At 44.8% G+C, this 57,671-nt stretch carries 56 protein-coding genes and 1 tRNA gene (1 of these 57 running past the window's edge); 26 read left to right on the top strand and 31 right to left on the bottom strand.

Annotated elements, in window-relative coordinates; all coding sequences use genetic code 11:
* The 6 genes from L0659_RS16005 to L0659_RS15980 all read right to left on the bottom strand — a co-directional run.
* A protein-coding gene (locus L0659_RS16005; RefSeq protein WP_235127600.1) for a relaxase/mobilization nuclease domain-containing protein crosses the window boundary here: on the bottom strand, positions 1 to 734 show its 5' portion. 52 nt of this gene lie to the left of the window's left edge; 734 of the gene's 786 nt are visible here — the first part of the coding sequence; it begins with the start codon at positions 732 to 734; its stop codon lies off the left edge, out of view.
* Positions 731 to 1,060: a plasmid mobilization protein gene (locus L0659_RS16000; RefSeq protein ID WP_235127598.1), complete on the bottom strand. Its 330-nt coding sequence runs from the start codon at positions 1,058 to 1,060 to the stop codon at positions 731 to 733. Before L0659_RS16000 ends, L0659_RS16005 begins: the two co-directional genes overlap by 4 nt.
* Before the next feature lie 224 nt (positions 1,061 to 1,284).
* A complete protein-coding gene (locus L0659_RS15995; protein WP_235127590.1) occupies positions 1,285 to 1,818 on the bottom strand; it encodes a hypothetical protein in 534 nt (177 codons plus the stop codon).
* The gene (locus tag L0659_RS15990) at positions 1,799 to 2,509 is read right to left on the bottom strand and encodes a hypothetical protein (RefSeq protein ID WP_235127588.1); all 711 of its coding nucleotides are present in this window, start codon (positions 2,507 to 2,509) and stop codon (positions 1,799 to 1,801) included. The genes L0659_RS15995 and L0659_RS15990 overlap by 20 nt, the downstream gene beginning before the upstream one ends.
* Positions 2,496 to 2,885, bottom strand: a complete 390-nt coding sequence (locus tag L0659_RS15985) for a hypothetical protein (protein WP_235127586.1) — start codon at positions 2,883 to 2,885, stop codon at positions 2,496 to 2,498. The genes L0659_RS15990 and L0659_RS15985 overlap by 14 nt, the downstream gene beginning before the upstream one ends.
* Positions 2,854 to 3,759, bottom strand: coding sequence for a toprim domain-containing protein (locus L0659_RS15980; RefSeq protein WP_235127584.1), 906 nt, complete (start codon positions 3,757 to 3,759; stop codon positions 2,854 to 2,856). The genes L0659_RS15985 and L0659_RS15980 overlap by 32 nt, the downstream gene beginning before the upstream one ends.
* A 132-nt stretch (positions 3,760 to 3,891) precedes the next feature.
* Between L0659_RS15980 and L0659_RS15975 the strand changes: the two genes are divergently transcribed.
* The gene (locus L0659_RS15975) at positions 3,892 to 4,095 is read left to right on the top strand and encodes a hypothetical protein (protein WP_235127581.1); all 204 of its coding nucleotides are present in this window, start codon (positions 3,892 to 3,894) and stop codon (positions 4,093 to 4,095) included.
* A gap of 140 nt (positions 4,096 to 4,235) precedes the next feature.
* Here the strand turns inward: L0659_RS15975 and L0659_RS15970 are convergent, their stop codons facing one another.
* From L0659_RS15970 to L0659_RS15960, 3 genes are all read right to left on the bottom strand, one after another.
* Positions 4,236 to 5,213, bottom strand: a complete 978-nt coding sequence (locus L0659_RS15970; protein WP_235127579.1) for an AAA family ATPase — start codon at positions 5,211 to 5,213, stop codon at positions 4,236 to 4,238.
* 44 nt (positions 5,214 to 5,257) lie between these two features.
* On the bottom strand, positions 5,258 to 5,551 hold the full coding sequence (locus tag L0659_RS15965) for an AlpA family transcriptional regulator (RefSeq protein WP_235127570.1): 294 nt from the start codon (positions 5,549 to 5,551) through the stop codon (positions 5,258 to 5,260).
* A gap of 399 nt (positions 5,552 to 5,950) precedes the next feature.
* A tRNA-Phe gene (locus tag L0659_RS15960) sits at positions 5,951 to 6,023 on the bottom strand.
* Between the two features lie 234 nt (positions 6,024 to 6,257).
* On the opposite strand from L0659_RS15960, the gene L0659_RS15955 reads away from it, so the two are divergent.
* The 4 genes from L0659_RS15955 to L0659_RS15940 are packed head-to-tail and all read left to right on the top strand — an operon-like array spanning position 6,258 to position 9,468.
* Positions 6,258 to 7,598 carry a (Fe-S)-binding protein gene (locus L0659_RS15955; protein ID WP_235127568.1) on the top strand — a complete coding sequence of 447 codons (1,341 nt, stop codon included), beginning with the start codon at positions 6,258 to 6,260 and terminating at the stop codon, positions 7,596 to 7,598.
* A complete protein-coding gene (locus L0659_RS15950; RefSeq protein WP_235127565.1) occupies positions 7,599 to 8,396 on the top strand; it encodes a (Fe-S)-binding protein in 798 nt (265 codons plus the stop codon).
* Positions 8,397 to 8,444: 48 nt separating this feature from the next.
* On the top strand, positions 8,445 to 8,945 hold the full coding sequence (locus tag L0659_RS15945) for a hypothetical protein (protein WP_235127563.1): 501 nt from the start codon (positions 8,445 to 8,447) through the stop codon (positions 8,943 to 8,945).
* 43 nt (positions 8,946 to 8,988) lie between these two features.
* On the top strand, positions 8,989 to 9,468 hold the full coding sequence (locus L0659_RS15940) for a gliding motility lipoprotein GldH (RefSeq protein WP_235127560.1): 480 nt from the start codon (positions 8,989 to 8,991) through the stop codon (positions 9,466 to 9,468).
* A 3-nt stretch (positions 9,469 to 9,471) separates the two neighbouring features.
* Here the strand turns inward: L0659_RS15940 and L0659_RS15935 are convergent, their stop codons facing one another.
* The gene (locus L0659_RS15935; RefSeq protein WP_235127558.1) at positions 9,472 to 10,692 is read right to left on the bottom strand and encodes an AI-2E family transporter; all 1,221 of its coding nucleotides are present in this window, start codon (positions 10,690 to 10,692) and stop codon (positions 9,472 to 9,474) included.
* Here L0659_RS15935 and L0659_RS15930 point away from each other — a divergent pair.
* Together L0659_RS15930 and L0659_RS15925 are read left to right on the top strand one after the other, a co-directional pair.
* Positions 10,691 to 11,530, top strand: coding sequence for a hypothetical protein (locus L0659_RS15930; RefSeq protein ID WP_235127554.1), 840 nt, complete (start codon positions 10,691 to 10,693; stop codon positions 11,528 to 11,530). The two genes, L0659_RS15935 and L0659_RS15930, sit on opposite strands and share 2 nt — an antisense overlap.
* 86 nt (positions 11,531 to 11,616) lie before the next feature.
* Entirely contained in the window at positions 11,617 to 12,327 is a 711-nt protein-coding gene (locus tag L0659_RS15925) for a response regulator transcription factor (RefSeq protein WP_235127553.1), read from the top strand.
* A 2-nt stretch (positions 12,328 to 12,329) separates the two neighbouring features.
* Here L0659_RS15925 and L0659_RS15920 read toward each other — a convergent pair whose 3' ends face one another.
* The gene (locus L0659_RS15920; protein ID WP_235127552.1) at positions 12,330 to 14,825 is read right to left on the bottom strand and encodes an AsmA-like C-terminal region-containing protein; all 2,496 of its coding nucleotides are present in this window, start codon (positions 14,823 to 14,825) and stop codon (positions 12,330 to 12,332) included.
* Between the two features lie 218 nt (positions 14,826 to 15,043).
* Here L0659_RS15920 and lysS point away from each other — a divergent pair, with 218 nt between their 5' ends.
* Positions 15,044 to 16,759, top strand: coding sequence for a lysine--tRNA ligase (lysS, locus tag L0659_RS15915; RefSeq protein WP_235127551.1), 1,716 nt, complete (start codon positions 15,044 to 15,046; stop codon positions 16,757 to 16,759).
* Positions 16,760 to 16,821: 62 nt separating this feature from the next.
* Here the strand turns inward: lysS and L0659_RS15910 are convergent, their stop codons facing one another.
* Positions 16,822 to 17,016: a cold-shock protein gene (locus L0659_RS15910; protein ID WP_026629450.1), complete on the bottom strand. Its 195-nt coding sequence runs from the start codon at positions 17,014 to 17,016 to the stop codon at positions 16,822 to 16,824.
* Between the two features lie 349 nt (positions 17,017 to 17,365).
* Between L0659_RS15910 and L0659_RS15905 the strand changes: the two genes are divergently transcribed.
* Entirely contained in the window at positions 17,366 to 17,587 is a 222-nt protein-coding gene (locus tag L0659_RS15905) for a PspC domain-containing protein (RefSeq protein WP_235127550.1), read from the top strand.
* On the opposite strand, the gene L0659_RS15900 is transcribed toward L0659_RS15905, so the two are convergent.
* The 4 genes from L0659_RS15900 to L0659_RS15885 form a co-directional block, all read right to left on the bottom strand.
* Positions 17,568 to 18,602 (bottom strand): glycosyltransferase family 2 protein, encoded by a 1,035-nt coding sequence (locus L0659_RS15900; RefSeq protein WP_235127545.1) that lies wholly within the window; start codon positions 18,600 to 18,602, stop codon positions 17,568 to 17,570. The two genes, L0659_RS15905 and L0659_RS15900, sit on opposite strands and share 20 nt — an antisense overlap.
* A gap of 11 nt (positions 18,603 to 18,613) precedes the next feature.
* Positions 18,614 to 18,961 carry a YbaB/EbfC family nucleoid-associated protein gene (locus L0659_RS15895; protein ID WP_235127542.1) on the bottom strand — a complete coding sequence of 116 codons (348 nt, stop codon included), beginning with the start codon at positions 18,959 to 18,961 and terminating at the stop codon, positions 18,614 to 18,616.
* Between the two features lie 53 nt (positions 18,962 to 19,014).
* Entirely contained in the window at positions 19,015 to 20,937 is a 1,923-nt protein-coding gene (locus L0659_RS15890) for a gliding motility-associated C-terminal domain-containing protein (RefSeq protein ID WP_235127534.1), read from the bottom strand.
* A 181-nt stretch (positions 20,938 to 21,118) separates the two neighbouring features.
* Positions 21,119 to 23,068, bottom strand: coding sequence for a gliding motility-associated C-terminal domain-containing protein (locus L0659_RS15885; protein WP_235127531.1), 1,950 nt, complete (start codon positions 23,066 to 23,068; stop codon positions 21,119 to 21,121).
* 184 nt (positions 23,069 to 23,252) lie between these two features.
* Here L0659_RS15885 and L0659_RS15880 point away from each other — a divergent pair, with 184 nt between their 5' ends.
* The 3 genes from L0659_RS15880 to L0659_RS15870 are packed head-to-tail and all read left to right on the top strand — an operon-like array spanning position 23,253 to position 25,969.
* Positions 23,253 to 24,500: a bifunctional 3,4-dihydroxy-2-butanone-4-phosphate synthase/GTP cyclohydrolase II gene (locus L0659_RS15880; protein ID WP_235127529.1), complete on the top strand. Its 1,248-nt coding sequence runs from the start codon at positions 23,253 to 23,255 to the stop codon at positions 24,498 to 24,500.
* A complete protein-coding gene (locus L0659_RS15875) occupies positions 24,497 to 24,925 on the top strand; it encodes a GNAT family N-acetyltransferase (RefSeq protein ID WP_235127527.1) in 429 nt (142 codons plus the stop codon). The genes L0659_RS15880 and L0659_RS15875 overlap by 4 nt, the downstream gene beginning before the upstream one ends.
* Before the next feature lie 48 nt (positions 24,926 to 24,973).
* Positions 24,974 to 25,969: a bifunctional heptose 7-phosphate kinase/heptose 1-phosphate adenyltransferase gene (locus L0659_RS15870; RefSeq protein WP_235127523.1), complete on the top strand. Its 996-nt coding sequence runs from the start codon at positions 24,974 to 24,976 to the stop codon at positions 25,967 to 25,969.
* Positions 25,970 to 25,998: 29 nt separating this feature from the next.
* On the opposite strand, the gene L0659_RS15865 is transcribed toward L0659_RS15870, so the two are convergent.
* Entirely contained in the window at positions 25,999 to 26,979 is a 981-nt protein-coding gene (locus L0659_RS15865; RefSeq protein ID WP_235127516.1) for a hypothetical protein, read from the bottom strand.
* Between the two features lie 155 nt (positions 26,980 to 27,134).
* On the opposite strand from L0659_RS15865, the gene L0659_RS15860 reads away from it, so the two are divergent.
* Positions 27,135 to 28,130 (top strand): polysaccharide deacetylase family protein, encoded by a 996-nt coding sequence (locus tag L0659_RS15860; RefSeq protein ID WP_235127515.1) that lies wholly within the window; start codon positions 27,135 to 27,137, stop codon positions 28,128 to 28,130.
* Positions 28,131 to 28,145: 15 nt separating this feature from the next.
* Here the strand turns inward: L0659_RS15860 and L0659_RS15855 are convergent, their stop codons facing one another.
* The gene (locus tag L0659_RS15855) at positions 28,146 to 29,900 is read right to left on the bottom strand and encodes a response regulator (protein ID WP_235127513.1); all 1,755 of its coding nucleotides are present in this window, start codon (positions 29,898 to 29,900) and stop codon (positions 28,146 to 28,148) included.
* 142 nt (positions 29,901 to 30,042) lie between these two features.
* Positions 30,043 to 31,440 (bottom strand): dihydrolipoyl dehydrogenase, encoded by a 1,398-nt coding sequence (lpdA, locus tag L0659_RS15850; RefSeq protein WP_235127504.1) that lies wholly within the window; start codon positions 31,438 to 31,440, stop codon positions 30,043 to 30,045.
* A 169-nt stretch (positions 31,441 to 31,609) separates the two neighbouring features.
* Here lpdA and prfB point away from each other — a divergent pair.
* The 5 genes from prfB (at position 31,610) to L0659_RS15825 (ending at position 35,479) form a co-directional block, all read left to right on the top strand.
* Positions 31,610 to 32,684 (top strand): peptide chain release factor 2 gene (gene prfB / locus L0659_RS15845; RefSeq protein WP_235127502.1). Its coding sequence is split into 2 segments (ribosomal slippage): positions 31,610 to 31,669 and positions 31,671 to 32,684, totalling 1,074 coding nucleotides; the frame shifts between segments, so codons are not numbered across the junction.
* Positions 32,685 to 32,785: 101 nt separating this feature from the next.
* Entirely contained in the window at positions 32,786 to 32,998 is a 213-nt protein-coding gene (locus L0659_RS15840; protein WP_235127495.1) for a DUF2281 domain-containing protein, read from the top strand.
* Positions 32,995 to 33,378: a type II toxin-antitoxin system VapC family toxin gene (locus L0659_RS15835; protein WP_235127493.1), complete on the top strand. Its 384-nt coding sequence runs from the start codon at positions 32,995 to 32,997 to the stop codon at positions 33,376 to 33,378. Before L0659_RS15840 ends, L0659_RS15835 begins: the two co-directional genes overlap by 4 nt.
* Positions 33,378 to 34,166, top strand: coding sequence for an alpha/beta fold hydrolase (locus tag L0659_RS15830; protein WP_235127491.1), 789 nt, complete (start codon positions 33,378 to 33,380; stop codon positions 34,164 to 34,166). Before L0659_RS15835 ends, L0659_RS15830 begins: the two co-directional genes overlap by 1 nt.
* 23 nt (positions 34,167 to 34,189) lie before the next feature.
* On the top strand, positions 34,190 to 35,479 hold the full coding sequence (locus L0659_RS15825) for an MFS transporter (protein WP_235127489.1): 1,290 nt from the start codon (positions 34,190 to 34,192) through the stop codon (positions 35,477 to 35,479).
* 55 nt (positions 35,480 to 35,534) lie between these two features.
* Here the strand turns inward: L0659_RS15825 and L0659_RS15820 are convergent, their stop codons facing one another.
* The 5 genes from L0659_RS15820 to L0659_RS15800 all read right to left on the bottom strand — a co-directional run bounded on the left by L0659_RS15820 (position 35,535) and on the right by L0659_RS15800 (position 40,319).
* Positions 35,535 to 36,410, bottom strand: a complete 876-nt coding sequence (locus tag L0659_RS15820) for an AraC family transcriptional regulator (protein WP_235127482.1) — start codon at positions 36,408 to 36,410, stop codon at positions 35,535 to 35,537.
* Positions 36,411 to 36,565: 155 nt separating this feature from the next.
* A complete protein-coding gene (locus L0659_RS15815; protein WP_235127479.1) occupies positions 36,566 to 36,898 on the bottom strand; it encodes an RNA polymerase sigma factor in 333 nt (110 codons plus the stop codon).
* 29 nt (positions 36,899 to 36,927) lie between these two features.
* Positions 36,928 to 37,902 (bottom strand): dihydrodipicolinate synthase family protein, encoded by a 975-nt coding sequence (locus tag L0659_RS15810; RefSeq protein ID WP_255727373.1) that lies wholly within the window; start codon positions 37,900 to 37,902, stop codon positions 36,928 to 36,930.
* A gap of 21 nt (positions 37,903 to 37,923) precedes the next feature.
* On the bottom strand, positions 37,924 to 39,507 hold the full coding sequence (locus tag L0659_RS15805; protein ID WP_235127474.1) for a sodium:solute symporter: 1,584 nt from the start codon (positions 39,505 to 39,507) through the stop codon (positions 37,924 to 37,926).
* Between the two features lie 128 nt (positions 39,508 to 39,635).
* Positions 39,636 to 40,319, bottom strand: coding sequence for a TVP38/TMEM64 family protein (locus tag L0659_RS15800; protein WP_235127471.1), 684 nt, complete (start codon positions 40,317 to 40,319; stop codon positions 39,636 to 39,638).
* 86 nt (positions 40,320 to 40,405) lie between these two features.
* On the opposite strand from L0659_RS15800, the gene L0659_RS15795 reads away from it, so the two are divergent.
* Complete coding sequence (locus L0659_RS15795) at positions 40,406 to 41,551, top strand: cystathionine gamma-synthase (protein ID WP_235127470.1); 1,146 nt, start codon at positions 40,406 to 40,408, stop codon at positions 41,549 to 41,551.
* Between the two features lie 75 nt (positions 41,552 to 41,626).
* Complete coding sequence (locus tag L0659_RS15790) at positions 41,627 to 41,980, top strand: DUF3127 domain-containing protein (protein WP_235127468.1); 354 nt, start codon at positions 41,627 to 41,629, stop codon at positions 41,978 to 41,980.
* Positions 41,981 to 42,057: 77 nt separating this feature from the next.
* On the opposite strand, the gene L0659_RS15785 is transcribed toward L0659_RS15790, so the two are convergent.
* From L0659_RS15785 to L0659_RS15770, 4 genes are all read right to left on the bottom strand, one after another.
* Positions 42,058 to 42,711 (bottom strand): helix-turn-helix domain-containing protein, encoded by a 654-nt coding sequence (locus L0659_RS15785; RefSeq protein ID WP_235127467.1) that lies wholly within the window; start codon positions 42,709 to 42,711, stop codon positions 42,058 to 42,060.
* A 189-nt stretch (positions 42,712 to 42,900) separates the two neighbouring features.
* Positions 42,901 to 43,122, bottom strand: coding sequence for a DUF2795 domain-containing protein (locus L0659_RS15780; RefSeq protein ID WP_013927448.1), 222 nt, complete (start codon positions 43,120 to 43,122; stop codon positions 42,901 to 42,903).
* A 159-nt stretch (positions 43,123 to 43,281) separates the two neighbouring features.
* Positions 43,282 to 43,659, bottom strand: a complete 378-nt coding sequence (locus L0659_RS15775; RefSeq protein ID WP_235127465.1) for a type II toxin-antitoxin system HigA family antitoxin — start codon at positions 43,657 to 43,659, stop codon at positions 43,282 to 43,284.
* Positions 43,660 to 43,664: 5 nt separating this feature from the next.
* Positions 43,665 to 43,961, bottom strand: coding sequence for a type II toxin-antitoxin system HigB family toxin (locus L0659_RS15770; RefSeq protein WP_235127463.1), 297 nt, complete (start codon positions 43,959 to 43,961; stop codon positions 43,665 to 43,667).
* Positions 43,962 to 44,092: 131 nt separating this feature from the next.
* On the opposite strand from L0659_RS15770, the gene L0659_RS15765 reads away from it, so the two are divergent.
* The 4 genes from L0659_RS15765 to L0659_RS15750 all read left to right on the top strand — a co-directional run bounded on the left by L0659_RS15765 (position 44,093) and on the right by L0659_RS15750 (position 48,394).
* Positions 44,093 to 44,821 carry a copper homeostasis protein CutC gene (locus L0659_RS15765; RefSeq protein ID WP_235127461.1) on the top strand — a complete coding sequence of 243 codons (729 nt, stop codon included), beginning with the start codon at positions 44,093 to 44,095 and terminating at the stop codon, positions 44,819 to 44,821.
* A gap of 42 nt (positions 44,822 to 44,863) precedes the next feature.
* Complete coding sequence (locus tag L0659_RS15760) at positions 44,864 to 47,311, top strand: penicillin acylase family protein (protein ID WP_235127459.1); 2,448 nt, start codon at positions 44,864 to 44,866, stop codon at positions 47,309 to 47,311.
* A gap of 5 nt (positions 47,312 to 47,316) precedes the next feature.
* The gene (locus tag L0659_RS15755) at positions 47,317 to 47,676 is read left to right on the top strand and encodes a hypothetical protein (RefSeq protein WP_235127458.1); all 360 of its coding nucleotides are present in this window, start codon (positions 47,317 to 47,319) and stop codon (positions 47,674 to 47,676) included.
* Between the two features lie 97 nt (positions 47,677 to 47,773).
* On the top strand, positions 47,774 to 48,394 hold the full coding sequence (locus L0659_RS15750; RefSeq protein ID WP_235127456.1) for an OmpH family outer membrane protein: 621 nt from the start codon (positions 47,774 to 47,776) through the stop codon (positions 48,392 to 48,394).
* 129 nt (positions 48,395 to 48,523) lie between these two features.
* On the opposite strand, the gene L0659_RS15745 is transcribed toward L0659_RS15750, so the two are convergent.
* The 3 genes from L0659_RS15745 to L0659_RS15735 all read right to left on the bottom strand — a co-directional run bounded on the left by L0659_RS15745 (position 48,524) and on the right by L0659_RS15735 (position 52,113).
* Positions 48,524 to 49,276, bottom strand: a complete 753-nt coding sequence (locus L0659_RS15745; RefSeq protein WP_235128047.1) for a succinate dehydrogenase/fumarate reductase iron-sulfur subunit — start codon at positions 49,274 to 49,276, stop codon at positions 48,524 to 48,526.
* A gap of 116 nt (positions 49,277 to 49,392) precedes the next feature.
* On the bottom strand, positions 49,393 to 51,381 hold the full coding sequence (locus L0659_RS15740) for a fumarate reductase/succinate dehydrogenase flavoprotein subunit (RefSeq protein WP_235127455.1): 1,989 nt from the start codon (positions 51,379 to 51,381) through the stop codon (positions 49,393 to 49,395).
* A gap of 60 nt (positions 51,382 to 51,441) precedes the next feature.
* Entirely contained in the window at positions 51,442 to 52,113 is a 672-nt protein-coding gene (locus L0659_RS15735) for a succinate dehydrogenase cytochrome b subunit (protein ID WP_255727370.1), read from the bottom strand.
* A gap of 221 nt (positions 52,114 to 52,334) precedes the next feature.
* Here L0659_RS15735 and L0659_RS15730 point away from each other — a divergent pair, with 221 nt between their 5' ends.
* Positions 52,335 to 55,223, top strand: coding sequence for a gliding motility-associated C-terminal domain-containing protein (locus L0659_RS15730; RefSeq protein WP_235127453.1), 2,889 nt, complete (start codon positions 52,335 to 52,337; stop codon positions 55,221 to 55,223).
* Between the two features lie 214 nt (positions 55,224 to 55,437).
* Positions 55,438 to 57,671: gliding motility-associated C-terminal domain-containing protein (locus L0659_RS15725; RefSeq protein WP_235127451.1), on the top strand; the 2,234-nt coding region annotated here is incomplete at its 3' end.

Below are 57,671 nucleotides of genomic sequence, written 5' to 3'. Positions count from 1 at the left end.
TCGAATAGATGCTGTAATCGCTTTGCAGTAAAGCCGACATCCTGCCCCTTAATCGGTACCCATCTATAACTATAGCTAGAATACTTCAACCTCCCCTCTTCCACGGTAAACTTACATTCAATCCCCTTCTCTTTCAATTGCCGTTCTAAATCCTCTGGCGAACTACATTTCTTCTTAAAAGCCTCCCTAATGGCCAAGTTCACAAACTTCTGAACCTCTTTCTGGTTCTCGGCAACGCGCCGCAATTTCCCCTCTTCAAGCTTCTCCACCTTGGCAAAACCAAGCTCCTGCGTAATCTCCTTACAGATCCGAACATTCCGGGCATAATTATGCGAAGTCTCCAATGCTTTACTCCCATCTGTTGGCACTCGGTTGATGTAAATGTGTATGTGTTTGTGAGGCTTGTCATTATGCTGGTAAACAGCAATCTGGTGATCCTTGGGATCAGCACCCATTTTAGTGCAATAACGGTTGGCCGCCTCGATCATCTGTTCTTCGGTTGGTTTTTCATTTGGCTTCCAGCTGAGCGAAGAATGCCACACTGGCCTTTTACACCTGCTGCCTGCTGCCTCTTGTTGCATTTCCATAGCAATCCCTAGCGGATCAATGGAAACTATATTGTGCAAAAGCAGCAGCTCTGATTTTCCTTCGATTTCCTTCCCGTCCAAGCTGTGCCCGGCTCCGTAGTTGATGGCGCCTAAAAAGTTGGATCCAATTGTTGTCTTTGCTATCATTTTTTCAAAATGCGTTTTAGTTCTTCCAAGACTTCTATGATTGGCTTTTGGTAGAAATAGCCTTTGTTGGCGAACGCGGCCAGTTGATTAAGGTTGGTTCCTATGCCTTGTAGATTCCGTTTTTCGTCTTTATCAAACCTGGCTTGAACCGGGTGTCCGGTTCCAAGTTTGCGCAGATACTCAGACACTGATAGTCCGGCTAGGGTGGCCTTTGATTTGATTTTATTATAGTCCTGCTGCGTGACGCGCAGCGGGATAGTTCTGTCCTTGGTTTCCCTTTTAGCCTGGAATGGCTGACGGGTATCTTCATGAAGATTTTCTTCCATGGCGCTAATGGTTGGCTGTTAATATTAAATGTTGATGGGGTTCGGGGCGTAGCCCTGACAAGACAAGGGAGGAACGACCGGTGTGTTTGTAACTGCAATTCGGAGCGCAGCGGAAGAATTGTAGTTACAAACACATGGCTTGCTTAACAAAGCCAAAAAATGGCGTTATAAAAAAGTCGAAAATGGTCGAATCCAGTCGAATTTAGCCGAAATTCATGCCTTCTCTATTGAGTATCAGGCTCTAAGGGTACCACAACAACTCTCTCCGTTTTAAGATATTGATACTCCTTTCCAACTGCCATTGACTTCAAGTTCGCTGCCGGACGAAGAACCAGATACTTTTTAGATTTGAATTCTCGTACATCTGCAACCTTAATCATTTGCCTAAATGAATCGAAGTTCGGATACCGCTCAACAAATTCTGATATCGCCTTGTACTTTTCGGACTGGCCGACGAAATAGGCCGTGATAATAATTCCTACCAGAGCCACAAGCGACGGAATAAGAAACTTCCCTATGCTGAATATGAATGCCTGCATATTACTACTGAAATGTACAGGATGGATCTGGCCTTTGACAAGTTTGGTCGCATTACCAATTTCATGTCGGGAGCTCTCAACGGTTTCAGCAAAACTGTTGAACCTATCGTTCAACTCGGTCAAAATAATTGCCGTCCACTCGTCCATTTCATAGCCATACTTGGCTTGAAATCTCCCCATGATCCTAGTAACTTCTTCCTTAGTTATCTGTGAGCTCATCTTTGAAGTTATCGTTAAGTTCTTTTTTTAATCTGATTCTTGCTCCTGTCTGGTAGTCACTGGTTCCGTAACCTTTTCTCACGCCGTCCAGGATTTGGTTGCCTAAATTTGAGCTTGGATCAAAGTCTCCAAAGGTTCTAAATCGCAGTCCTAATAATCCGCAGTTGCGTTTTAACTCTTCAGAGAGATTACTGAAATTCTTAAATGTTGTGATGCTCTGCCAGACAGTTACTTCAAATTCGCCTCGCAGGGCAATTACAAGTTTTTGAAGATAATCTACACTTGGAATGTAGGCTCCACCACCTCCAACAACCACATGAAAATTGGCCATCAGGTCCAGCTCATCCATGAATTGTCTAAATGGCAAGTCTATCTCGAGAAGAGCTGGAAACTGTTCGGATTCCGGAGCGCCCAAATCAAAATAAACCTTCTCAAATGGAGTGTCCACAAGGCTTTCTATGTAGGAAACCAGATTATCCCTCACCAAGACTTCTTTCTCATTGAGTAGCGAAACTGTTTCAGTGCGCGATTCTCCCAAAAATTTAAGTTGTCGGCTGGATGTGCCCGTCGAGCTATCCAAATCCACAAAAAGGGATTTATTGCAATTTTGCTTAGCAATACCTAGCAAGTAGGTAAGCAAGCTTTTTCCTACACCGCCCTTGGCTTGAAGGATGAAATTAAGCTCTTTCATTTTTAGAAAATTTACTTGTTGTTTTAGAATTTAAACTTGTCTTGATTTTGTCCGGATTGGTCCATGTTGCTTCCTGCCCGTCAACGGGTGGGATAGATGTTGGCAAATTCGGATCGGCCGTAGGCAGCATGGCTAATGGTCGACTAACCTCTCTCACTACATCTGACTTGCTAACCTTGTCTTGAAAGTAATGACGGCAGTATTTAATATCAGTGGCATGAATTACATCCCTCTGACCTAATTCCTGATTAATCAAATCTGCAATCATCGATAGAGATGCTCTCATAGCGATCGTATCCCTAAACAAATCGTAAAGCATCCTTTTACGCTTTGGATCTTTTCTTTCATACAGCCTTAGCAGCACTTTTCTGTTCATCACATTTGCTGTTTTGGGTTAAAAATTCATTCAGATCCTTATAGCCTGTATAGAACAAGCTCATATCGACTACACGAGGATATAATTGGTTGATCTGCGCTGCTGCATTCATTCCGGACTGATCATTATCAAGAAAAAGGAATTTGGCTGGGAACGCAGATAAATATTTGGATGCCCTTCCCACCAGCGAAATTGAATTAAGGATCAGAACACTGGCATCGGCTACATGAAAAACCGGCAGCATGCGATAGGACAAGAAATCCATGAAACCCTCAAAAACAATCAGATTTGCACGACCATTTTCTACAAATGAAAGGTCTTTTGGTGCAATGCAAGATTTGAATCCTTTGCTTCTCAGCTCGTATCCTCCTGACTGGTTTTTAAAGCCAACCCCTTTGAAGAAACGGCCTTGATTTGAGTAGATAAGCTCTGTGCAATGTTGGTTGGCCGCTTCTAATGAGATACCCCGGGCATTGAGATAATCGATCAACCGAGGATCTTGGATGTAACCTTCCTTCACTATACGTAGCTTGTTGTTGCTTGGCTGCTTGGAGACTTGAACTGGTGGTTGCGGTTGAAAAGAAGAAAATTTACCGGTTATTAACCTAATCACCTCTTTCACATCCTTGTTTTTAAGAATCAGGCAGGCTAAGTCGATCAAAGTGCCTCCTACCCCAATTGCATGGTCGTACCAAAGGTTTTTGTTGATGTTGACCTTGAAAGACGCATTCTTTTCTGGATCTCTTATCATGCTGATATACCAATAGTTATCACCCCTTTTGGATGTTGGCTGGAATCCATTTTGATCCAATAAACTTATTATGCTGTATTGCTGATTTAACTGTTTTGCATTCATATCTTTTTCTTTTTTCACCAGCACATGTTCCGTTCCGTTCCATTTTCCACGCGTTCCACTTGTTCCATTTTGTTGAAAATATTTTCTATCAATCTGATTGACAGGCAGTTCCATTTTTAATGAATTTTTAGGGCGAAAAATGTGGAACAAATGGAATTTTGGAACTTTGGGAACGCCTGGAACAAATGGAACGAGATGGAACATCTGAGGCTAAATGGAATTAATGGAACGGATGGAACGAAACGGAACTTTGGAACAAATGGAATTTTTGGAACATATGGAACGAGATGGAACATCTCAGGCCAAATGGAAATAATCGAACGCGTGGAACGAATGGAACTTTGGAACAAGTGAAATTTTCGGTACAAGCGGAACAAAGCCGAACTAGTCTAGTTCACTTCCGATGTGTCGCCACTTCATCGAACATTTTTTCACAATCCCCTCTCATAAACAAGGAGGGGTTGTGAGAAAAATGTGGACTTCTTACAGGACAATTATTCGTTTAGCCAGCGATGAATAGTCCCTTTGCCTCTATTCAATATTTTCGCAATCTGCTCGATGGTCTTTCCCTGATCTCTAAGCTCCCGTGCTAAGTCCTTCTGTTCCTCCTTTACGGGCATTACCTCCGTGCCTATGTGCTGCGCTTCGTCGATGTTGTCCTGGACAAACTCAAACCACAGCGATTCCGGATTCAGGCGGATCAGTTTAGCACCGTCCGTCTCTTCGCAATGCCTAGACTTGGAGCGCTTAAAGATCCGGTATTGAATATCCTGTTTGCTCTTCCGTAGAAACATGTCACTATCCGTCAAGTCAGATTTCACGCCAGAACCACTTTGAAGATCGCTGTCGGTCAGCAAATTCCTGGTATGCTTTCGTGTATGATCTGTTATAATAATCGTTGTGTCCAATAAATCACGTAGCGTTAAAATCAAGTGCATGGCCTTTGCAACCTCTTTTCCGTTATTGGTATCGGAATTTAGAAAAGCTACCCTGAAATTATCGAGGACAATCAAAACCGGCTTATGGATCTTCGACATCTCGATGATTGCCTGGGCTTCTTCCTCCAAGCCCTTTTTAGTTGTGTAAACGTAACTTTGAAAGTTTGAAAATTTAATTTCCTGCGGTGGTGCATCAAATAGCCTGGCCAGCCTCCGGCTGATTGTATCTTCACTAAGTTCACAATTGATGAACAATGTGTTTCCGTGATACTCAATTGGTTCATTCCAGAGTGAAGACCATTCTGATGAAATGGCAATGCAAGCTTGAAGACCTAAGAGCGTTTTTCCAGTCCCACGCTCAGCTGCAAAGATTACTGAGGAGTTTTCCAGTACATAGTTTCCCAACAAACGCCTTAGGGGAGCAAGGGTTCTTCCTCTGACCGCGAGATTTTCCATTTTGTTTAATGAAGATTTATGTAAAATCTTTCCCTCCAAATGGTTGTGAAAACCATTCAAGGCTGCTAATTTTGTCATACAAGTTTTGTTAAGATTTTGGAAGGGGTAATGCGGATCAGGCATTATCCCTTTTTCTTTGATTTCTGATTTGTGTACATGTAATTCAACACCTCAGATTTTACAAAATAAAGTCTTCGATGAAGCCTGCGATATGGTAGCCCATCCTTCTGCCACTGATTAAGAGTCACCAGTGAGATGTTCAACTCCTTGGCCATTTGCGCTCGGGACAATAGTCTTTCATCACTACTGGACATCTGATCAATCTTAGGACTAAATGCATTCTTAAATTCCTCTTGAATCACCTGTCTGGTGAAGTTTTTTAGCTCGTCAAACTCAATTACTACTAGCTTGGTCATGGCACATTTGTTTTTAATTGATAATGGCAAATGTTGGGGCGAAGACCCTGAAAAAGCAAGTATGAAAAAGTATGAACTTTGCTTAGCTTGTGTTAAATGCATTTAGACGCTGTATAGGCGTATTTTGCTTAGCCTCGGAGCAAAGCGAGAAAAAGCAAAATTTCTGATTTGAGATAAGAAAGGATAAAGTTTGTTGGATAAGGCTGCCAGAAAATGGCGTATGAAGCTCCAATTTTATTCTCCTGTTGTGACAATTTTTTATGTTGCCCGGATTAGATACAAGAGGAAGCTTTGAATCTGTCAATCTGGAATTTTGCAGAAACTGTAAACCAGAATGTAAACCAAACAAAAAACCGCTCGACAATCTATTGATTATCAAGCGGCTAGCTTTGTATTCTGTGGTGATGGACGGAATCGAACCGCCGACACAAGGATTTTCAGTCCTTTGCTCTACCGACTGAGCTACATCACCAGGCTCAATTGGTTCCCTTTGGGACTGCAAAACTAGAAGTTTGGTTTTGCTTTACAAATTATTTGTGAAAATTTTTAGCAATTTGTTTGTTCTGACAACCTACCTGGCTGATTATCTTCATTTTATGAATATGCTCCTATATTTTATCTCGAAAACATTTGCACCAACTTACATTTTTACCATATTTGTTAAGGTATGCTTGCATACTAATGCGCGTCTAAACGATTTGTAACAATGGCGATATTTCAGCAAATTTTATTCATAGCTGTCTTGGGAACAGTAGCCTGGCTGGGTTATCGGCGGGTCAGCCTGATCCGGTCGACGATCCTGCTTGGCAAGTCGGAGGACCGCTCGGATAATCCTGGCGAACGGTTTTCGATGATGTTGCGCATTGCTTTTGGCCAGAAAAAAATGTTTGACAGGCCGCTAATTGGTGTGCTGCATTTTGCGGTTTACATTGGATTTATTCTCATTAATGTTGAAGTGCTGGAAATTGTGCTGGATGGCATTTTAGGCACGCATCGCCTTTTTGCCCCGTTTTTGGGGAGTTTTTATGCCACATTGATCGGCTTTTTTGAATTGCTTGCGGTTGGGGTTTTGGTAGCGTGCATTATTTTTCTGCTGCGGCGGACGGTTACGAAAGTCGAAAGATTACAGCCGGTTCGGCATCGTGAAATGAATGGCTGGCCTGCATTGGATGGGAAGCTGATATTGGTTTTTGAAATCGTGCTGATGATTGCGATCCTGACAATGAATGCGGCGGACCTGGTTTTACAGGATCTGGGAAGTCCGCACTACAGGCAAACGGGCGACTTCTTTTTTAGTCAATTTCTAAAACCATTATTTACAGGATTGAATGAAGAAACGCTCGTTATTTTCGAGCGGGTGGCGTGGTGGTTTCACATTATCGGGATCTTTGTTTTTGCCATCTATCTGACATATTCCAAGCATTTACACATTGTTCTGGCTTTTCCGAACACCTATTTTTCCCGGCTGATGCCCAAAGGAAAAATGAATAATATGCCGGAAATCACAGCGGAAGTGAAATCAATGCTGGGAATTGAAACGGCCCAGACGGGCGAAGCAACGGTCATTCCGGACCGGTTTGGTGCCAAAGATGTGCAGGATTTGTCCTGGAAAAATCTCATGGACGCCTACTCATGCACGGAATGCGGGCGATGCACGGCGGCTTGTCCTGCTAACATGACTGGCAAAAAACTGTCTCCGAGGAAGATTATGATGGACACGCGCGACAGGCTGGAAGACGTGGGCAGGAATATGTTGGCCAACGGCGGCAAGTTTGTTGAGGACGGGAAAAGTCTGATCGGGGATTATATTTTGGAAGAAGAAATAAATGCTTGTACGACTTGCAATGCGTGTGTGCAGGAATGCCCGGTGCTAATTAACCCGCTGGACATTATTTTGCAACTGCGCAGGCATAAGATCATGGACGAATCGCAGGCGCCGGCGAGCTGGAATATGATGTTCCAAAACCTGGACACCAACCAGGCGCCGTGGAAATTCTCGCCGGGCGACCGTTTTAACTGGGCTGCTGGCCTTGAACCGAAAGAATAAATGAGCGAACTGACATATAAAGTGCCAACAATGGCCGAAATGGCGGCTAATAATGAAGCTCCCGAGGTTTTGTTCTGGGTGGGCTGCGCAGGCTCGTTCGACGATCGCTACAAAAAGGTGACGGTGGCTTTTGTGAAAATATTGAATAAGGCTGGCGTAAAATTTGCTGTATTGGGCACGGAGGAAAGCTGTACAGGCGATCCGGCGCGGCGCGCGGGCAACGAATTTACATTCCAGATGCTTGCGATGTCCAACATTCAGGTGCTGGATATGTATGGGATTAAAAAGATCGTAACGGCTTGTCCGCATTGTTTTAACACATTAAAAAACGAATATCCGCAGCTGGGCGGCCATTATGAGGTGATCCATCATTCCACTTTTTTGCAGCAGCTGATAGATGAGGGCCGCGTAAGGATTGAGGGTGGAGAAACGTTTAAAGGCAAGAAGATTACATTTCACGATTCTTGCTATCTCGGACGTGCAAACAACATCTATGAAGCGCCAAGGCATGTTTTGGAAGCATTGGATGCTGATTTGGTAGAAATGAAAAGATGCCGGACGAAAGGACTGTGCTGCGGCGCGGGAGGCGGGCAAATGTTCAAAGAGCCGGAGCCCGGCAAAAAGGACATTAATATTGAAAGAATTGAAGAAGCCCTGGCGACAGGGGCGGACACGATCGCAGTTGCATGCCCGTTTTGCATGGTGATGATGACGGATGGCGTTAAAAATAAAGAGAAGGAAAGTGCCGTTAAAGTTTATGACCTCGCGGAACTGATCGCGCAGGCCGAGGGGTTATAATGTTGCCCAGCTTTGTTATAGGATGGTTTTATTTAAATAATTTGAGTTATGTACATTCCGTTTAGCGATATCGATTTTCAAGCAAGAGTATGGATTTACCAGGCTGACCGTCTGCTTACTGACACAGAAGTTGGCATTTTGACCGAAACTTTGAAAGCGTCACTGGATGGCTGGGAAGCACACGGAAAACCGCTTACTGCGTCCGGAAAAGTGTTTGAACATCGGTTTGTAGTCATTGCAGTGGATGAAAAGGATGAGTTGCCAAGCGGATGCTCGATTGATAAATCTGTACATTGGATACAGTCAGTTGGCCATTCGATGGGAATTGATTTCTTTGATCGTTCAATCGCTTACCTGGGTGCTGATAATCAGATCCATACAGTCCCTGTGCCTAGCATTAAGCAGGCTGTTACAGACGAAATCCTCACGCCTTCGACTATTATTTTTGATAATCAGGTAACGACAAAAGCACAATGGATGAACCATTGGAAAACCGCCGCATCAAACTCCTGGCTCAATCGCTACTTTTCGGCGACATCCAGCGTTTAGGTTTAAATGGTTAGTTTTGTCAATTAAACGATAACGGTTCGGAATGAAGTTTTTTTGGTTTGTCTCAATTCTTGCGTTCAGCCTGGCCCTGTCGGGCTGCGACGAAAATGTTGTTTATAAAGCACACGAAGACATTGATGACGGCCTTTGGTATATCAAAAACAAACCGACATTTAAAGTTGAGATAACGGATACAACGGCGACCTATAACATGTATTATCTGCTCCGTAACACGCTGCAATATCCGTACTATAACATGTATCTGACCAGGAATTTCGCCGCCCCGGATCAGAAAGTGATTTCCAACACGTTGGAAGAAGTTTATCTCTCCAACGAAACTACCGGAAAACCCTATGGAAACGGGTTAGGAGACCTTTTTGACCATAAAATCCCTTTCCTTAAAGATTACAGATTTCAAAAATCCGGCATTTATACATTCACACTAACGCAGTCCATGCGGCAAAACCCACTCCCGTTTGTGATGAGCGTGGGCATTAGTGTAGAAAAAGTTGTGGCAAAATAAATCTTATATTCCAGGATTAGCGGCCGGAGGAATTGTGCCGTCGGGGCGGTTCCGGGGTTTGTTCCGATATCTGCGGTAAGGTTTTTTCTTAAATTCCTTTTCAATCGTTTGCTCGATAACGGCCTCTTTCTGATCTTCCTTCACTTCATGCACAGGCTCACCGAGCAAAAATCCGTAAGGCTCCATGCTTGGGATCGTGTCGAAAATCACTTTCAGAATGGCAGTTACCGGCAAGGCTAAAATCAAACCGGACAATCCCCATAATTGACCACCTAAAAACAGCGCAACGATAGCGGCCAGCGGATTAACGCTCACTTTGGAACCTACAATATTGGGGGTGATAAAATTGCCCTCCAAAAACTGCACAAAGCTCATAATCCCGATCACACCAACGGCATACCAGGGCGAATCCATCGTTACAACGGCCAAAAGCGCCGGAAGAACCGAGCCAATAAGGATTCCAATGTATGGAATGAGAATTAGAAACCCAGCCAGAAAACCAAAGAAAATCGCGTGCGGAATGCCTAAAAGCAGCAATCCGATGCTGTTTAAAACCCCCACAATCAGAATTACCAGGAACAATCCTGACAGGTAACTCTGAATCACTTCATAGATTTTTTTCAAAAGCGCATTCAGCGATTCATTAGGCACATTAGTGATCGCTTTGTGAACAAAACGCCTGAAAAAATCCCTGTAAAGCAGAAAAAAGAAAATGTAAAGCGGGATTAAAATAAATGTTGAAATGGCGCCGGTGGTGGTAACAAGCGTATTTAACAAAACAGCCCTACCCTCACTCAAAGCATTGATCAGGTATTTTTTGCCTTCGCTGACCTGCTGGCTGCGGCTAATGTTGAGATAGCGCTCACCCATGGTAAGTGTTTGATCCAAAATCGTTTCTGCTTTCTCAGTGATCCTGGGAAGCTCTTCTGCGAAACTGCCTATTTGTAAAGACACCACATACACAAGCACGATGATCACCAAAAAAAGGGCAAGAATGCTGAGCAGAATGGACCCGATCCGCGGCACACGATGCCTTTCCAGCCAGGCACAAACAGGATGTAGAAGAATGGCCAGCAAAATCGAAAACGCGATGGGAATAATCGTTTCCCGAAGAATGAAGAGGATATAAACAAACGCAATAAGTGCAACCAGTATGCTTGCCAGTTTCAGGTAAAGGGGGGTTTCTTTATCTTTGTTTGGAAGAGGACGTAAAGAGGAATTCATGAATAAATTAATGTATCTGTGGTTTGCTGTCAAAACTGTGTTCTGTACTTGCCAGCCCGATCATAAGATCAACGATTTCAAGAAAGTACGTTCTCAATACAAAATTAGCAAAATAGGCAAGCTTCCCGCAGTTGCTTCGGAAAGTTCAGGTTTGGCAAATGGCTCTGCGCCTGGTCTTTTTATTACGCATAATGACAGCGGTGGCAGCGCAGCGCTTTACGAATTTGACCTTTCCGGCAAACTCATATCTACAAAAAATGTCCCTGACGCAAAAAACGTAGACTGGGAAGATCTGACGAAAGATGGCGAAGGCAATTTCTATATTGGTGATTTCGGAAATAACGGGACACCACGGGAGAAGTTTGACGTTTATAGATTTAATGAAAAACAGCAGGCTACCGAAAAGATATCATTCCATTATGCGGCTCAGAAATCTGCGGCAAGGATAAACGATAAGCCGGCATTCGATTGTGAATCTGTGTTTTATCATCAAAAAAACCTTTATCTCTTTTCTAAAAATTGGGATAAAAACAAATATGTTAAACTCTACCGCGTTCCCGCAACGCCGGGAAGTTATACCCTGACTGCCATGGACAGCATTCGCATTAATTCGCAAGTCACTGCGGCCGATATCAGTCCAGACGGTAAGACTTTCGCTTTACTGACTTATGGTAAGGTCCTGCTGTTCGGCGTGGAAGGCAGCAGCATTGATTTTAATAAACCGCTTGGATGTTTTCGTTTTGTAAAAAAGCAGAATGAGGCGCTCCTGTTTTTGAATAATACCGATATGCTCGTAACGAATGAGCAAGGCGACATTTACCGGATTACTTATAAATGATATTATGTTTCTGTTAACAATGTTGTAAAGCATGTAATCTGAATATAACATCTGCTAATTTCGAACTGCGTTTTAATAAGAAAAACATGAGCATTGCTAAATCTGCCGCGTCAGCCCCGAAAGTCCTAGTTGTTGACGACGACTCCGATATTGTTGAACTTCTGGAATATAACTTAATTAAGGAAGGCTATTCGGTGGTCACCGCTTCCAACGGCAAGAAAGCGATCGAAATCGCCAAGACATTTATTCCCGATCTGATCCTGCTGGACATTATGATGCCGCAGTTGGATGGCATTGAAACGGGCCGCATTTTGCGGAGTAACCCGGAGATCAAAAACACTTACATTCTTTTTTTAACGGCAAGATCGGAGGAATATTCGGAGGTTGCGGCGTTTGACGTTGGCGCTGACGACTACATTACAAAGCCCATCAAGCCCCGGGCCCTAATGAGCCGCATTAATGCATTGTTTCGCCGGGAAGCCCAGAAAGCGGAATCCGGTGATCAAATAGACATTTTGGATTTGACCATTAACCGGAAAAATTATACGGTTACGCAAGGTTCTGAAAAGTCTGTTGTGCTGCCTAAAAAGGAATTTGAATTGTTGTTTTTTCTGGCGCAGACGCCTAATAAAGTCTTTAACCGCGACGAATTATTGCAAAAGATCTGGGGTGCAGATATTTATGTACTGGAACGAACTGTCGATGTCCATATCAGAAAGCTGCGTGAAAAACTGGGCGACCGTTACATTAAAACCCTTAAAGGTGTGGGTTATATGTTCAGCAACGAGGCGGAATAACCTTATTTTTCAATGAGGTCGGGGTTAATCTCGGGCTCGTCCTTTTTGTCCTTATCCTTTTCTTTCTTCTTCCTGAACGCGAGCTTAATATTTACTTCACCATTTTCATCGATTGCTCTTAGGAAAATCTTGGAGCCTTGCTTTTTCTCTTCATTATTTGGGTCGAGCACGTAAGTCGAATCCCGTTTTTTGAGATTGCTCAGCGGGATCTGAATGTTGATATCCGTTTTCTTACCAAAGCTGTAAATGCCATCAATGTAAAGCGTTACCACATTAGACTCGATTTCCAAGGGCGCGATCTCGATCTCCTGGCCACTCAGCTTGAAATCGCTGCGAATAGGCGCAAATTTCACGCGTTCAAAATTCCTTCGCTTGAAAATGAGCTTTTTCATTTTCATGAATGGCTCAAAATTAAGAATGTAAGCATTGGTAAGGTCGATGCGTAACAAGCCCTTCATTGTGGAAGGAATTAACCTGACATTGTTATTAAGCCGTGACTCAAAACTAAAATCTGTATTCAGAATTCCTTTCAAGTTTTGATGTGTCAGGGTTTTTTGTCCAAAATCATCAAACGAGTAAAAAACCGAATGCACGTCCGCATTCGCGATTTTGCCACGCATCGCCATATGAGGCAACTGGCTTGCTCCTGAATTATCCATCTCGCCGGAAACGCGCACATTCCCGCCGCCAAACGCTTTCATGACAAAATACTCAATGCTAACGGCATTGTTTTTAATTGTAAATTGCCCTTTCACGTCCCTGGCATTAAAATTCCTGTAATTCAGCTTCTTAGCATCCAGTTTGGCCACAATTTGCATTTGGTCAATGGCGTCGTCCAGCAATTCCACCAGTTTCAGCTTCTTCTTTTTCTTCTTCACGACTTGCCGGGGCGCAAGCAGCGTTTCCAGCCAGTTCATTTTCCAGTTTGGAATGTTAATGTCCACATTTGCCCTAAGCGGCTTGGGAGACCCAAAAAGATAGGGAATCAAATCAAGCACTTTCCCCCTGATATAGAGCATATTCTGACCATCGGACAAGCTGAGGTCAGGGAATACAAATGCTTTTTCGTTGAATGTAAAATCCCCTTTTATCTTTTTCAAATGCACCTGCCGAGGCAGATAATCCATTGAAATGTTGTTGATCGAAACCTTGCCGCTCAATTTGCCATTAAAGCGGTCGCGGCCTGGATCGTAAAAGTTTTTAAGGCTGCCGTCGAAATTGAAATCAATTTTAGCCGTCCCATTTTTGAACCGGTAACGGGCCGGGTCCAGAAGCTGGTCCAGGTTTGTAGAATCTGCATCCACGTTCCCGGTGATCCTGGCGATTGGATTTCGGAAATTGGTAATGGCAATGGCCAGCCGAAATGGGATTGTCTCAAATTTTCCTTTAACATCCGGTGCGGTTACCCGCGAATTGAGCGGCCCGGGGATTTGTGTTGTATCAGCCTGATTAGTAAAACTGCCTTCTGCGCGCATATCCCTTAACACCCCAACCGGCAGGTTGTATTGAAAAGTATCCGTCTTGAAATATACGTCAACATGGGGCTGCTCCAAACTGGCGATTTTTCCATTCACACGCACCTTCGTATCCACCTCCGTTTGAATCCCGATAGAATCAATTTGTTCTTTAATCTTTCTGTTTAAAAGCGGGAGTGCATTTTTGATGGCAATTTTCTTTGCCTCGAAGTTGAGCGTGAATTGTTTGGTAGAATCCGCAAAATCGAAAACCCCGTTGATCCCGATTTTATCATTGGTAGCACTTTCCAAAACGGAAGGGTAGATTTTTAGCAGCTGCTTATCTGCATCATATGCGAGTGCAAGCCCAATCCTTGTTTCCTGATTGATTAAAAAACCACCCTTTTTAGGCTTGAAAGTCAGCTGATTAAACAATACTGAACCATTCAGGCTGGCATTTGTGGTTGAATCCGTTGTGGTTATAATGTTGGTCACATCGTGAATTAGGGCTCCGTAATATTTTTGCTTGACAGAGTCGGAATAGCTGACGGCGAAATTAACGAAACGCATATTGCCGAGCTTTTTCAGGAGCCCGTCGTTTCCGTCGGAATCCTTTTTCTTCTTGTCTTTCGAATCTTTTTTGAAAATGCTCAAATTGGAATAGCCATCCTTTTGGACAAACAATTTCATCTTCCCATTTTCAAGGATCAGGTTTTTTACTTTAATGTTTCCCTTATAAAAGCCCGCAAGATCCAGCGCAATGTGCATTTGCTCTGCTTCCAGAAACGGTTTCTGGTGACGCTGATAAAGGCTGTCGGTAAGCTTTACGTTGGTTAATGTGAAGTTCAGACCAAAAGATCCGCTGAAAGGCCTGAACTTAAAGTCCTCAATTTCAAGGTTTCCATTCAGGTTCTCGTTTGCAAATTCCTTTGTTTTCTTGAATATATTGTCCCTGTTTCTGTAAACCCATATTTCGACTGCTCCGAAAAGAAAAAATGCACAGAGGGCAATTATTCCAAAGATTTTTAAAATTCTTGCAAACATGAAATGAGGGATTTAACGCAACTAATGTCCGACTGGCCTGATAATCAAAGCTACATTCGGCATTATAGAAATTATTAATAGCGTGCCAGCACATATACGTTTACAACGAACGAATGCAGGTTAATGGTTTCATCCTCGTTATTCACGGCAAAATATAGTACTTTTGCGGACTCTTTTCGAACACTGAGGTTGTCGTTTTCAAACCATTACTGTCAAAAATGCTATTAAGCGAACAGGAAATATTGCGCAGACAGAAGCGCGAAGAATTAATGCGGATGGGCATAGAACCTTATCCTGCCGAGGAATTTGTGGTGAATACATATGCCGCAGACATCACCAAGAATTACGAAAACAATAAGATAGATTATAAGCACGTCACAATGGCAGGCCGGCTCATGGGTTTCCGGATTATGGGAAGCGCTGCTTTTGCCGAGTTTCAGGACAGCACCGGACGTGTGCAGTTATATTTCCGCCGGGACGATCTTTGTCCAGGGGAAGACAAAACATTATATAATACAGTTTTCAAAAAGCTGCTGGACATCGGGGATATCATTGGTATTCAAGGATTTGTATTTACTACACAAACCGGCGAGATCTCTGTCCATGTGCAGGAATTTAAGCTTTTAAATAAATCATTGCGCCCGCTTCCCGTGGTAAAACGCGATGAAGAAGGCAACATTTACGATGGTTTTACCGATCCGGAATTACGCTATCGCCAGCGTTACGTGGATTTGATCGTGAATCCGGAGGTGCGTGAAATTTTTATAAAAAGAGCCCGGATCATTACGACTATGCGCTCGTTTTTTGATTCAAAAAGCTGGCTTGAAGTGGAAACGCCGGTTTTGCAGAGCATTCACGGAGGCGCTGCTGCGAGGCCGTTTGAAACACATCACAATTCGCTGGATATGGATCTCTTCCTTCGCATTGCGACGGAATTGCATTTGAAACGGCTTATAGTGGGTGGTTTTGAAGGTGTTTATGAATTCGGAAAGCTGTTCCGTAACGAAGGAATGGACCGGACGCACAATCCTGAGTTTACCACGGTTGAGCTATACGTTGCCTACAAAGATTACCTGTGGATGATGCAAATGACCGAGCAATTGCTTGAACAAGTTGCGCTTGCAGTGAACGGAAAGACCACCGTCATATTCGGAGAAACTGAGCTGGATTTTGCCGGCCCTTATCCAAGATTGAGCATTACCGACGCCATCAAACAATATACCGGGCTCGATGTTGAAGCGCTCGACGAGACCAGCATCCGCGAGCAATGCCGCGCTTGGGGAATGGAAGTCACCGAAAGCATGGGCAAAGGCAAGCTCATCGATGAGATCTTTGGTGAAAAAGTGGAAGCGAACATTATCCAGCCTACATTCATTACCGATCATCCGGTTGAAATGTCACCATTGACTAAAAAGCACCGCACTAAACCGGGCATGGTGGAGCGTTTCGAGCTTTTTGTCAACGGCAGGGAAATCGCTAATGCATATTCCGAGCTGAATGATCCATTGGAGCAGCGCGAGCGTTTTGAGGACCAGCTTAAATTGAAAGAACGCGGCGATGACGAGGCCATGGAAATGGATGACGATTTCCTGAGGGCACTCGAATACGGAATGCCGCCAAGTTCCGGCATCGGAATCGGGATCGACAGGCTTACGATGTTGCTTACCAACAATTCCAGCATTCAGGAAGTGATATTCTTCCCGCAAATGCGCCCGGAACGCAGGGTTGAAATTGCCAAGGAACTGGATTATATCAATGCCGGGGTCCCAGCGGCCTGGGTTCCTGCATTACAAAAAATGAACATTCTTACCATTGAGCAGCTGAAAGCGGCTAACCCCAATAAGATCTTCAATGATCTGGGAGGCATGCGGAAAAAGCTCAAAATTGATGAAAAAATGCCTTTGCTGGACGATGTGAAGGCTTGGATCGAATAGAGAATAAATGAAAAATGCCACCCTGACGAGTGGCATTTTTCATTCCTGCAAAAAAAATACGATTATATCTTTTTTACCTGCACAGCGTTTAGTCCTTTTTTTCCTTCAACGACTTCGTATTCTACTTGGTCATTTTCACGGATAGTAAGTCCTCCCAATCCTGTCACATGGACAAAGATGTCTCTGTTTGTGTCGTCTTCAACGATGAAGCCGTATCCCTTAGCTTCATTGAAAAATTTTACAGTACCTGTTGGCATAATGGTTGAATAAAAAAATTGAAATAAGGTGAAAATACAAGACAATTGTAAGCGTTTCAATCAAAAGTCCAAAGGGCTTAACCAAATAATTGAGGGAGGCTCACTGCATTGGTAAAAGAAACTTTGGATTTTTTCATCAAGACATCCCGATTATAATGAACAACTTACAAAATCTTGAATCACAAAGAAACAAAAATTGTTTGGAAAACAATTTATTTGATTAAAGAATTTGAAAATTTACGAGTTAGCGGTATTTTGCCAATTCGCCTTGTTTTTAGGGTAATTTGAATACCGAATTGTATATGCGGTTAAAAATCCTTAATTATGAAGTAATTATTGAAACAATGGTATGAACAGACTACGCTATTACGTTGAGGACCAAATATTTGGTGTATGCGCAAAGTTGGGCGAAAAGCTCAATTTCCCGGCTAGCAGCGTCCGGTTGTACTTTATTTATGCCACATTCATGACTTTCGGCTCGCCGATTATCCTTTATCTGGTGCTTGCCTTCTGGATGGAGTTGCAGAAACACTGGCGCCGTCACAACAGTCCTACGATTTGGGAACTGTAATTTTATCAAGATTAATCCCGGTCAACTGACTAAACCGGTGCTTTCCCAGCACAAAATACTCCCAAACAATGCTTCTATAATATAGCGGAGCACGATTTGATGTCCGTTTCGTTTTCTTGATTAATGCCGGAATCATCAGATAAAACGCAATGTGTGCTCTTAAAATGGCAACAACATCGGGCCAGGCACCCGTCGCCATAAACCGAACGCTTGAAATCCCGTCCAATATCAACCGGATAAAAACCGTTTTCCATCTCCTGCCTTTTGGCAGATTTTTAAAAAGCATGATCAGGTTGTTCCTGTAATTAAGGAACGTTTTCCTTGGATTTGATTTATGCAATGTGCCGCCTCCTACGTGATAAACCACTGACTTACCGCAATATGTGATCCGGTATTGCATGTTCAGCAAGCGCCAGCAAAGGTCAATTTCCTCCATATGCGCGAAAAACGACTCGTCAAAACCTCCCGCACGATGAAACGCATTGGCGCGCACGAAAAGACAAGCGCCCGTTGCCCAGAACACATCCTGCTCGTCATCAAACTGACCCAGATCCTCTTCCCTTGTATCAAAAATCCGTCCTCTGCAAAACGGGTAACCCAGATAATCCATGTATCCGCCGGCCGCACCCGCGTATTCAAAATGGGTCGGAAGATCATAGGCGCGTATTTTTGGTTGGCAGGCGGCAATCCTTTCGTCCGAGTCCATGAAGGAGATCACGGGTTCTATCCAGTTTTCTGTAACCTCAATGTCGGAGTTAAGCAGAATGTAATAATCCGCTTCAATGCGTCCTAAGGCATCATTATAACCGCCGGCATAACCTTTGTTCTCGGAAATGGTGAGCGTGTGTAATGTTGGATAGTTCGCATTTAACCATTCGAGTGAATGATCTGTGGATGCATTATCGGCTATCCAAATTGCATAGCCTTCGGAATATTTTAATACGTTGGGGAGGAATTGTTCGAGATGGTGTCTGCCATTATAATTCAGGATGACAATCGCAACAGTGGGAGCCATTGATGAAGTGGTTATTTCATAAACCCTCCTAAATCAAGCCCGGGAATGTTGGGAAGTACACCGTCCGTAGCTTTTTGCAAGTGCTCTTTGATTTTCGGTTCAATGTTATCCAATGCCTTATTGACTGCGGCAACAATCAGGTCCTGCAACATTTCTTTATCATCGGGATTAACGAGATCTTTATCGATATCCAGGCTTATTAATGCTTTTTGTCCGTTTACAGTCGCTTTCACCATTCCACCGCCCGACTCAGCAACCTGGGTCAGCGTTACCAATGAATCCTGCGCGTCTTTCATGCGAGACTGAAGGTCTTTCATTTTGCCCATGAGCCCCATCATATCCGCCATATTACCAAACATAGTCGTACTAATTAAGTGATGCTTTTATAAAACCTTTTTACCGGAAATGGTTCCTATCGTAAAAGCATAAATGTACCACTTTTTTCAACAGTTTGATTGATATCGTCCACGAAAGTCATTTTGTAAACGTACGATCCAACCGGCGCATTTGCCCCGTTTATGGTCCCGTCCCAGCCCGTTGCAATGTCGTTGGAATGGAAAACCACCTCTCCCCAGCGGTTCATTACGGAGAAGTTAAAGGATTGAAGCTGATTGGATTTGGCTTCTAAAATATCATTATAACCATCACCATTCGGACTGAAAGCCTGTGGGACAAAAACACCCGCGCTTCTTTTGTAATTGATGATATTGGACAAGCTCTCAAACCCGCCCGCAGTAGAATTAGCCCTAACCTGGAAATTGTATTCAAGGTCGCTCTGTGCATTCACCTTAATAGTGTAATTCGTATTCATCTGAACGGGAATCACCTCCTCTGTCGTGCTCGAACCAGCCTGGATCACGTCATAGCCCGAAACGCCACCGAGAATCGGCGTCTCTGTTGTCCAGTTAAGTGTAGTTAAATTCTTTTTAAGTAAAATCGTACAAATCGGCTGGGATGCAGGGACTTTCTGACCGCAGGAATTGGTATAACTTATCCGGTAACAATAAGAAAGATCATTGGTTTTAACATCCGGATCCGAATATTCACTTTGATTAAAAAGCGTGATAATCTTCTTAAATAACGTCGCACCAGCCTCCGCTCTCTCAATGGTAAGGTCGTAAGTGCTGTTAGGACCAGCACCTGGAACATTTGCCTTGATGGTTACAATGTGATCCCCGGCAACCGTCACCGCAGCTTCCTTGATTGGCCTGGGCGTTGCAATTTCAGCCTTTACACCCACTGGCGCGGAAGTTGAAGTCACATCATTAATCTTTGCAACAACCTGATATTCAGAATAACTGCCACATTGAACGTCTTCATCTGTATATGTAATGTCGTTGATGGATGTGAAGCTTTTAATCACTGTCCCATCCCTCAAAAGGTCATAAGATGTAAAGTCAGCCGCGTCTGGATATTTGCTCCATGTAAGGATAATTTTTCCATCCTCAGACTTGCCGGAGAGGGTCATGCTGCTATATACTTTGCTATCTCTTTCGCCGGAGCATAGGTCTTGAGAAGATAGCTTTACCTGATAAACTTGATTTAAATTCCGATTCTTGATGTCATAGGGTTGCAAACCTCCGGAAGAACGCTTCCCGTCGGCCACATAGTTATTTCCGTCAGTAGAATATTTGATTTCGGTCGGAATGGCAACTATTCCCAAATAACTCAATCGCAACGTTCCATCTCCCCGCATCTCAACCGATTTTATTTCTATACTATTCAATTGCGCTTGCTGAAAAGATATGGGAAGCGTAGCTACCCTACCACCGTCACAGCCCCTGCCTGCATTGTAGCGACCGGTTATTGTGACAGTCGGACTGCTGCTAACGTCTGTATAGGTATGATCGAAACTTAAACTTTCTCCCTTATTCCATATTTGCGAACGTCCATCTCCCCAATCTATGGATATCTGATCATAGGCTTTTGAAATCGCATCATCGGTGATTGACAAAGTTACATTCCCTCCCCCACAAGATGTATATTGTGCTACAACGGGCTGACTTTCAAGAACATTTACTTTTTTACACTGATAAACGACAGTTCCATTTGACAAAAAAGCTTTTTGCAGAATTGTAAAATTCCCAGCAACACCATATCGATATGTGGATAATGGGCTTACACCGGGATTCGCTTGCCCTCTGTAATCAATAGCATAGGCCACATCGACTGCGTTAGCCACGTTACTAGTGATACTAACAGTAAGTGGTGCACACCCTTCCATGGGACTTACATTGAAATCTCCACCGCCAACATTGCAGAGTCCGCCCTGTGCTTGTAGTTTTCCGCTGAAAAAGAGTGAAATAAAGAAGAATGCTAGTAGTGTTAATCTCATAAGTGTGCAATATTATAACATGACTTTGTTAAGAGACTCATAGTAATTGGGAGTGTTATGAAGAACTGATGGTTGTAAAAGGGTTTGCAAAAATAATCTATTTCGGGCGAGAATGCCGCTTAACTATTAAACGGGATTGCATTCAAAGTATTATTCTGATCCACAAGCCATTAAAAAAATCCTATCTGATCAATAAAAAACTCCCATTTCTGGAAATCTGGCTCCCTAACGCATCCGTCATCTCGATTTTATACAAATAATAACCTCCTGGTGCTTTCTCGTTTTTAATGTTTCCGTCCCAACTGCCTGCAATGTCATCGGTTTGAAATACAACCTCACCCCAACGCGTAAAAACAGACATGCTGAATTTTGATATAGAATAGGCCTTCACTTCAAACCGCTCGTTGTAAGCATCGCCATTCGGGGTGAATGCGTCCGGAATAAGCACTATGAGATCTCTCCGCAACGAAAGTACATTGGAATAACTCTCCATATTCCCGTCTGCGGAGCGGGCTTTTACCTGATATGAAAAGGCAGATTGCGATCCGATATCGAGCACGTGACCGGTCTCCAACTGCTTGGGAATCTCATCCTGGACATTCCCGGCATTGTCCGTTTGAATCAAATCATAAGATGCTACGCTGGCCGTAAAAGGAGCATCGGCATTCCAAAAAACATCAGAAATCCGGTTTTGAAGAAGAATCGAGCAAATCGGCGTGCTGGGTGCGGGCGATTTGAGGTTGCAGGCATTTTCATAAGTGAACCGGTAACAATACGAAAGCTCATTTGGATTCACCTCTACGTCATCAAACGACAAACTTTGATTGTCGGGTTGGGAAACTTGCTGAAAATCCTGACTTCCCAATGCTGCACGTTCAATAATGAGGTCGTAACCGCTGGTAAGGCCTTCGCCGCTCAGGGCAACTTGTGTAGAAATGGTTTTTTCATCCTTAACTGTTACACTGGCAGTCGTGATCGTTTCGGGCGATGCACTTTTGGGAGCAATGCTGAAAGGCGTTGAGTACGAACGGACATCATTTTCAATGATCGCAACAATCTCATATTGATAAGTAGTCCCGCATTTGACATCCGTATCGAGATAGGAAAGCTGTTCTGATGATGAAAAAATGACCGAGCCGTCACGCTTTAATTGATATTGGATCAGATTGTCAGTATTTGGATAATGCTCCCAGGACACAGAAATGATCTCATCCAAAGAAACCAAACCTTCCTTAACCACCATGCTGCTGACGATCGGGCTGTCTATCAAGTTATCACAAAAATTCTTGGACGACAATTTAAAACGATACACCTGCTTGGCATTAAGCCCCGAAATTGTTGCGGATTGAGCGCCGGCCGATGAACCGCCTTTGCCTGTGGATACAAATTGCCCATCCCCTTTGTCAATCCAGATTTCCGTCGAAATGCCTTCCATGCCATCGTAGAGGATTTTTGCCTCGCCGGACGCAATCATTTCCACGCTCCTGATCCTGATTTTTGCCAGCGACTGCGGTGCAGTTTCTTTGGTTAATGTGGTTTTTAAAGTCTGGCTGCAATTCCCGGAAGCATGTTTTCCCTGCACAGTAATTGCTGGAAAATTGCCGGCGGAAGCATATTGATGATCATAAAAAAGCACACCGCCATTTTTAATGTTAACCGACTGACTTTTACGATCACCCCAATTGATCTCAATCGCGTCGTAAGCGGAGGAGATCGCATCATTAATGAGCGTAAGCCGCACACGGCCATTGTTACAAGTCATCAGCTCTGCCTTGGGAGCCCGGTTTTCCTTTACAATAACATCTTTACAAAGGCTGAATCCCGCGACATCTTTAATACTGCCATATTGCAAAATGGTGTAAGTCCCGGCAAGATTATAAACATGGGAAAGCTCAAAAGACCGGTCCTTTTCCTCCGGCGGCGAAGTGCTGTTTTTGTCGAAATTATAGGCGTATGTTACATTTTCAGCATTAACCATCTGATTCGTAATATTCACTGTCAATGGTGCGCAGCCTTCGGTGGGAGTGACGAGAAATTTACCGGTTGTACCGCAGAAGCCTTGTCCGATTACATTTTGGGGAACAAACAAACAGGCACTTAACAGGAACAATATCAGTAGATTAATCTTCATGAGTGAGTAAATTTATCTCAAAATGACGGGCTGGATAGTTCCTGCCGGTCATTGAAACGGATAAGCTAAAAGCTTTGTTAGAATGCAATGGAGGTTCAAAAATAGAACTTTTCAACATTAAGCATGTACCTTTGCAGAGTAAAAACGAGTTTTTGTTTAAAACTATTTTTCGTCAACCTGATTAATGAATAATAATAGCATTCCAATAGTTCTGGATTCCATAGATGAGGCCATAGAGGCCATAAAAAGAGGGGAAATGATCATTGTCGTTGATGATGAGGATCGTGAAAATGAAGGCGACTTTATCTGTGCCGCCGAGCTCATAACCCCAGAAATTGTCAATTTTATGGCCCGCGAAGGCCGTGGTTTGATTTGCGTTCCTATTACCGAAGAGCGCTGTGCTGAGCTGAACCTCGAAATGATGGTGGGCACGAACACTGCTTTGCACGAAACCGCATTTACCGTTTCTGTCGATCTGCTGGGACACGGCTGCACCACAGGGATTTCGGCCAGCGACCGTTCCAAAACGATCAAAGCGCTTGTTGATTCTGACACATTGCCCGAAGACCTCGGACGCCCGGGACATATTTTTCCATTAAAAGCCAAGCAGGGCGGCGTGCTGAGACGCACCGGACACACCGAGGCGGCTATCGATTTTCCAAGGCTTGCGGGGTTAGCACCAGCAGGAGTTTTGGTAGAAATTCTGAATGAGGATGGCTCCATGGCCCGTTTGCCTCAGCTTCGGGAAATTGCCAATCGCTTTAACCTTAAACTGGTTAGTATTAAAGACTTAATTGAATACAGACTTCAAAAAGAGTCCTTAATTAAAAGAGAGATCGGCGTGGATTTGCCCACCAAATGGGGCCATTTTGATTTGATAGCCTACCGTCAGATTAACACGGGTGATCTGCATTTAGCATTGGTAAAAGGAACCTGGGAAAAAGATGAGCCCGTTCTCGTGCGTGTACATTCATCCTGCGTTACCGGCGATATCTTCGGCTCCTGCCGCTGCGACTGCGGTCCCCAGCTGCATGCTGCCATGGAAATGGTGGACAAGGAAGGCAAGGGCGTGATCGTATATATGAACCAGGAAGGACGCGGAATCGGCCTTTTGAATAAATTAAGAGCATATAAACTGCAAGAAATGGGCAGGGATACGGTTGAAGCCAATCTGGAACTCGGTTTCCCGATGGACGACCGCGATTACGGCGTTGGCGCCCAAATCCTCCGTGACCTCGACGTGACCAAGTTAAAACTCATTACCAACAATCCTAAAAAACGCGCTGGTTTGATCGGTTACGGGCTCGAAATCGTGGATTCGGTGAATGTTGAAATTCCTTCGAACCCGCATAACGAGAAATATCTTTTGACAAAAAGAGATAAAATGGGTCATAATTTGAGCAACCTCACCATTCCGGTCAATAAAGGATGACGAATGTACAAGTTGTAAAGACTGAAAGCGACATGCAGAAATGCCGCAGGGCGATTCAGGCTTTACGTCCCCAGCTTACTGACGACATTTACCTGGAAGCCGTGAGAAAAACGCTTGCAGATAACCGTCAAATTATCTTTATCGAAGAAAACGGAGAAGCCGCAGCTGTTGCGGTTTTTGAAACAGGTTATAACCTTTTCAGAGGGGATTACATTTATATCGATGATCTGTCCACTTTACCGGAACAACGCGGCAAAGGATTTGCGGGCATTTTAATAGATTGGATTTTGGATTTTGCCAGGCATGGAAATTATGCACAAGTTCACCTCGATTCAGGTGTGTCTGAGGCGCGGACCGATGCGCACAGGCTTTATCTGAACAAGCGGTTCCAGGTTTCCAGCCTGCATTTTGTTACGAATGTCTGATTTAGTCAGGCCGGATCGAATATTTTGAATTAATAGGAAGAATTTTAAATGGATATCAATCAGGTTTTTGAAGCATTCAACACCTTGCGTGTACTGGTTATCGGAGATGTAATGCTGGACTCATATGTTTGGGGAAAAGTGGAAAGGATCTCCCCCGAAGCGCCGGTTCCGGTTGTGAATGTTCAAAAACGTGAGTATCGTCTCGGCGGTGCCGGCAATGTGCTTCTTAATGTGCAATCGCTTGGTGCAGAAGCCATTATCTGCACAGTAATTGGCACAGACAGCTCGGGAGATTTGCTTCAAAACAGTCTGAAGGACAAAGGTTTGAATTGCGAGGGCTTAATCCGCAGTGAAAGCAGGATTACGACCATTAAGGAACGTATTATCGCTGGTTCTCAGCAAGTTGTCCGCATTGATACAGAAACGGATAAGCCTGTTTCTCAAACTGAAACAGAAAAGCTCATTGCAAAAGCCAAAGAGCTGATTCCTAGCAGCAATGTGATCATTTTTGAAGATTATGACAAAGGCGTGCTAACCCCGGAATCTATTTCTGAGATCACTGCATTTGCCAACGAACACAATGTGCCAACCGTTGTAGATCCCAAAAAACGAAATTTCCTGGCTTACAACAACACCACATTATTTAAACCAAACCTGAAAGAATTGCGCGAAGGTTTGAAAATTGAATTCAATGTTGATAACCAGGAAGAACTTCGCGACGCCGTGAGGCATTTGAAAGAAGCACTGAATGTGAAGGGCGCATTAATTACACTTTCAGAACGCGGTGTAATCATTGATTATCAGGATGAAGTCCACAAGTTACCGGCGCATATCAGGCAAATTGCGGATGTTTCCGGGGCTGGCGATACGGTGATCAGCATTGCCGCTTGTTGCGTTGCGTTGGGCCTTCCTTCCAAAACCATTGCTGCGATTTCAAATCTTGGCGGCGGCCTGGTTTGTGAACTGGTTGGTGTGGTGCCGATCGATAAGGAGTTGCTTAAAACCGAAGCGCTGAACCTTATTATTCCACCCGCTTTCGCATAAGCTCAAACTGGAATCAGCTGAATTTCAAATTACCAGTTGATCCCGGACTGCCCTAACCCCATTCTCCTCGTAAATTTCGAAGAAAGCTTCGACCGGCTCGTAATGTAACGAACGCTTGCGCCAATGTAAGGAGTCGTTGCCGGCGTGTAGGAAGTGAGGTTTTCCCGTGCGCTGTTGAATGTTTTGATCTGCCGGAAAGTGCTTACGCCCGCTTCAAGGGACACATTAATGGCTGTAAACAAATGTGCATTAGCAGAAATCCCTGTCTTGATCTGACGATAATTCTCTCTTCTAAGCATCTTTTCCTCAGGCATTTGTATCTGAAACCCGCCACTATAACCACTTAGTCCTGCCAGGAAATCCACATTAAACCATTTGGTGGCTTTATAATTGGCATTGGCCATAAAAGGCAGCAATGCGGAAACGCGCCAATGTCTTCCCAAACCTTTATTTACCCCAAAAACAGGCACGAAACGCAGCTTTTGGTTATAGGCTAAAACAGATCCATACAAAATCTGTGTACGCAAACCGAGAATGTGCATCCGCGCCGCGCCTCCCCAGAAAAAGGGCTGCGGACTAAAAAAAGTCTCATTGGTCTCTGTCATTCCCAAACCTCCTCCATACACCCAAAGCCGGTCCTTAATGCTGGCTTGAAGCCGGATTACACCCAATGAAAGCGTTTTATATCCATGTTCAGGAGTATTTTTTCCATCAACGGTCGGCTGGATCTGGTTGTATTGCGCCAGCATAACCGTGTGCACTGCACGCAGATCAAACTTTTTTCTCAAACTATAACCCAATTGCACTTCGCTGTGGATGGGGATTATGCCTAAAAAACCGGTCCTTGTCACACCATAATCCTGCGTTCCGTTCATGCTGGAAGGCACGGCATAGTCTGCTTTTAATGTTAAATTCGGGTAAAAAAGGCGGCTAAGCGAGAAATGTTGCGCTTGCGCGGCACTAACAAACAGAAGAAATGAACAGGTTAGCAGACTTCGGAAATGGATCATGCGGGGTGGCTGATTTTGGCAAATAACGTGAAAAACCGGGGGCTATTGTATTTCTTAAAACATCCCAACCGCAGAATGATAGTACAATAGGCGCCAAAACGGGTAATAACAACCAATATTTGCCTTAACTTAAAACAACCTGAATGAATCCTTATATGAAAACAACATTACTTTTCTTATTCATTCTGCTATCCAATGTTGCTATGGCGCAAACCGCTGAAACTTACGCTGAAAAACTAGGTTACCCGAAAGGGAAAAAAGTGCTTATCATTCATGTGGATGACGTGGGCATGTCTTATGAGTCCAATCAGGGCGCGATTAAGGCGATCCGGAATGGTGTTGCCAATTCGCTGAGCGTAATGATGCCCTGCGGCTGGGTGCCGGGTTTTGTAAGCTATTGGAAAGAAAACAAAGATCTTGATGCCGGTCTTCACCTGACTATGACGTCCGAATGGAAAGATTATCGCTGGGGACCGCTCGCCGGGAAGCCGAATGTGAAAGGGCTGGTTGATCCCGAAGGCGCGATGTGGCGAAGTGTGGCCGATGTTGTTAAAAATGCAACTGCGGATGAAGTGGAAATGGAGATCCGCGCGCAGCTGGACCGTGCGCGGGCCATGGGTTTCGAGCCAACGCACATGGATTCACATATGGGCACACTCTTCGCAAAAAACGAGTTTCTGGAACGATATCTAAAAGTAGGTATGCAGGAGAAAATTCCGGTTATGTTTCCGGGCGGGCATAACACGTCGATCCAGGCGGACGAAAGAATGAGCGCAGAGCGCTTCCAAATGACCCAAAGCATCGGAAAACAGCTTTGGGATGCCGGACTTCCTGTTCTGGACGATCTGGAAAATACAAGCTATGGCTGGAAAGGTCCGGAAAATGGGGATAAATCAGAAAAAGCGCTTCAAAAATACAAGACCGAAAAATACATTCAGGCTATAAAAACGCTCAAACCGGGCCTGACGATGGTCATTATGCACTGCACAATCCATTCCGACATTTTTCCGCACATTTCGGATTCGTTGCCGACGCGTGAAGGTGACTTCTTAGCGATGATTGATCCTGAATTGAAAAAATACATTGAAAAAGAAGGAATTATCCTTACAACATGGCGCGAAGCGATGCAACGGCGGCAGAAAGTGAAATAATTTTAGGCACTACATTCAGCTTTCAATGCCAATGTGCGTGTGTACGATTTTGTAGAAATCGGGAGGCAGGAATGGTTTTACGAGATAATCACTGAAACCATTCGCCAATGCACGTTCCCGCTCATCTTCAAATGCAGATGCGGTCAAGGCAACAATGGGAATGTTTTGATCATGCTGCCTGATGATTTTGGTTGCCTCAAAACCATCCATAACCGGCATGCGCAAATCCATGAAAATCAAGTCATAACTTTGAGAAAAATACTTTTCCACGGCCTGCTTGCCATCCGAAGCAAGGTCGAACGCGATATTTTTTCTGGTCAGTAGGCGGGTAGCAAACATTAAGTTAACCGCATTATCATCTACGAGAAGTATTTTGGATTTTGAATTGAATTTTGGTGCAACCGGACGATCAGGCACTTTTTCGGCTTCTTCTGATTTTGCTATAAATGGCAATTTGATCTGAAATGAGAAAACGGAACCTTTGCCGATCTCACTTTTCAGTTTCAACTCCCCGCCAAACAACCGCACCAATTCCCTGGAAATGGCCAATCCCAGTCCCGTTCCACCGTCCTGGCGCTTAATCAGGCTTTTTACCTGTGTAAAAATCTCAAACACATTCCGCTGCTGATCCTCCGTAATGCCAATGCCGCTATCCGAAACCGAAAATTCAAGGCTGATCTCGTCATTCGTCCGGGCAACTTCCTTGGTAGAAAACTGAACAAATCCCTGATCCGTGAACTTGATGGCATTGTGGACAAGATTAGTAATGATCTGGCTAAGCCTGATCTGATCGCCCCGCAGCTGCGGCAAAACGGAGGGTGAATCGAAGATGAGTTCGAGCCCTTTTTCCCGGGCCCTCGGCAGGAAACTGTTGTAAAGATTTTTAAACAAATCCTCCGGATCAAAAGGCACGGGATGCAGGATGACGTGATTGGAATTGATCTTGTTGAAATCCAGAATGTCATTGACGACGGCCATTAAATGCGTCGACGAAAATTTGAGCGTTTCAATCAGCTCCCTTTCATCCTCATCCCTCGATTGATTCTCTTCAAGCAAATGCACAATGCCCACGATGCCATTCAAAGGTGTCCGGATCTCATGGCTCATGGTTGATAAAAATTCGGACTTCGCTAATGTGGCATTTTCAGCGATTTCTTTCTGCTGTTCCAGCTTCTCATTCTGCTCGGCAAGCGCATAGCGATAATAAAATTCCAGCTTATTCCTTTTTCGACTAAAATAGATCACAAACGGAAACACCATTTGTCCCATAAAGAAAAACAGGCCCCCTTCACCCAAAAACTGATAAAAGTAGGACGGATGGCCTAAGTATAAGGCCATTGGGAAAAGCAAAAAAAGAACCGCCGTAACAGTCGCGCTATAACGGACCGGCCAGCGGATCACAAAAAACGAAAAGATCAACCCAAGCGTCATATTGAATGTTGCGCGATCATAAGAGGCATGCGGAATTGTGGCCAGAATGTAAGCGTGCGCGAGAAGCAGGGCCAGATAAACGAGAAACGAGGTCTTTTGGCTGGTTATCCTGCCTGTAAAATGCAGAACAAGCAGGATGAGCGTTACACCGCTGAAAAGAAGCTCAACGCCCAGAATTCGATGAAAAGCAGGATCATTCCTCAAAAGGTAAAGAAGCGAGGTTGCGGGATAGCCAAACAAATAGGCAATGCAAAAAATAATGTTACCCCAACGAGATTTTACTTCACTTTCTCTTTTCCATAATTCGTTGAACTCCTGTGTGTATGTAGCATTATTCAAGAATGAGTAAGGTTTTATGCACTGCTCGCAATGACGTTGAGAAACTTTTTAGGTCTATTTTCAAATTTACGTAAAACATAAAAAAATAAGGGCATTCAAACTAATGAATGCCCTTTATTTTGAAGCAATAACTTATTTAATGTTACAAATCGATCGCTTCACCGTAAGCCGCTTCCGTTGCACCTTTTAATGCTTCGGACATGGTTGGGTGTGGATGGATTGCACGCATAATTTCATGAGATGTAGTTTCCAGTTTACGGGCTACAACCACCTCAGCGATCATTTCCGTAACATTGGCACCAATCATGTGTGCTCCCAAGAACTCACCATATTTGGCGTCAAAAATTACTTTCACAAAACCGTCGGTAACACCGGCTCCAACCGCCTTACCAGACGCTTTGAATGGGAATTTACCCACCTTAATGTCATAACCAGCTTCTTTTGCCTTTTTTTCTGTAAATCCAACAGACGCAATTTCAGGCTGGCAGTAAGTACATCCCGGAATGTTTCCGTAATCCAATGCTTCTGTTTTGTGTCCTGCAATTTTCTCTGCGCAGATAATTCCCTCCGCAGTAGCCACGTGAGCCAAAGCAGGGCCAGGCGTACAGTCACCGATCGCATAAAATCCTGAAACGCTGGTTTCATACCATTCGTTTACAGTGATTTTGCCCTTATCCGTTTTAATGCCTGTTTCTTCCAGACCAATGTTTTCAAGGTTTGCAACGATTCCCGCAGCGGAAAGCACTACATCAACCTCAAAGGATTTTTGTCCGTCCGGAGTCTTAACAGAAACTTTGCAACCATTGCCGGAAACATCAACAGTCTCAACCGTCGAGTTAACGTAAGTTTCGATGCCCAGTTTTTTGTATTGCTTTGCAATTTCTTTTGAAATATCCTCATCTTCAACCGGAACAAGGTTTGGCAGGAACTCCACAACAGTCACTTTCGTGCCCATAGACGCATATACGTAAGCGAATTCCATCCCAATGGCACCCGATCCAACCACCAACAGAGAAGCTGGTTGTTTTTCAAGGCTCATTGCTTTGCGGTATTCAATAACTTTCTGACCGTCGATTTTGATATTCGGTAATTCACGGGCACGTGCGCCGGTTGCGATGATAACACCTTTTCCAGCCGTGTAATCCGTTGTTTTGCCTTCTTTGTCTGTAACTGCAACTGTTTTTTGGCCCTTAACCTTGGCTGTTCCCATGATGACGTCGATCTTGTTCTTTTTCATCAAGAAAGAAACGCCTTTGCTCATGGTATCGGCAACGCCACGGCTGCGCTGGATCACTGCACCGAAATCGGCAGCAGACTCACCAACATTGATCCCGTAATCTTTTGCATGCTTAATGTATTCAAAAACCTGCGCACTTTTCAAAAGCGCTTTGGTAGGAATGCAGCCCCAGTTAAGGCATATTCCACCTAAACTTTCCTTTTCAACAATTGCTACTTTAAGTCCTAATTGGGAAGCGCGAATGGCTGCGGGATAACCTCCCGGGCCGCTGCCAATTACTATCACATCATATGCTTGAGCCATTTTCCGGTATTTTTATTGTACGAAATGGGTTGACAAAAATTTCCTGCAAAGTTAAGACGATTTGCCGGAATGCCTACACGTACAACGCTTCCTATTTGCCGTGAAACTGAGGGTTATTGCTAATTGTTGTAGCTTTGGAACATTTTCAACTTAAATTCAAAAAATTCAAATGACTGCAGAGCAATTGAAAGACTTGAAGGCCCGTGTAGAGGCTTTGGGGAGGTATCTTTGACTACGATAACCGAAAAAAACAGCTAGAAGATCTTGAACAGCAGACCGTTCAACCGGAGTTCTGGAGCGATTCAGAACGGGCCGAAAAAACAATGCGGGAAATCCGCGGATTAAAATTCTGGACAAACGGATATGAAGAATTGTCGCGCCTGCGCGATGATCTGGACACGATCTGGGAGTTCTATGAGGCCGATGAGGCGACGGAAGAAGAAGTAGATGAGGAAGGCGAAAAGCTCTCCAATAAGCTCGAAGAAGTCGAATTCCGGAAAATGATGGGTGAAGAAGGCGACGAACTGCCGGCTGTTATTGAGATCAATGCAGGCGCTGGCGGAACGGAGTCGCAGGACTGGGCATCCATGCTCATGCGCATGTACATTATGTGGGCGGAGAAAAATGGTTACAAAGTCCGCGAAGTGGATTTGCAGGATGGCGATGTGGCTGGAGTTAAGTCAGTTACATTGGAAATCGACGGTGAATATGCTTACGGGAATTTGAAATCAGAAAATGGTGTCCACAGGCTCGTCCGCATTTCACCATTTGATTCCAATGCAAGAAGGCATACTTCGTTTACTTCTGTTTACGTGTATCCGCTGGCTGATGACAACATTGAAATCGATGTGAACCTGGCAGACATTACCTGGGACACGTATCGTTCCGGTGGAGCGGGTGGCCAGAATGTAAACAAAGTGGAAACGGCAGTGCGTTTGCACCACAAACCTTCGGGAATTGTCATTGCCTGTCAGCAGGAACGTTCGCAGTTAATGAATAAAGAAGTGGCGATCAGGCTTTTAAAGTCGCGGCTTTATCAGATTGAGCTCGAAAAACGGAATTCTGCCCGTGCAGAAGTGGAAGCATCCAAACGAAAAATCGAATGGGGCTCACAGATCCGAAGTTACGTGCTCGACGACCGCCGCGTCAAAGACCACAGAACCGATCACCAGACATCCAACACAGATGCTGTCTTAAACGGTGAAATCAATGATTTTATCAAAGCCTACCTGATGGAATCGTAAGATTTTTAGGATTTAAAAAACTTCCTGGCAATGTCCTCGTTAGTGGATATGCTTGGAGGTTTTTTTTATTTTTGATAACTTACTGTGAAATGCGAAATGTTATGACAGAAACGGAATTATTAAGAAAGGTGTCAGTCCTTCCTGACAATCTAAAAGAGGAAGTATCTGACTATGTAGACTTCTTGATTAGCAAGTACCTCAGCAGCAAAAGCCCGAAAAAAATTCCTTTGAAATTTGGAATGATGAAAGGCACTTTTAAGATGAGCCCTGATTTTGATGAGCCTTTGGATGACTTTAAAGAATATATGCCTTGAACATAATTTTAGACACACACGCACTTATCTGGTTCTTTGAAGGCGATGCGAACTTGTCCGAAAAAGCGCGATTAGCTATCGAAAATAGTGAAAATAAAAAATATGTCAGTATCGCTTCTTTGTGGGAAATTGCCATTAAAATCAGCATAGGAAAATTATTTCTCCAAAAGTCTTTGGATATTTTTCTTGCAGACCTGGAAATGTCAGGTATCGAAGTTCTTCCCATTTCCACATCACATGTCCGGCACGTAAGCCAACTTGAATTTTTTCACAAAGATCCTTTTGATCGACTGATTATTGCGCAAGGAATAATAGAGCAATTTCCGGTTGTTACAAAGGATGAAAACTTTCAGCTTTATCCAGTTAATGTGCATTGGTAATGCCGGATTTAATAACCCTACCTTACCAAAAACTCGGCCGCGGCCCGAAAATCCTTCTTGCATTTCACGGGATCGCACAGGATGGGGCAAGTTGTTTTCAGTCTTTTGAAGCGCAGTTGGGGGAACATTATACCATTTATGCTTTTGATTTATTTTTTCATGGAAAGAATATTTCTTCAAAAAGCGATCTAGTAACCAAAGAGTTGTGGCGAAACATTATTCTGGACTTTGTTGCCAAAAATAATATTGACAAATTCGACGTTGCCGGGTTCAGTATGGGTGGGCGATTTGCTTTGGCTACATTGGAGTTTTTTCCGGATCGCATTGAAAATGTTTTCCTGATCGCTCCGGACGGCGTTTCTGAGCATCCGCTTTATGGATTTGCGACGCGGTTTTGGCTGACCAGGAGGGTTTTTGAATGGTCGATGCAGAAACCACAACCTTTTTTTAGTGTAGTAAATGTCGCAAAACAAGCAGGTTGGATTAATTCGAGTATGCAACGCTTTGTGCAGCAAGTCCTGAATACACCTGAAAAAAGGCAGACGATTTATAATTCCTGGGTTAATTTCCGAAATCTCCGGTTTGACATTCCTGCTTTACATCGCTTAGCCGTTCGCAGCAACGTTAAGATTTACTTGCTGGTTGGTGAGTTTGATACATTATTGAAACCTGCGAGCGTCCGGAAACTAGCGGCGCTGCTTCCTGCGAATCAATACGTTACATTAAAAAGCGGCCATACCAAGCTTGTGGACCATGCTGCGACGTGGATTTGTGCTTTATTTAAGTAAATTGAGCAACCTAAATCCATTATATGCAGCAAGTTTTACCAAAAAATGATACAAACTGGCGCCTCAGGGCCATCATGGGCGGCTCAGCCGGGAATTTGGTTGAATGGTATGACTGGTATGCCTACTCCGCGTTCTCGCTCTATTTTGCCAATTCCTTTTTCCCGGATTCCAACCCAACGGTCCAGCTCCTCAATACTGCCGGAATATTTGCGGTAGGCTTTTTAATGCGCCCGATCGGAGGATATATTTTTGGAAAACTCGCAGATACAAAAGGACGGAAAGAAGCCATGACGTTGTCGGTTCTTTTAATGTCCTTCGGTTCGCTCCTTATTGCATTTTTGCCGGGTTATAACAGCATTGGCATCGCTGCTCCTATTCTTTTGCTCATTGCCAGACTCTTACAAGGCCTCAGTGTGGGCGGTGAATATGGCACATCTGCCACCTATCTGAGCGAAGTCGCCACCAAGGAGCGGCGGGGCTTCTATTCCAGCTTTCAATATGTAACATTAATCGGCGGCCAGTTACTGGCTTTGGGTTTGCAATTGATCCTGCAAAATATCTTTCTTACCGATCAGCAAATGCATGATTGGGGATGGCGGATCCCCTTTGTTGTGGGAGCAGCATTATCGCTGGTCGCTTTGTATCTGCGAACGCATTTGAATGAAACAGAAGCCTTTATAGCAAAAGATTCAGCTGTAAAAAAAGAAGGGTCACTGAAAGAACTTCTGAAACACCCGAGAGCGATCATGGTCGTGATCGGACTTACGATGGGAGGCACGCTGGCATTTTACACCTACACAACATACATGCAGAAGTTCCTGGTGAACACAGTGGGCTTGACGAAATACCAGTCTACAATCCTCACATTCTGTTCGTTACTGATCTTCGCCTGCCTGCAACCAGTTTTTGGCGCCATCAGCGACAAGGTCGGCCGGCGGCCACTACTCATTGCATTTGGTGTGCTTGGGACAATTTTTACCTATCCGCTTTTGAGTACATTAAGCCATACTACAAACATGTGGGCGGCTTTTGGTTTGCTAATGGCAGCGCTGATCATTGTCAGCGGCTACACTTCCATCAATGCAGTTGTGAAAGCTGAGCTTTTTCCGGTGGAAGTCCGGGCATTGGGTGTGGGCCTTCCCTACTCCATTACAGTTGCGATCTTTGGCGGGACGGCTGAATATCTGGCGCTTTGGGCGAAGAACTTAGGTCATGAAAGTTATTATTACTGGTATGTGACTGCCTGCATTTTTATTTCCCTCATTATTTATTTCAAAATGCGGGATACCAAGCATACTTCGCTGATCGATTAGACGCTTGTAGGTTCCGGCCGCTTTTCCATGGATGTAAAATTACGATAATTAGTCCTCAGATCAGCTCTGGTGCGGTTTTATACAAATATTTTCTTTTGTATTCCAATGGTGTCATATCGGTAACTTTCTTGAAATGCCGGTAAAAATTGGAAACATTGTTAAAGCCGCACTCAAAGCAAATCACCTCCGTTGCCAATTTATCTTCAATCAAAAACCGACAAGCCTGACTAATGCGTATTTCGACCAGAAAATCATTGTAAGTTTTCTTGGTCATCAATTTAAAATAGCGGCAGAAGGACGTGATTCCCAGGTTCGCAATCGATGCGACGTCTTGTAAGGAAATGTCGTTCCTGTAATTCGAGAGCGTATAGGCGTAAATTTTATTGAGGCGCAGCGTTTCGGAGTCATTGGATTTGTAAAATGCGTGCGCCGACGCAATGGTTTCCAAATCGCTGGCTTCTGCCAAAATCTTTAAAATGGAAAGCAATGCAATAAGCCGGTCCAAATTTTGCGCATTAACTGCCGCTTTCATTAAGGGAATAATTCCCTCCTTCGCTTTGCCATTGATCAGAAGTCCGCGCCGCGCTTTTTCGTAAAGTTTAGGGATCTGGTAAGCTTCCGGCAATTGTAACAGTTCACTTCCGAGGCAATTAGGCAGAAAATGAACGATGATGACTTCTACGGCTGTGTTGCTGGCGCCTTCTTCCACACGCCAGGTGTGCGGCAGGTTTTCACCTAAAAGGATGAGCTCGCCATCCGAAAAATTGCTGATGTTATCGCCAATGAACCGCACGCCCGTTCCCTTGATCAAGTAATGCAGCTCTAACTCAGGATGGTAATGCCATACTGTGCCGAAGCCGGAATCCTTGTCGTGGCGGATGCTGAAAGAAGTCCGGGATGCGATCGGGACTTTGTGAAAGTGCGGTTTCATTTTTAAATATCTTCCTGACAACATTATGTTGCCACCGTTCAATTTTAAAAGAAACTAATCGGGATATCTATCTACGTTTTCCGTAAAAACTTTGACATAGTTATATCATTTCCAGCAATCATATCAATTTATAGAAAGATATTTTTAGGCTCAACTCAAAGGTGCTGGTTCTCGCTGAACGAATGGATTTTATTCAAAAACATTTCCTTAGACGCTGGATCATTATAGCGGTTCATCTGACAAAAAATCTCACTTTTTAAATTCAAAAACAGATAAGCCTGAAAATTTTCCTCGGTTTTAATGTCAATCCGCTCGTCCCAGATCTTTGCAAAAACGCTTTCCGTAATCGTCTCCGCCTCTTTTTCATCTTTCAAAATTACCGAGCAAAATTTCACCGCCGGAAAATAAAAGTATGAGCAAAGTTGCGTGAAAGCAGCCTCATCACCCTGTTTGATCTGATAAAGAATGTGTTGATTTGGAAAATCCATAGCTTTAAGAATTAAGGGTAGAAATGGTTTTACTTGACCAGGTTCTTTTTAAAAATGCTCGTAATACCCAATGTGGTTTGTAGGCGTTCAACTTCTTCCAGCAATTCGTCCATTCCGGCCTGTAATTCAGGCGTTAATTCGTCCACTTCCCTTCTCGTGTAAGTGGAGATGGGGAAGCCACGTCGTTTAAGGCTGTATTTGGCGATCGTCGGATAAGCCGAATGGACAATGTCCATGGAATCTTCAAGAAACTGCTGCACTTCCGCAAGGTCGTTTTCAGCGGCTGGATCATTGTAATGATCACATATCCAGACCACTAACTCAGGAAAAATATTTCCCTGAATGCAAGACAACCCAGCCGCACCGGCCCGGAGCGATGCAACCGCATTCACCATATAAGCATCGTAAAGACCAAACTTATGGCCATCGGCAACCGCAATGCGTCGCTTCACTTCGTCCAGGTCCAGACTTGTGTCCTTATGGTAAATGATGCGGCCCGTTTCCATCAAAGTTTCAAGTATTTCACTGTTAATCAACCTTTTGTAAGGAACAGGACATTCATATAAGCCCAACGGAATGTTGTCTGTAAGTGAGATCAGTTCAAGAACGCGATCTGTAAAAACTTCATCCGATTCCGTCTCTTCGGCCATCAGGCCGGTGATAACGATGACGGCCTGCACACCGGTCTCGTATATACGTTTTGTAAATGCTGCCTGCTCTGCAACGCTGCCCGGAAACGTCCCGGTGGCAACCACAGGCACACGCCCATCAACCTGATCTACAACCGTCTGCGTCACATCCAAACGTTCCTGTTCGGATAATTCAAACATCTCGCTGGACAAGCAATTAGCAAACAGGCCCGTTGCCCCGGCTTCCAGATATAAGTCTGTTAATGCCCTTAATCCAGCATAATCCACCGCTCCTGATTTCAGAAACGGGGTCAACATAACGGGGATAAAGCCTTGGGGTAATGAGTTTGAGGAGGGTGTTGTGTAATTCGTCATAATGGTGTCGAATGCATTGTGTTAGTGTTTGTCTGCAAAAACTTCTTCTTCCGGCTGTGGTTTGCCTTTCAGCCTCGTTAATAACATACCGGTCAAAAATATAGTGAGCGTGCCTACGACCATGATCATATTCTGGTGCAAAGGATTGCGCAGATATTCGTATTGATCAGGCAGTTGCGAAGAGAATGTCATCCAGATGATCACGACAATGCCTATCAATGTGGCAGTCAGCGCTTCCGTATTCTTAGTTGACCTAGAAACAATTCCTAAAAGGAACAGACCAAGCATGCCACCTGCGAAAATCCCTGAAAGCATCCACCACACATCCAGCACACTTTTCACACCGATCATTGCAATGCCCGTGATCATTCCCAGGAGTCCGAAAACCGTCGTAGCAATGTATAGCAGCCTTAATGACTCTTTTTGCGTGAGATCTGATTTGATATATTTCTGATAAATATCCACGGAGAAAACTGTCGCCGAAGCATTCATCCCGGAGCTGATCGTGCTCATGGCAGCCGACATTATCGCAGCGATAATGAGCCCTAGTAAGCCCACAGGCACTTTTGTCACCATAAAGTGCGGCATTACCTTATCCCCGTAATCGGCTGGGGTTAATGTGGAAGCCAATTGCGAAATAGCTTGTGATGAACCGTTTGGTAAACGCTCCGTTGCCACCTGCATGCGCACAATGTTGAGCAGCTCAGGATTGCTTTGATAATAGGCGTAAAGGCATGAGCCGAGTAAAAAGAAAATCAATGAGACCGGCAGATAAAGATAAACGCAAAGCCAGACCGAGCTGGCTGCTTCCTTAATCGACGAGGTCGTATGATAGCGCTGAACATAATTCTGGTCCATCCCAAAATTGTTCAGGTTCATGAAAAATCCATATAGCAACACAACCCAAAATGAGGCTTGCGTAAAATCAGGCGCGAAGCTTCCCAAGCTGAATTTATCATTAGCCTTACCAATCTCCATGATCTTTGGAAATCCGCCTTCCATGCCCGAAATCACCAGGTAAAGAATGATAAATGCGCCCACCGTTTTGATCACACCCTGCACAACCTCCGTCCAGATCACCGCCTCCATGCCGCCCATTACCGTATAAAGCACAATGCAAATCCCCACCACGATCATAATGGTAGACATCGGATAACCCGTAAGCGCTTGCAGACTTAATGCGATCCCGAAGAAGATAGAACCCATTCGGGCCAGTTGCGTGAGCAAAAAGCAAACCACGGCATAGGTTCGTGCCCACGGACCAAATCGCTCTTCCAGATGCGTGTAAGCAGAAACCGCTCCTGTATTTCTGTAAAAAGGAATAAAAAACTTGGTTGCTACCCAGGCTGCAAAAGGCATGGACAGACTAAATACAAATGAGTTCCAATTGCTTCCGTATGCTTTTCCGGGAACGCCCAGGAATGTGTTGCTGCTCAAAAACGTGGCATAAATCGAGATCCCGATCGCCCAGCCCGGAATCTTCCCGGAGGCTTTCGTAAACTGATCTGTGCTATTGTTGTTCCGCGAAAAATAAATGCCTACACCAACCATCCCAACCAGATAGGCAATAACAATAACCAGATCGATGAATGGTAAGGATTTCATTAAACTTTTCGGACAATTATAACTTTACCACAAAGAAACAGGATCGAACCACTGCATTTATATGGTTTCATATCCTTTTATTGTACGATATTACCAAAGGATGACGGCTATTAAAAAGTGCAATGTGATTATTCTACTATCTTCTTGTCTTTAAAAAAATATCCAATGCCGATTGTGGAAACGACGATAAGCAGGATCAAAATGATTTTAGTGGCTAAACCTTCATTGGGATGTTCCAGAAGATAACGAATGTCACGCGCTTCACGCCCTGCCCAAACGGCTAAAACCGTACGCGGGATCATTCCGAGCGTCCCGCCAGCCAGCACTTGCTTGAACCGCGCGCCGGCCATCGCGAAGAATAGATTGGTGATGGCGAAAGGCAAAACGGGGGAAAGTTTAGCAAAAAATATGAGCCGCAATTCGTTTTGATAAAATCTGCGGAGCAGCGAATTTACTTGCGGGTAAACCTGAACAAGATAGCTGCGGATCGAAGAAGCATGCAGGAAATTGGCGGATGCATAGATGATGGCAATAGCGCCCAAATTCAGTCCAAAAAGCAATGGTAATGCAGTCCAGCCCAAGAAATATCCGTAAACCAAGGCTAGAAATGTGGGCGGTGTGAGGGCAACAGAGGAGGCCAATGTTAATATCAGCGTGGCAATCACCCAGTATTCAAATGGCCAGTTGCGTAACAAAACTTCGTTGCTGATCGCCCAGGCTGTTGCTATGGAGGTCGTAACAAGCGGAACGACAGTCAGTAATATGCTTACAATGACTGGTAATGACAATTTTTTGGGGGAGGACGTCTCCAATGTTCTTCCGTTTAAAATTTTACTACGTTCCGCGTATAACGATAACCACTTGTTTGGTTAAAAGGTTTTTCCTAATCTTGATCAATATGAAATTCGCAACAAAAGCCATACATGCCGGCGTGGAGCCGGACCCGACCACCGGCGCCATTATGACGCCCATTTACCAAACGTCCACCTACGTGCAGGAAAGCCCGGGCAAGCACAAAGGCTACGAATATTCGAGAACGCATAATCCCACGCGAACCGCCCTGCAAAAAGCATTGGCAGCATTAGAAAACGGCAAACACGGAATCTGCTACGCCTCCGGACTCGCCGCCACCGACGCGGTGCTGAAACTTTACAAGCCCGGCGACGAGATCATCGCGACCAACGACATTTACGGAGGAACATATCGCATTATGAAGCGGATCTTCGAGCCGTTTGGAATGGTTTTCAAATTCGTGGATATGAGTAATGTGGCCAATGTGAAAGCTGCCATCTCAGAAAAAACAAAAATGATATGGATCGAAACGCCCACCAATCCGCTGCTTAAAATCGTTGACATTCAAGCGATTACAAGCCTATGCAGGGAAAGAGAAATCCAAAGCGTTGTCGATAACACATTTGCATCGCCATATCTCCAAAATCCGTTGGATATGGACGCCGACATGGTCATGCATTCGGTTACAAAATATTTGGGCGGACATTCAGACACCGTCATGGGCGCGCTCGTAACGAACGATGACGAATTGGCCAAACAATTGGCATTCATTCAAAATGCAAGCGGCGCGGTTCCGGGTCCGCAGGATTGTTTTTTGGTTTTGAGGGGAATAAAAACATTGCATATCCGCATGCAAAGACATTGTGAGAACGCTTTGGAAGTGGCCAAGTGGCTCGAAGCACATCCGAAAGTGGGCAAGGTTTATTATCCAGGCCTGCCTTCACACCCATCGCACGAGCTGGCAGGGAAGCAAATGCGCGGTTATGGCGGCATGTTATCATTTGAATTAAAAGGCGATGTGTACGAAGAAGCCGTGCGCGTCATGGAAAATCTGGAAGTTTTTTCCCTCGGCGAATCATTAGGCGGCGTGGAATCGCTTTGCACACATCCCGCAAGCATGACGCACGCAAGCATTCCAAAAGAAGAAAGGCTCAAAACAGGCTTGAAAGAGACATTAATACGCCTGAGCGTAGGAATTGAAGACGTGGAAGACCTCATCGCCGATCTGGAACAAGCCATCGGGCACGTTTGAAATGGCTTTGCAATCAAGGTTCAAAAACGTTACTTTTGACATCACATTTTTTTCAGGCACTAAAATATAATTGTAATGGAATTAACAGGAACGGTCATCGCTTTGCTTCCCGAAGTAACAGGCCAGGGAAAGAACGGAGCTTGGCGTAAGCAAGAATTTATTCTTGAAATCCCTTCTCAATATCCAAAAAAGGTTTGTATAGCGCTTTGGGGTGATAAAATTGATCAGTCAAATTTGCAGATTAATGATCAGGTGACTGCATCCATCGACGTGGAAAGCCGCGAATACAATTCCCGCTGGTATACAGAGGTGAAAGCATGGAAAATAGACAAAGCAGGAAGCGGCAATCCGGGTTCAAACTCAGGAGGCCAGCCATTGCCACCGGTTACAACATTCAGCGAAGACGAATCCGACGATCTTCCATTCTAATTGACATAGTAATTCCCGGCTTAGCGGGTTTGTTTTTGATAAAACACGCAGAGCCGGGAATTTTTATGATTTAGAATCTAATTGGATTGGTAAGACATTGACATGGTAAACTTATCGAGCATTTCGTGCGGATGCACTTCCAAAATTCTCGCCAGCACCATAACAACCAGTGTATTAGAAGCAATTTTGCGGGGAATGCCGGCGAATGTTGCGAAAAGATCAACAGTAACTGACTCTTTTTCGTCCAAAAGCTTCATCAGCTTCTCCTCCTTATCACCATATTGAAAACGGATATCGCGCTCGCCTCTTCCCCTGCGCATGATTTCCTTCATTTCCCTGCTCGCCTGGATTGATTTGTCCTCCACACGGATATAAGCCTGCCGGTTTCCAGTGTTGTCCACCACATAATGCGGCTTATCGATGCTCCTGGGAATAGTTAACACCAACACATCGCGGTCCGGACTTACCGGGATCCTTTCTTTTTTGTAGCTGATTTTGGGATAAATGTACTTGTCGATGGCCTTAGTAAGCGAGTACTCATCTTCCTCCGCATCTTTAAGGCCTTTAATCGTTTTGTCGTCTCCCACCCCGACGAAGAGTTTTCCACCACCGGAGTTGGCAAATGCGACAACCTCACGGACAATCTTTTCCGGGTGATTGGATTTCAATTTGAATTCCACATGTTCACCCTCCCCTTTCTTAACCAACTCTTTCAACAATCGAAGCTCCATCGGTTGGAATGGATAGATATCTGAATTATGACAAAATCACTTTGGGTAACTTCCTCGTCTTTCTACTTGATAACGCTAACAATTTACATTCCTTTTGTCAGATTAAAAAAATAATGAACGGCGGATTCTGTAAAAGTTTCGGGCATGATCATAAAAAAAACGGCACTGGTGAGGTGCCGTCTCCTTTATCTAGTATTCATCTTCGTTGAAAAAGAAATCGTCTTTGGTGGGGTAATCAGGCCAAATTTCTTCAATGCTTTCATAAGGCTGACCGTCATCTTCAAGCTCCTGTAGGTTTTCAACTACTTCTAACGGAGCGCCTGTTCTGATTGCAAAGTCAATTAGCTCGTCTTTGGTAGCTGGCCAGGGAGCATCTTCAAGATATGACGCGAGTTCGAGAGTCCAGTACATAATATTTTCGCCTATTAATAGTTACTTACTTTTCTGCAAAAGTAAAAAATTTGACATCTTTTAAAAGCTTAAAGCGAAAAAAAACAAAAATAATTGCTTCCCTCAAAATTTAATTTTCCCACAAATATTAATGCACTATTTACCAGCCAGTTACAATATTCAAGAAGCCAATAAAGTCGCAGCAGATATGCCTAAACCTTTGTGTATCCTTCTGATCATTTCAAGCGTGAGCGGCCGTTTCCTGTTTAGCACTTCTGATACGCGACTGGCGCTTCCGAAATAGTCTACCAGATCTTTTTTCTTCAATCCATTCTCCTCCATTTTAAGCTTGATCGCCTCCACAGGGTCTGGCGGCTCGATAGCAAAATGCACCGATTCATAATCCTCAACTATTATAGAGATCAATTCAAGCAGTTCTTCCTCAGGGCTGTTTTCCGTGCAGTCCACCAATGAATCAATGAGTTTGAGATAAGCCCTGTAATCCTCATCCGAATGAATCGGTTTCAGCTCAGACTTAATTTGTTGTATCGTTTTCATGAACGTCAAATATTTTTAATGTCTTTAATTTGGTCGTACTCTTTGTGTGTTCCAAGGAAGCGAATGAAAGCCCATTGCAGGTTATATCTGAACAGCACGATCAGCCTGTATTTGTTATGGCAGATATTAAAAACGACTCTGTTATTTCCTACCGTATCGCTTTTCGGATTTTCTGCAATCACCTCATTTGGTGAAGAATAGTTTGCGTTTCTGATCTTATCGTGCCAATATTTAAGTTCTTGTTCCGCATCCGGATACTTTTCCCAAAACGCTCTTAATGTTCCTTTTGTAATAATTCTCACCGGCACACTATTAAATTCCCAAATTGGTAACAACTATACAAATATGGTAATATTAATGGGTAACGCAAGTCTTGCCTCTTCAATCCTGAAAACCTTTTTGTAATTTTCCCAATCATTATAAAAGCAATCATATGACCATTGAAGTTTGCGCTTATTCGTTAGAATCTTGTATTAATGCACAGGCTGGCGGCGCAGGGAGGATTGAATTGTGTGGCGGACTGGGCGAAGGCGGGACGACGCCGAGCGCAGGTTTAATAGAATTGGTAAGACAGCATATTGATATAGATATTTTTGTCATGATCCGGCCCCGGGGCGGCGATTTCGTCTATGATATTTTCGAGGAAGAGATTATGAGGAAAGACATTGACCTCGCTAAGAAATTAGGTGCAAATGGCGTGGTATTAGGCATTTTAACGAGCGATGGTCAGGTGGATGTTGCACGTACGAAGTCACTCGTAGAGCATGCCAAACCCATGAAAGTGACTTTCCACCGCGCATTTGACCTCACACCGGATCCTATCAAAGCACTAAAAGCAGTGATTGAAACGGGCGCCGAGCGCATTTTAACTTCCGGACAAAAACCAAATGCAGTAGAAGGCATTGCTCTGCTGGAACAACTTGCAAAAGAAGCGGGTGATTCCATTGAAATTATGGCCGGGGCAGGCGTCAATCACAATAATGCAGCCCAATTGGCAGCAGCTGGCGTGCATTCGCTGCATCTGACAGCCAAAGCATTCCGCCCGGGCAGACAAAAATATTTCCCTGCAGACATCTCCATGGCAGGTGGCATTCCCGACGAACATTCGGTGATGTATGCGGATCTGGCTCTGGTTGAAGCCATTGTGCAAGTAGTTTCCTGATGACGCGCGGCTTTTAAAATTGCGCCACCCAATTCTCCCTCTATGAAGTATCTGAAAGCTTTTGTTTCACTCGCTGCGACAATTTGCCTTGTTTATTTCCTCAACAAGCCGCTCAGCCCGGCTCCGGCATTAGGGCCTTTTCTGAGTCCTTTTACAGGATTTGGGCAAAATGGCGATCAGGTTATTGCAAAAGAAGGAGAAACAATCCTCAAACTCAGCGGACTGAAAGATGAGGTGACGATCCGCTACGACGACTCCGGCGTAGCGCACATTTTTGCGAAAAATAATTTTGACCTTTTCTACGCCCAGGGTTTTGTAACGGCCAAGGACCGGCTCTGGCAAATGGACTTGCAAATCCGCGCTGCCTCAGGCCGGCTTTCCGAAGTGCTCGGGAAAGCAACCTTGCAACTGGACCAGCAGAGCCGTCGGCTGGGAATGGGTTATGGTGCCGAAGCCAACATAAAGGTAGCCATGAAAGACCCGCATTCAAAGGAAGCATTGCTCGGTTACACGGCGGGCGTGAATGCCTACATTGATCAGCTTGCGCCGAAAGATTATCCTATTGAGTTCAAATTGCTGGGCTATAAGCCAGAAGCATGGAAGCCGATCAACACCATGTATATGCTGGAACAGATGACATTAACATTGGCCGGGCGTTCCAATGAGCTCAATATGAGCAATGTCCTCAAAAAATACGGAGAGAAAGTGGTCAATGACCTTTTTCCCGATTATCCCATGTTCCAGGAAAGCCCTGTAATCCCTGCGGGAACTGCGTGGGATTTTGAGCCGCTCCCTACTCCCGGGAAACCTAATACTCTTCCCAACGGCGATAGTATTGCCCAATTCAAGAAAATCCCTGGTGCATTAACGCAACGGGAAGCGAAACAGGAAGGAATCGGCAGTAATAACTGGGCCGTAAGCGCTGAGAAATCGATTACGGGCTATCCTATCCTCGCCAATGATCCGCACCTTGAACTGACATTGCCCTCTATCTGGTATCAGGTGCAGCTGCATTCTCCTTCCATGAATGTATATGGCGTGTCGCTTCCGGGCATTCCGAGTGTCATTATTGGTTTTAACCAGCATGTAGCCTGGGGCGTTACCAATACGGATGCCGACGTTTTTGATTTATATAAAATAAAATACAAAGACGATTCACGGACACAATACTGGCATGATAATCAGTGGAAACCCACAAAAAAGCGCATTGAATCCATCCTCATAAAAGGACAAAAAGAACCACTTAAAGAAGAAGTCATTTACACGCATCACGGGCCGGTTACGGAGACGGACAACAGGTCCGGAAAATATCCTGAACTCGCAGTAAAATGGATCGGACATGAGGCTGGAAACAGCTTCCTGACATTCTATGAGCTGAATAAAGCCAAAAACTACGACGATTACCGGAAGGCGCTGACCTATTATGTTGGGCCTGCACAGAATTTCGTGTTTGCCGATAACAGCAAGAACATTGCACTGACAGTCAACGGAAAGCTGCCTTTGAAATATAAAGAACAGGGCAAATTTGTCCTGGACGGCTCCAATCCAGGCGATGACTGGCAGGGCTGGATCCCGGCGGAGCAGAACCCTTATGTGAAAAATCCGAAAAGAGGCTTCGTAAGCAGCGCAAATCAATCGTCCACAGATCCTTCCTATCCATATTTTATCAATTGGGTCTTCGCACCTACGGAACGCGGCGTGCGCATTAATGAGCGCCTGAAAGCGATGACAAATGCCAATGCAGATAGTTTGAGAATGTTGCAAAACGACAATTTCAGTGTTTTGGCAAGAAACATTTTACCTAAATTATTGCAGACATTGAAATCTGTAACATTGACACCAGCTCAAAAGGCAGCAGCGATCACATTGGCTAACTGGAATTACCAAAACACGCCGGAATCGGTTGCAACGTCTATTTTTGAGGAATGGATGCCACTCTTGCAGGCGAAGATATGGAACGACGAATTTGGCGAAAACCTGGAATATCCCACACGCGACCGAACATTATATATGATTATCAATGAACCTGATAAAAAATGGTTCGATAACATTACCACGCCTGAAAAGGAAACATTGACCGACGTTACCGCAGCCAGCTTCAAAGCCGCGCTCGACACATTAACCACCCGCCACGGACCTATGAGCCAATCGTGGCAATGGGCGAAGGTGAAAGGGACGGAAATCAGGCATTTGAGCAGAAGCCTTAAACCATTCAATGCGCCAGCATTGAAAGTAGGCGGTGGCCGGAGCATTGTCAATGCCATTACCAAGCGCAACGGGCCTTCCTGGCGCATGGTTGTGGAACTCGGGCCGGTTCCAAGGGCTTATGGCATATATCCCGGCGGGCAGTCGGGGAATCCGGGGAGTCCTTATTATTTGAATTTGTTAAAAAAATGGGAAAATGGTGAGCTTAATGAGCTCATTTACCTGCTCGAACCATCCCAAAAGCATCCGCGTATGACATCCAGTGTGAAGCTTCAAAAACCGTAATCCTCATGAATTTCCTGATTATATTATTGGTGACCGCATTGCTGCAAATTTTCGCCCCGTGGTGGGTTATCGCCATCGTGCCGTTTTTGGTTTTCGTAATCAGGCAAAGCAATGCCGCCAATGCATTCTGGACAGGATTTGCGGCTGTTGGGTTATTATGGATGGCTTATGGCTTTTATTTACACTTCATCTCCGACGGCGCCATGTCCGACCGGATAGCAGGCATATTTTCGTTGCCAAATGGCATTTTGCTCCTGCTGGTTTCAGCATTAACAGGCGGATTAACGGGCGGATTAGCCGGATTATCAGGTCAGCTGGTTCGCAGGCTATTCATTCCTGGCCCGTCAAGAAGCATATCTTTATAAAACTTACCGTAAATGTTACACAGGGGCTGATATTCATTGTACTTAAACACAAATTATTATCTTTGCGGCTCGTTCAAAAAATCAAAACTCAAAAAACGTGAACAACAATACTTCATTAATTTGGAACATCGTGCTTTCCCTGGCTGTGGCGGTGTTATTCTTTTTACATTTTTCAGGTAAGCCTTCGGGAGATGCAGGTGTAGCAGCAGATGGTGGCGTAGTAGCAGGCCGTAAAACTGTGTATGTTCAGGTTGATTCTTTGTTGAAAAACTACGAATTCTTTAAGGATACGAGAAAAGAGCTGGAAAATAAAAACTTCCAATTGGAAAATGAATTGAATACAAAAGGCCGTTCATTGCAGAATGAAGTTCAGTTTTTTCAGCAGAGAGCACAAACAATGACGCCGGAGCAGGCACGCTCGACAGAGGCGCAATTGATGAAAAAACAGCAGGATTTAGTTGCTTACCGCGACCAGTCTGCACAAGCATTGGGCCAGGAAGAGGCTAAGAAAAACGAGGAGCTTTACAAAAACATCCGTTCTTACATTGAGAAATACAACAAAGAGAATGGTTTTGAATATGTGCTTGGTTACTCGCTGGGCGGCGGGATTTTGTTTGCTAATCCATCATTGGATGTAACACAAAAGATCCTTGACGGCCTGAACAAAGAATACAAAGGAAGCAATGCTTCAAAAGCGGATTCTACAAAGAAGAAGTAAGCGCAATATAATGTATCAAAAAAAGCAGGCCGCTAATGAATTAGCGGCCTGCTTTTTTATGTGCTATGGTTTAAAAAACCTTGTATCTGAATGCGCTCAATCATTTAATAATGTTTGAGAACACTAATGCTAAACGGCAGAAGATGAAAGCTTCGCACCTATATATTCACGGTTCATACGGGCAATGTTTTCCTGTCCGATCTCCTTAGGACATTCAGCAGAGCATGCGCCGGTGTTCGTACAGTTTCCAAATCCTTCTGCATCCATTTGCGCGACCATTTTCTCTGCACGAATCGTTCTTTCCGCCTGTCCTTGTGGAAGTAATGCCAGTTGAGATATTTTCGCAGAAACAAAAAGCATTGCAGACGCATTCTTACAAGCTGCTACGCAAGCACCGCAAGCGATACATGCCGCTGCTGCAAATGCTTCATCCGCAGCTATTTTTGGAATCGGAAGGCTGTTGGCATCCTGTGCATTCCCAGTGTTTACCGAAACAAAACCACCCGCAGAAATCACTCTGTCGAAAGCATCGCGGTCAACAACCAGGTCTTTAATGACCGGAAACGCCTCCGCTCTCCACGGCTCTACAACGATGGTATCACCGTCATTGAACGAGCGCATGTGCAATTGACAAGTCGTAACGCCTTTTAATGGTCCGTGAGCCCTTCCATTGATATACATGGAACACATTCCACAGATCCCTTCGCGGCAATCGTGGTCAAATGCTACCGGCTCTTTGCCCTCCTCGATCAGTTGCTCATTGAGGACGTCAAACATTTCCAGAAACGACATATCCGGGGATACATGGTCCAGACTGTAATTTTCAAAATCTCCTTTTGTATTGCTATTGCTTTGTCTCCAGACTTTAAGCTTAATATGCATGTTATCTGCACTCATTGTTGTAATAGTTAACGGTCAATGATTAACCAATAATATTGAAACAAGCTGATAGCCAGCTGCAAACGATCACTGATCGCATGCCGACAGCCATACGGCTTCTATTTATAACTCCTTTGGGCAATCTTAATATTTTCGTAAATCAACTCCTCTTTATGAAGCTCCCATTCCTCCTGCGCCTTATGCTCCCAAGCCGACACAAACATGAAGTTATCATCATCACGCAATGCTTCCCCTTCTTCTGTCTGATGCTCCTCGCGGAAGTGACCGCCGCAAGATTCTTCACGCGTTAATGCATCAATGCACATTAACTCACCCAGTTCAATGAAGTCGGCAACACGGCCGGCTTTATCCAATTCAGGATTGAATTCATCCTTGCTCCCCATAACTTTCACATCTCTCCAGAATTCCTTGCGAAGCTCCCGGATCTCCATGATCGCTTGCTTCAAACCCTGCTCATTACGCGCCATGCCACATTTATCCCACATAATCTTGCCAAGGCGACGGTGGAATAATTCAGGAGAAGTTTTTCCCTGGATCGATAACAATGTATCAATGCGGTCTTTCACTTCTTTCTCAACCTTTACAAATTCCGGATGGTCCGTTGGAATTTTACCTGTTCCAATTTCTTTCGCGAGATAAGCACCAATGGTATAAGGAATTACAAAATAACCATCCGCAAGCCCCTGCATCAAAGCCGAAGCGCCCAGGCGGTTTGCACCGTGATCTGAGAAGTTAGCTTCACCCAATGCATATAACCCAGGCACTGTGGTCATCAGGTTGTAATCCACCCAAAGTCCGCCCATTGTATAATGTACTGCAGGATAGATACGCATCGGCACCTCGTACGGATCTTCACCCGTGATTTGCTTATACATATCGAACAGGTTACCGTATTTTTCTTTTACAACAGCCTTACCCCAAGCCGTAATATCTTCCTTGGATGCGTTTGCAATGTTGTTCTTATTTGCTTCTCCTCTTCCGTAACGTTCCACGGCAGCCGCGAAGTCAAGGAAAACAGCCAGTTTGGATGATCCTACGCCATATCCGGCATCACATCTTTCCTTGGCAGCGCGGGAAGCAATATCACGCGGAACCAGGTTACCAAATGCAGGGTAACGACGTTCAAGGTAATAATCTCTTTCTTCCTCGGGAATCTCGTTTCCGGGACGCGTATCATTTTTTGCCTTTGGCACCCAGATCCGCCCGTCATTACGAAGCGATTCGGACATCAAAGTCAGTTTCGACTGGTGCTCTCCTGAAACAGGAATACAAGTCGGGTGAATCTGTGTAAAGCAAGGATTGCCGAAATACGCTCCTTTCTTATGTGCCTTCCAAGCAGCAGTAACATTGCTGCCCATTGCATTCGTTGATAAGTAGAATACGTTCCCGTAACCACCGGTGCAAAGTAACACAGCATGGCCGCCGTGGCGCTCTATTTCTCCCGTAATAAGGTTTCTTGCAATGATACCACGGCATTTGCCATCGATATTGACCACATCCAGCATTTCGTGGCGGTTGTACATTTTCACGGTTCCCATGCCCACCTGGCGCTGCAAACCTGAATATGCACCCAGCAACAACTGCTGTCCGGTTTGTCCGGCGGCATAGAAAGTCCGCTGAACCTGTGTTCCACCGAACGATCGGTTAGAAAGCAAACCACCATATTCGCGTGCAAAAGGAACTCCTGCTGCAACGCATTGGTCAATAATATTTCCGGAAACCTCTGCAAGACGGTGCACATTGCCTTCTCTTGCGCGATAGTCACCTCCTTTAATTGTATCGTAAAAAAGACGGTAAACCGAGTCACCATCATTCTGGTAATTTTTCGCAGCATTGATCCCGCCCTGTGCAGCAATGGAGTGCGCACGACGTGGAGAATCCTGAAAACAGAATGCTTTAACCTTATAGCCCATTTCCGCAAGCGTGGCAGCAGCAGAAGCGCCCGCAAGACCTGTACCAACTACAATAATTTCAAGATTACGCTTATTGGCAGGGTTTACAAGAGGAACTGAAGACTTGTACTTACTCCATTTTGTTTCAATCGGCCCCTGTGGTATTTTGGCATCCAGACTAGATGAAGTTGCCATATATTGAATGTTATTTAATCAAAAAGTTAATTGAAAATAGCTGCGCTTAATTACAGCCTCTTAATAGACCCATCCCAGGTAAATGGAAATCGGCATCAAAGCAAATAAGATCGGGACAACAATAGAAAAAGCCGTTCCCAGAAAGTTGATCGCACCATTATACTTGATATGGTTCAGTCCCAATGTCTGAAATGCGCTTTTGAAACCGTGAAGCAAATGCCAGAATAGCGAAATGCAGCCCAGAACATAAATAAGCACGACAAGGGGATTTTGAAAAATATCCAGCATCATCTGGTAAAGGTTCAGCTCCTCACCTGTTGCAAACTGGTTGCTACGGTTAGGAATCCAGAAATGCGCTGTATGGATCACCAAAAATATCAGCAGCAATGTGCCCAGCAAGCCCATGCTCCGGGAATACCAGGTGCTGTTGGCCGAAGGTTTGTTCATTGCATATTTAATCGGACGGGCCTCGGAATTGTTTTTCCAAAGGATTAATCCATCCACAATGTGAACCAGGAAGCCAATGATCAACCCGATTTCAAGCGTGCGCACAATAGGGTTTGTACCCATAAAATGCCCCCAATGCGTAAAGGTTTCCCCTCCGTCATTGTAAAAAATCATAGCATTTATTGTGGCATGAATCACCAGAAAGCTTATCAAAAATAATCCGGTAAGAGCCATCAGAAGTTTCTTACCAATGGAGCTCGTTAACGTTTGTGAAAACCACGACATATGAAAAACGAATCGTTTTAGTGCAAAAAAATTAGGTATATTTAGAACCTTTCAAAGGTATATCACAAACCCATGCAAGGCAAAAAAACCTTTCCATTTTTGTAAAGCAGCTGATTATTTATAATCATTATTAAGAATTAGTTTGTATGTAAAAATCATACACATTTTTGGCCTTATTTTTCGTTCACCATTCTATAACGGCGATCCATTAATTTACTCGTATGCGTCCTTCTTTACGATTCCTCCCGATACTTTACTCATTACTCTTGCTATTTGCCGCTTTCAGTGCGCATGCAACGCATTTTCGGGCGGGAGAGATTACGGCCAGAAGGATTTCATCACTCACTTACGAAATACGTTTATCCGCTTATTTCGACGTTTCCGACCGTGGCAGGCAAGCTGCGGAGTCGGCCAATGACATTAACTTTTATTTCGGCAGCGAGGGTCCCAGAAAAGTCGACCGGATCAGGGCCACGATACGCAACATTGGAAATAACACCACTTTCAACGAGTATGTTACCACATTCACATTCCCGGCTGCCGGAACCTACGAGATCTCGGCCGAAATGGATAACCGGAATGCGAACACGCTGAATTTAAGAGACGGGGTGCAAACGGACGGAATTAATTTTTACGTGCATACGACGCTGGAAATCAACACAGCCATCGGCACCAACCAGACACCGGTTTTACTAAATGCACCCATTGACCTTGCGGCTGTGGGCCAACGATACATTCACAATCCCAATGCATTCGATGCGGACGGCGACAGCTTATCATTCAAATTATTTACACCCCAAAGCGGCGACGGAAGAGGAAACGGCCTGAACATTCCTTACAAAGATCCTAATATGGTAACCCCTCCGGGCAGAACGGAAGCCGGGGGAACTCCTGCTACATTCAGTATCGATGCCGTAACGGGGGATCTGGTCTGGGATGCGCCTGTAACCAAAGGCCAGTACAATGTTGCTTTCGTTGTGGAAGAATGGCGGGATGGCGTGCGGATCGGGCAGATTGTGCGCGATATGCAGATCCTTGTTGAAGATGCACGCAATGCAAGGCCGACCATTGACCCGCTCCCTGTGCTTTGCGTCGAGGCAGGAACACGGATTAATCAGCAGATTAAGGCTGTTGATAAGGATGGTAACCCATTGATTCTTACAAGTACGGGCGGGGTTTACCAAGGTTCATTGGTCAAACCGGCATTGGCTGCTTTCAATGTGGCTGCGCAGAATGCAGCGGGTCAGGTTACCGGGCAATTTGTATGGCAAACCGGCTGTGACCACATTCGTCTGGAACCTTATGACGTGCTTTTCAAAGTGGAGGATGCCCCGTCACCCGGCACAAACCCGAGCCTTTTCCGCAAGCTCGTGGATATGACCACGCTCAGTATTAAAGTTTATGGGCCCAAACCGCTCGGATTAAGTGCTGTCCTGGCCACAGACCCGGCCGGAACGGCTTACCGGCTCAACTGGAATTCCTACAAATGCCCCGTTCCGGGTGCTAGGATCGTTATTTACAGGCGGGAAGGCTGTTCAGATATTCCGGTTCAGGAGTGTTTGACAGGGATTCCAGCAGGATCTGGTTACGAAGAAATTGGAAGGGTTGCGGTGGATCAAACCACTTTTCTGGATAATAACAATGGTGATGGGCTTCGTGCAGGAATTTCTTACAGTTACAGGCTGGTTGTTGAATTCCCTCGCCCGGGGACGAATATTAATGAGCCTGGCAGTTTGGTAGGCGGTGGGGAAAGCATTGCATCCGACGAGTTCTGCTTGAATTTGCCGATGCTGGCTCCCGTTATTACCAATGTTACCGTTGATTCAACCAGTGAAACAAAAGGGGTTATCACCATCAAATGGACCAAACCTGCGGCATCATCAGGGCTTCCTGCACAATATCGCCTGTTCAGGGCAGTTGGACAAAATGGATCTGCATTTACACAAATTGCATCCATTAATACAAACCTTACCCCGGGCGCTGCCGACACGATCTTCGTGGACAGAAACCTGAACACATTAGCAAATGCATATAACTATAAGCTTGAATATTACGCTACACAAGGCGGGCAGCTGGTTAAAATGGACGACATTAAAACAGCCAGTTCAGTAAGACTGGAGCAAGGCGCCGCAGAGCCTAACCGCATCCGCTTGAACTGGTCGGCGCTGGTGCCGTGGGAGAATGGCAATCAAACACACCGCATTTACCGGGAAGATAAAAGGCGGCCGGGAACATTCAACCGCATTGCTGATGTGACCGTGCAAGGTCCGCAAACATTTACTTTTACAGATGATGGCTCGGACAAATATGCCGCAGATGGCACTGTGAACACAACCATTGTCAGCGATTCGACTTATTGTTACAAAGTAGAAACAGTGGGTTCCTATAACAACAGGCAGATCAAACCTGCTTTGCTATACAATTTTTCACAGATCCTGTGTATTTCATCATCCGACACAACCAAGCCTTGTCCGCCAGTCCTGGTTATTGACGTGCTGAACTGCGATTCTTTGCAGGCACATCCCGAAGCTTTCTGCGGACCAACGGGCCTGACCAATCATCTTTCATGGACTTACCCGAAATCCGTGGACGGAAAAGAATGCGACCCCAATGTTTCGGCATACCGCATTTACTATGCCCGCTATGAAGGTGACGCGCCCACATTGATCGCGACCGTAACCACGCCGCCATCGCCGCTGGCAACCACATTTGCGCACGAAGGACTGACTTCTTTTGCAGGATGCTATTATGTAACGGCTGTGAACCGGTTTGGTGCAGAAAGCGCCCCTAGCAACATTGTTTGCAAAGACAACTGCCCGATGTATGTGCTGCCCAATGTGTTTACGCCAAATGCTGACGGCAAAAACGATGTTTTTGAACCTTACGAATGTCCTGCTTTTGTACAGTCCCTGGAATTCAAAGCATTCAACAGATGGGGTGCCCAGGTGTTTACGACCAAGGATGTCAACATCAACTGGAACGGTAAAACCAATGGCGGAAAAGACCTGGCTGCCGGGCAATATTATTATGAAGTAACCATCTTCTTCGAATCTTCAAAAAGAGAAAGCACGCCTACCACGCTCAAAGGCTGGGTGCAGATCATCAGATAGCCCAAAGTTGTTACTTCCTTACGTTGTATTGCCATAGCACTAGTTTATGGCAATACATATATGATTTATAAACTTGTTTTGTAAGTTTACAAGAAGGGCTATTATATTACCTCCGCCTGCACACATTTTTATTTAAAATTTCGTTGAATTAATAGTTTGGCAGATGTTTTTCTGCCTTGACCTCTATCTAAAAAAGTTCGACTCTGATATATTTATGCGATCTGCTTTACGGTTATTATTATTTTCTTTTTTCCTGACTTTGCTGGGAATTGGCTTCGAAGCTAATGCAACGCACATCCGCGCGGGCGAGATTACAGCAAAACGGGTTTCTGCAACCTCCCTGACTTACGAGATCAAACTGACGGCATATTTCGATATGCAGAATGGTGAAGGCGCTGCCAATGCGCAGAACTTTGTCCAGTTCTATGTGGGCAGCAACGGCCCTATCGAAGCGCCGCGGATTTTGCCTATTATTAACATTGGAAACAACACCACCCAGAACGTTTACATTGTCCGGTATACATTCCCCTCAGCAGGAAAATTCAGGATTTCTTTTGAAGAGGACAACCGGAATAACGGCATCCTGAACATTGGTCCGCCACCTACACAAAATCTTAACTTTTACGTAAGCACCATTCTGGAAATCAATGCAAGTTTTGGCTTGAACCAAACTCCCGTGCTACTGAATGCGCCCATTGACCTTGCTGCGGTTGGACAACGTTATATTCATAATCCGAATGCATTTGATGCGGATGGGGACAGCCTTGCTTATCGCTTGTATACGCCGCAAAGAGGAACTTCAAATGGTGCAGGTGTTAATTTGCAATATGTAAATCCAAACCAGATCGGCGCTCCAGGACAGACCGAGAATGGCGCTTCTCCGGCTACTTTCGGCATTAACCGGCTCACGGGTGACTTAACCTGGGACGCTCCGGTGACAAAAGGTTATTACAATGTTGCGTTTGTAGTGGAAGAATGGCGCGATGGCGTGCTTATTGGCGAGATCGTGCGCGATATGCAGATCATTGTGGAAGATGCCCGTAACGACCGGCCGCGCGCAGAGCCTATTCCGGATATCTGCGTGGAAGCCGGAACGCTCATTAACCAGCAAATTAAGGCAACGGATAAAAACGGCGATAAGCTAAACCTTACTTCTACGGGCGGCGTGTATGAAAGGACATTGATCAGCCCGGAACTGGCCCGGTTTACGGTTCCACAACAATCGGGACTCGGCACAATCACGGGACAATTCACCTGGCAGACTTCGTGTAACCACATTCGTCTGGAGCCTTATGATGTGTTATTTAAAGTAGAAGACGCGCCCGGGGCAAATACCAATCCAAATTTGTTCCGAAAACTGGTGGATATGACCACGCTAAGCATTAAAGTCTATGGCCCAAAACCGCTCGGACTGCGCGCAGTTGAGGCCACAGACCCGGCCGGAACTGCTTATCGCCTGAACTGGACTTCTTACAAATGTCAGGTGGCAGGCGCAAGAATTGTTATTTACCGAAGAGAAGGTTGCGCTGATATTCCGGAAGATGTGTGTATAACGGGCATCCCGGCGGGATCTGGTTACGAAGAAGTGGGTAGGGTTGCAGTTAACCAAACTACATTTTTAGACAACAACAATGGCGACGGACTTCGTGCCGGCATTTCATACAGTTACAGGATTGTTGTTGAATTCCCACGTCCCGGTACCAATGTGAATGAACCCGGAAGCCTGATCGGCGGCGGGGAGAGCATTGCATCCGATGAGTTCTGCTTGAATTTGCCGATGCTGGCTCCTGTAATCACCAATGTTACCGTTGATTCAACCAGCGAAACAAAAGGGGTTATCACTATTAAATGGACCAAACCTGCGGCATCATCAGGGCTTCCTGCACAATATCGTCTGTTCAGGGCAGTAGGGCAAAATGGATCGGCATTCACACAAATTGCATCCATTAATACAAACCTTACCCCGGGCGCTGCCGACACAATCTTCGTGGACAGAAACCTGAACACATTAGCAAATGCTTATAACTACAAGCTCGAATATTACGCTACACAAGGCGGGCAGCTTGTTAAAATGGACGACATTAAAACGGCCAGCTCTGTAAGATTGGAACAAGGCGCTGCTGAGCCTAACCGCATCCGCCTGAACTGGTCGGCGCTGGTGCCGTGGGAGAATGGCAATCAAACACACCGCATTTACCGGGAAGACAAGAGGCGGCCCGGAACATTCAACCGCATTGCCGATGTGACCGTGCAAGGCCCGCAGACATTTACTTTTACAGATGATGGCTCGGACAAATATGCCGCAGATGGCACGGTAAACACAACCATTGTCAGCGATTCGACTTATTGTTACAAAGTAGAAACAGTGGGTTCCTATAACAACAGGCAGATCAAACCTGCTTTGCTATACAATTTTTCACAGATCCTGTGTATTTCATCATCCGACAC

The sequence above is a fragment of the Dyadobacter sp. CY347 genome (assembly GCF_021502655.1).
Classification (GTDB): domain Bacteria; phylum Bacteroidota; class Bacteroidia; order Cytophagales; family Spirosomataceae; genus Dyadobacter.
The sequence above is the reverse complement of the archived record's forward strand: the minus strand, read 5'-3'. Positions and strand labels throughout refer to the sequence as shown.

Bases quoted from the DNA above. Each gene is read 5' to 3' on its own strand.
- L0659_RS16000 (WP_235127598.1), bottom strand. From the start codon at position 1,060: ATGGAAGAAAATCTTCATGAAGATACCCGTCAGCCATTCCAGGCTAAA.
- L0659_RS15995 (WP_235127590.1), bottom strand. From the start codon at position 1,818: ATGAGCTCACAGATAACTAAGGAAGAAGTTACTAGGATCATGGGGAGA.
- L0659_RS15990 (WP_235127588.1), bottom strand. From the start codon at position 2,509: ATGAAAGAGCTTAATTTCATCCTTCAAGCCAAGGGCGGTGTAGGAAAA.
- L0659_RS15985 (WP_235127586.1), bottom strand. From the start codon at position 2,885: ATGAACAGAAAAGTGCTGCTAAGGCTGTATGAAAGAAAAGATCCAAAG.
- L0659_RS15975 (WP_235127581.1), top strand. From the start codon at position 3,892: ATGGAATTTTGGAACTTTGGGAACGCCTGGAACAAATGGAACGAGATG.
- L0659_RS15970 (WP_235127579.1), bottom strand. From the start codon at position 5,213: ATGACAAAATTAGCAGCCTTGAATGGTTTTCACAACCATTTGGAGGGA.
- L0659_RS15965 (WP_235127570.1), bottom strand. From the start codon at position 5,551: ATGACCAAGCTAGTAGTAATTGAGTTTGACGAGCTAAAAAACTTCACC.
- L0659_RS15955 (WP_235127568.1), top strand. From the start codon at position 6,258: ATGGCGATATTTCAGCAAATTTTATTCATAGCTGTCTTGGGAACAGTA.
- L0659_RS15950 (WP_235127565.1), top strand. From the start codon at position 7,599: ATGAGCGAACTGACATATAAAGTGCCAACAATGGCCGAAATGGCGGCT.
- L0659_RS15945 (WP_235127563.1), top strand. From the start codon at position 8,445: ATGTACATTCCGTTTAGCGATATCGATTTTCAAGCAAGAGTATGGATT.
- L0659_RS15940 (WP_235127560.1), top strand. From the start codon at position 8,989: ATGAAGTTTTTTTGGTTTGTCTCAATTCTTGCGTTCAGCCTGGCCCTG.
- L0659_RS15930 (WP_235127554.1), top strand. From the start codon at position 10,691: ATGAATAAATTAATGTATCTGTGGTTTGCTGTCAAAACTGTGTTCTGT.
- L0659_RS15935 (WP_235127558.1), bottom strand. From the start codon at position 10,692: ATGAATTCCTCTTTACGTCCTCTTCCAAACAAAGATAAAGAAACCCCC.
- L0659_RS15925 (WP_235127553.1), top strand. From the start codon at position 11,617: ATGAGCATTGCTAAATCTGCCGCGTCAGCCCCGAAAGTCCTAGTTGTT.
- L0659_RS15920 (WP_235127552.1), bottom strand. From the start codon at position 14,825: ATGTTTGCAAGAATTTTAAAAATCTTTGGAATAATTGCCCTCTGTGCA.
- lysS (WP_235127551.1), top strand. From the start codon at position 15,044: ATGCTATTAAGCGAACAGGAAATATTGCGCAGACAGAAGCGCGAAGAA.
- L0659_RS15910 (WP_026629450.1), bottom strand. From the start codon at position 17,016: ATGCCAACAGGTACTGTAAAATTTTTCAATGAAGCTAAGGGATACGGC.
- L0659_RS15905 (WP_235127550.1), top strand. From the start codon at position 17,366: ATGAACAGACTACGCTATTACGTTGAGGACCAAATATTTGGTGTATGC.
- L0659_RS15900 (WP_235127545.1), bottom strand. From the start codon at position 18,602: ATGGCTCCCACTGTTGCGATTGTCATCCTGAATTATAATGGCAGACAC.
- L0659_RS15895 (WP_235127542.1), bottom strand. From the start codon at position 18,961: ATGTTTGGTAATATGGCGGATATGATGGGGCTCATGGGCAAAATGAAA.
- L0659_RS15890 (WP_235127534.1), bottom strand. From the start codon at position 20,937: ATGAGATTAACACTACTAGCATTCTTCTTTATTTCACTCTTTTTCAGC.
- L0659_RS15885 (WP_235127531.1), bottom strand. From the start codon at position 23,068: ATGAAGATTAATCTACTGATATTGTTCCTGTTAAGTGCCTGTTTGTTT.
- L0659_RS15880 (WP_235127529.1), top strand. From the start codon at position 23,253: ATGAATAATAATAGCATTCCAATAGTTCTGGATTCCATAGATGAGGCC.
- L0659_RS15875 (WP_235127527.1), top strand. From the start codon at position 24,497: ATGACGAATGTACAAGTTGTAAAGACTGAAAGCGACATGCAGAAATGC.
- L0659_RS15870 (WP_235127523.1), top strand. From the start codon at position 24,974: ATGGATATCAATCAGGTTTTTGAAGCATTCAACACCTTGCGTGTACTG.
- L0659_RS15865 (WP_235127516.1), bottom strand. From the start codon at position 26,979: ATGATCCATTTCCGAAGTCTGCTAACCTGTTCATTTCTTCTGTTTGTT.
- L0659_RS15860 (WP_235127515.1), top strand. From the start codon at position 27,135: ATGAAAACAACATTACTTTTCTTATTCATTCTGCTATCCAATGTTGCT.
- lpdA (WP_235127504.1), bottom strand. From the start codon at position 31,440: ATGGCTCAAGCATATGATGTGATAGTAATTGGCAGCGGCCCGGGAGGT.
- L0659_RS15840 (WP_235127495.1), top strand. From the start codon at position 32,786: ATGACAGAAACGGAATTATTAAGAAAGGTGTCAGTCCTTCCTGACAAT.
- L0659_RS15830 (WP_235127491.1), top strand. From the start codon at position 33,378: ATGCCGGATTTAATAACCCTACCTTACCAAAAACTCGGCCGCGGCCCG.
- L0659_RS15825 (WP_235127489.1), top strand. From the start codon at position 34,190: ATGCAGCAAGTTTTACCAAAAAATGATACAAACTGGCGCCTCAGGGCC.
- L0659_RS15820 (WP_235127482.1), bottom strand. From the start codon at position 36,410: ATGAAACCGCACTTTCACAAAGTCCCGATCGCATCCCGGACTTCTTTC.
- L0659_RS15815 (WP_235127479.1), bottom strand. From the start codon at position 36,898: ATGGATTTTCCAAATCAACACATTCTTTATCAGATCAAACAGGGTGAT.
- L0659_RS15810 (WP_255727373.1), bottom strand. From the start codon at position 37,902: ATGACGAATTACACAACACCCTCCTCAAACTCATTACCCCAAGGCTTT.
- L0659_RS15805 (WP_235127474.1), bottom strand. From the start codon at position 39,507: ATGAAATCCTTACCATTCATCGATCTGGTTATTGTTATTGCCTATCTG.
- L0659_RS15795 (WP_235127470.1), top strand. From the start codon at position 40,406: ATGAAATTCGCAACAAAAGCCATACATGCCGGCGTGGAGCCGGACCCG.
- L0659_RS15790 (WP_235127468.1), top strand. From the start codon at position 41,627: ATGGAATTAACAGGAACGGTCATCGCTTTGCTTCCCGAAGTAACAGGC.
- L0659_RS15785 (WP_235127467.1), bottom strand. From the start codon at position 42,711: ATGGAGCTTCGATTGTTGAAAGAGTTGGTTAAGAAAGGGGAGGGTGAA.
- L0659_RS15780 (WP_013927448.1), bottom strand. From the start codon at position 43,122: ATGTACTGGACTCTCGAACTCGCGTCATATCTTGAAGATGCTCCCTGG.
- L0659_RS15775 (WP_235127465.1), bottom strand. From the start codon at position 43,659: ATGAAAACGATACAACAAATTAAGTCTGAGCTGAAACCGATTCATTCG.
- L0659_RS15765 (WP_235127461.1), top strand. From the start codon at position 44,093: ATGACCATTGAAGTTTGCGCTTATTCGTTAGAATCTTGTATTAATGCA.
- L0659_RS15760 (WP_235127459.1), top strand. From the start codon at position 44,864: ATGAAGTATCTGAAAGCTTTTGTTTCACTCGCTGCGACAATTTGCCTT.
- L0659_RS15755 (WP_235127458.1), top strand. From the start codon at position 47,317: ATGAATTTCCTGATTATATTATTGGTGACCGCATTGCTGCAAATTTTC.
- L0659_RS15745 (WP_235128047.1), bottom strand. From the start codon at position 49,276: ATGCATATTAAGCTTAAAGTCTGGAGACAAAGCAATAGCAATACAAAA.
- L0659_RS15740 (WP_235127455.1), bottom strand. From the start codon at position 51,381: ATGGCAACTTCATCTAGTCTGGATGCCAAAATACCACAGGGGCCGATT.
- L0659_RS15735 (WP_255727370.1), bottom strand. From the start codon at position 52,113: ATGTCGTGGTTTTCACAAACGTTAACGAGCTCCATTGGTAAGAAACTT.
- L0659_RS15730 (WP_235127453.1), top strand. From the start codon at position 52,335: ATGCGTCCTTCTTTACGATTCCTCCCGATACTTTACTCATTACTCTTG.